The 57,671-nt window shown below is 30.5% G+C and carries 52 protein-coding genes (2 of these 52 only partly in view); 27 read left to right on the top strand and 25 right to left on the bottom strand.

Annotation, left to right across the window (positions count from 1 at the left end; genetic code table 11):
- Positions 1-1,577: the 5' portion of a single-stranded-DNA-specific exonuclease RecJ gene (recJ, locus tag H0I27_RS04465; RefSeq protein ID WP_218732694.1), read on the bottom strand. It extends 109 nt beyond the left edge of the window; only the first 1,577 of its 1,686 coding nucleotides appear in the window; the start codon lies at positions 1,575-1,577; the stop codon falls past the left edge of the window.
- Positions 1,578-1,591: 14 nt separating this feature from the next.
- Positions 1,592-2,023: an OsmC family protein gene (locus H0I27_RS04460; protein WP_218732693.1), complete on the bottom strand. Its 432-nt coding sequence runs from the start codon at positions 2,021-2,023 to the stop codon at positions 1,592-1,594.
- A gap of 309 nt (positions 2,024-2,332) precedes the next feature.
- Here H0I27_RS04460 and H0I27_RS04455 point away from each other — a divergent pair, with 309 nt between their 5' ends.
- The gene (locus tag H0I27_RS04455) at positions 2,333-5,371 is read left to right on the top strand and encodes a SusC/RagA family TonB-linked outer membrane protein (RefSeq protein ID WP_254712610.1); all 3,039 of its coding nucleotides are present in this window, start codon (positions 2,333-2,335) and stop codon (positions 5,369-5,371) included.
- 10 nt (positions 5,372-5,381) lie between these two features.
- Positions 5,382-6,893 (top strand): SusD/RagB family nutrient-binding outer membrane lipoprotein, encoded by a 1,512-nt coding sequence (locus H0I27_RS04450; RefSeq protein WP_218732692.1) that lies wholly within the window; start codon positions 5,382-5,384, stop codon positions 6,891-6,893.
- 83 nt (positions 6,894-6,976) lie between these two features.
- Here H0I27_RS04450 and H0I27_RS04445 read toward each other — a convergent pair whose 3' ends face one another.
- Genes H0I27_RS04445 through H0I27_RS04435 form a run of 3 tightly spaced genes read right to left on the bottom strand, consistent with a single transcriptional unit; the run spans position 6,977 to position 9,686 of the window.
- The gene (locus H0I27_RS04445; RefSeq protein ID WP_218732691.1) at positions 6,977-7,636 is read right to left on the bottom strand and encodes a peptidoglycan recognition family protein; all 660 of its coding nucleotides are present in this window, start codon (positions 7,634-7,636) and stop codon (positions 6,977-6,979) included.
- A 14-nt stretch (positions 7,637-7,650) separates the two neighbouring features.
- Positions 7,651-8,673: an aminotransferase class I/II-fold pyridoxal phosphate-dependent enzyme gene (locus H0I27_RS04440; protein ID WP_218732690.1), complete on the bottom strand. Its 1,023-nt coding sequence runs from the start codon at positions 8,671-8,673 to the stop codon at positions 7,651-7,653.
- 2 nt (positions 8,674-8,675) lie between these two features.
- Positions 8,676-9,686 (bottom strand): dipeptide epimerase, encoded by a 1,011-nt coding sequence (locus H0I27_RS04435; RefSeq protein WP_218732689.1) that lies wholly within the window; start codon positions 9,684-9,686, stop codon positions 8,676-8,678.
- Between the two features lie 69 nt (positions 9,687-9,755).
- On the opposite strand from H0I27_RS04435, the gene H0I27_RS04430 reads away from it, so the two are divergent.
- Together H0I27_RS04430 and H0I27_RS04425 are read left to right on the top strand one after the other, a co-directional pair.
- Positions 9,756-10,346: a carboxymuconolactone decarboxylase family protein gene (locus H0I27_RS04430; protein WP_218732688.1), complete on the top strand. Its 591-nt coding sequence runs from the start codon at positions 9,756-9,758 to the stop codon at positions 10,344-10,346.
- Between the two features lie 196 nt (positions 10,347-10,542).
- Positions 10,543-11,553 (top strand): hypothetical protein, encoded by a 1,011-nt coding sequence (locus H0I27_RS04425; RefSeq protein ID WP_218732687.1) that lies wholly within the window; start codon positions 10,543-10,545, stop codon positions 11,551-11,553.
- Here the strand turns inward: H0I27_RS04425 and H0I27_RS04420 are convergent.
- Together H0I27_RS04420 and H0I27_RS04415 are read right to left on the bottom strand one after the other, a co-directional pair.
- Complete coding sequence (locus tag H0I27_RS04420) at positions 11,515-12,093, bottom strand: uracil-DNA glycosylase family protein (RefSeq protein WP_218732686.1); 579 nt, start codon at positions 12,091-12,093, stop codon at positions 11,515-11,517. The two genes, H0I27_RS04425 and H0I27_RS04420, sit on opposite strands and share 39 nt — an antisense overlap.
- A gap of 124 nt (positions 12,094-12,217) precedes the next feature.
- A complete protein-coding gene (locus tag H0I27_RS04415) occupies positions 12,218-12,559 on the bottom strand; it encodes a HopJ type III effector protein (protein ID WP_218732685.1) in 342 nt (113 codons plus the stop codon).
- 119 nt (positions 12,560-12,678) lie between these two features.
- Here H0I27_RS04415 and H0I27_RS04410 point away from each other — a divergent pair, with 119 nt between their 5' ends.
- The 3 genes from H0I27_RS04410 to H0I27_RS04400 are packed head-to-tail and all read left to right on the top strand — an operon-like array spanning position 12,679 to position 14,131.
- A complete protein-coding gene (locus H0I27_RS04410) occupies positions 12,679-13,191 on the top strand; it encodes an RNA polymerase sigma factor (RefSeq protein WP_218732684.1) in 513 nt (170 codons plus the stop codon).
- A complete protein-coding gene (locus H0I27_RS04405; protein WP_218732683.1) occupies positions 13,172-13,594 on the top strand; it encodes a hypothetical protein in 423 nt (140 codons plus the stop codon). Before H0I27_RS04410 ends, H0I27_RS04405 begins: the two co-directional genes overlap by 20 nt.
- A gap of 39 nt (positions 13,595-13,633) precedes the next feature.
- Entirely contained in the window at positions 13,634-14,131 is a 498-nt protein-coding gene (locus tag H0I27_RS04400) for a hypothetical protein (protein WP_218732682.1), read from the top strand.
- Between the two features lie 73 nt (positions 14,132-14,204).
- On the opposite strand, the gene rsmI is transcribed toward H0I27_RS04400, so the two are convergent.
- Positions 14,205-14,882: a 16S rRNA (cytidine(1402)-2'-O)-methyltransferase gene (gene rsmI, locus H0I27_RS04395; protein ID WP_218732681.1), complete on the bottom strand. Its 678-nt coding sequence runs from the start codon at positions 14,880-14,882 to the stop codon at positions 14,205-14,207.
- 334 nt (positions 14,883-15,216) lie between these two features.
- Between rsmI and aspS the strand changes: the two genes are divergently transcribed.
- The 7 genes from aspS to H0I27_RS04360 are packed head-to-tail and all read left to right on the top strand — an operon-like array spanning position 15,217 to position 25,069.
- The gene (aspS, locus tag H0I27_RS04390; protein WP_218732680.1) at positions 15,217-16,971 is read left to right on the top strand and encodes an aspartate--tRNA ligase; all 1,755 of its coding nucleotides are present in this window, start codon (positions 15,217-15,219) and stop codon (positions 16,969-16,971) included.
- 46 nt (positions 16,972-17,017) lie between these two features.
- Entirely contained in the window at positions 17,018-17,725 is a 708-nt protein-coding gene (locus H0I27_RS04385) for a DUF6503 family protein (RefSeq protein WP_218732679.1), read from the top strand.
- Positions 17,726-17,774: 49 nt separating this feature from the next.
- Positions 17,775-20,246, top strand: a complete 2,472-nt coding sequence (locus H0I27_RS04380) for a DUF2339 domain-containing protein (protein ID WP_218732678.1) — start codon at positions 17,775-17,777, stop codon at positions 20,244-20,246.
- Positions 20,215-21,459 (top strand): hypothetical protein, encoded by a 1,245-nt coding sequence (locus H0I27_RS04375; protein WP_218732677.1) that lies wholly within the window; start codon positions 20,215-20,217, stop codon positions 21,457-21,459. Before H0I27_RS04380 ends, H0I27_RS04375 begins: the two co-directional genes overlap by 32 nt.
- A 30-nt stretch (positions 21,460-21,489) precedes the next feature.
- Positions 21,490-23,274: a chloride channel protein gene (locus tag H0I27_RS04370; protein ID WP_218732676.1), complete on the top strand. Its 1,785-nt coding sequence runs from the start codon at positions 21,490-21,492 to the stop codon at positions 23,272-23,274.
- A gap of 41 nt (positions 23,275-23,315) precedes the next feature.
- Entirely contained in the window at positions 23,316-23,912 is a 597-nt protein-coding gene (locus H0I27_RS04365) for a hypothetical protein (RefSeq protein WP_254713143.1), read from the top strand.
- Positions 23,913-23,944: 32 nt separating this feature from the next.
- Positions 23,945-25,069, top strand: coding sequence for a glycerate kinase (locus H0I27_RS04360; RefSeq protein ID WP_218732674.1), 1,125 nt, complete (start codon positions 23,945-23,947; stop codon positions 25,067-25,069).
- 4 nt (positions 25,070-25,073) lie between these two features.
- Here H0I27_RS04360 and H0I27_RS04355 read toward each other — a convergent pair whose 3' ends face one another.
- Both H0I27_RS04355 and glpQ read right to left on the bottom strand, forming a co-directional pair.
- Positions 25,074-25,607, bottom strand: coding sequence for a hypothetical protein (locus H0I27_RS04355; protein ID WP_218732673.1), 534 nt, complete (start codon positions 25,605-25,607; stop codon positions 25,074-25,076).
- 4 nt (positions 25,608-25,611) lie between these two features.
- On the bottom strand, positions 25,612-26,517 hold the full coding sequence (glpQ, locus tag H0I27_RS04350; RefSeq protein ID WP_254713142.1) for a glycerophosphodiester phosphodiesterase: 906 nt from the start codon (positions 26,515-26,517) through the stop codon (positions 25,612-25,614).
- Positions 26,518-26,637: 120 nt separating this feature from the next.
- Here glpQ and H0I27_RS04345 point away from each other — a divergent pair, with 120 nt between their 5' ends.
- On the top strand, positions 26,638-26,877 hold the full coding sequence (locus tag H0I27_RS04345) for a hypothetical protein (protein WP_218732671.1): 240 nt from the start codon (positions 26,638-26,640) through the stop codon (positions 26,875-26,877).
- A gap of 223 nt (positions 26,878-27,100) precedes the next feature.
- Here the strand turns inward: H0I27_RS04345 and H0I27_RS04340 are convergent, their stop codons facing one another.
- A complete protein-coding gene (locus H0I27_RS04340) occupies positions 27,101-28,078 on the bottom strand; it encodes an endonuclease (protein WP_218732670.1) in 978 nt (325 codons plus the stop codon).
- Between the two features lie 276 nt (positions 28,079-28,354).
- Here H0I27_RS04340 and hflX point away from each other — a divergent pair, with 276 nt between their 5' ends.
- Together hflX and H0I27_RS04330 are read left to right on the top strand one after the other, a co-directional pair.
- Positions 28,355-29,566, top strand: coding sequence for a GTPase HflX (gene hflX, locus H0I27_RS04335; RefSeq protein WP_218732669.1), 1,212 nt, complete (start codon positions 28,355-28,357; stop codon positions 29,564-29,566).
- Positions 29,567-29,600: 34 nt separating this feature from the next.
- Positions 29,601-30,314 carry a VIT family protein gene (locus H0I27_RS04330; RefSeq protein ID WP_218732668.1) on the top strand — a complete coding sequence of 238 codons (714 nt, stop codon included), beginning with the start codon at positions 29,601-29,603 and terminating at the stop codon, positions 30,312-30,314.
- Positions 30,315-30,347: 33 nt separating this feature from the next.
- On the opposite strand, the gene H0I27_RS04325 is transcribed toward H0I27_RS04330, so the two are convergent.
- The 6 genes from H0I27_RS04325 to H0I27_RS04300 all read right to left on the bottom strand — a co-directional run bounded on the left by H0I27_RS04325 (position 30,348) and on the right by H0I27_RS04300 (position 34,808).
- Positions 30,348-31,463, bottom strand: a complete 1,116-nt coding sequence (locus H0I27_RS04325) for a CNNM domain-containing protein (RefSeq protein WP_218732667.1) — start codon at positions 31,461-31,463, stop codon at positions 30,348-30,350.
- 89 nt (positions 31,464-31,552) lie between these two features.
- Positions 31,553-32,476 (bottom strand): DUF3078 domain-containing protein, encoded by a 924-nt coding sequence (locus H0I27_RS04320; RefSeq protein ID WP_218732666.1) that lies wholly within the window; start codon positions 32,474-32,476, stop codon positions 31,553-31,555.
- 68 nt (positions 32,477-32,544) lie between these two features.
- Positions 32,545-33,408, bottom strand: coding sequence for a DUF3078 domain-containing protein (locus H0I27_RS04315; RefSeq protein WP_218732665.1), 864 nt, complete (start codon positions 33,406-33,408; stop codon positions 32,545-32,547).
- A 6-nt stretch (positions 33,409-33,414) separates the two neighbouring features.
- The gene (locus H0I27_RS04310; protein ID WP_218732664.1) at positions 33,415-33,924 is read right to left on the bottom strand and encodes a DUF2480 family protein; all 510 of its coding nucleotides are present in this window, start codon (positions 33,922-33,924) and stop codon (positions 33,415-33,417) included.
- 98 nt (positions 33,925-34,022) lie between these two features.
- Complete coding sequence (locus H0I27_RS04305) at positions 34,023-34,343, bottom strand: DUF59 domain-containing protein (protein ID WP_165733066.1); 321 nt, start codon at positions 34,341-34,343, stop codon at positions 34,023-34,025.
- Positions 34,344-34,382: 39 nt separating this feature from the next.
- The gene (locus tag H0I27_RS04300; RefSeq protein WP_218732663.1) at positions 34,383-34,808 is read right to left on the bottom strand and encodes a SufE family protein; all 426 of its coding nucleotides are present in this window, start codon (positions 34,806-34,808) and stop codon (positions 34,383-34,385) included.
- 71 nt (positions 34,809-34,879) lie between these two features.
- Here H0I27_RS04300 and H0I27_RS04295 point away from each other — a divergent pair, with 71 nt between their 5' ends.
- The 5 genes from H0I27_RS04295 to H0I27_RS04275 all read left to right on the top strand — a co-directional run bounded on the left by H0I27_RS04295 (position 34,880) and on the right by H0I27_RS04275 (position 43,222).
- Positions 34,880-35,806: a PfkB family carbohydrate kinase gene (locus H0I27_RS04295; RefSeq protein WP_218732662.1), complete on the top strand. Its 927-nt coding sequence runs from the start codon at positions 34,880-34,882 to the stop codon at positions 35,804-35,806.
- 68 nt (positions 35,807-35,874) lie between these two features.
- Complete coding sequence (locus tag H0I27_RS04290) at positions 35,875-37,773, top strand: amidophosphoribosyltransferase (protein ID WP_218732661.1); 1,899 nt, start codon at positions 35,875-35,877, stop codon at positions 37,771-37,773.
- A gap of 317 nt (positions 37,774-38,090) precedes the next feature.
- Positions 38,091-40,526, top strand: coding sequence for a zinc-dependent metalloprotease (locus H0I27_RS04285; RefSeq protein WP_218733778.1), 2,436 nt, complete (start codon positions 38,091-38,093; stop codon positions 40,524-40,526).
- Positions 40,527-40,606: 80 nt separating this feature from the next.
- Positions 40,607-42,193: a carboxypeptidase-like regulatory domain-containing protein gene (locus H0I27_RS04280; protein ID WP_218732660.1), complete on the top strand. Its 1,587-nt coding sequence runs from the start codon at positions 40,607-40,609 to the stop codon at positions 42,191-42,193.
- 75 nt (positions 42,194-42,268) lie between these two features.
- Positions 42,269-43,222, top strand: coding sequence for a tRNA-dihydrouridine synthase family protein (locus H0I27_RS04275; protein ID WP_218732659.1), 954 nt, complete (start codon positions 42,269-42,271; stop codon positions 43,220-43,222).
- Positions 43,223-43,329: 107 nt separating this feature from the next.
- Here H0I27_RS04275 and H0I27_RS04270 read toward each other — a convergent pair whose 3' ends face one another.
- The gene (locus tag H0I27_RS04270) at positions 43,330-44,961 is read right to left on the bottom strand and encodes a mechanosensitive ion channel family protein (protein WP_218732658.1); all 1,632 of its coding nucleotides are present in this window, start codon (positions 44,959-44,961) and stop codon (positions 43,330-43,332) included.
- Between the two features lie 101 nt (positions 44,962-45,062).
- Here H0I27_RS04270 and H0I27_RS04265 point away from each other — a divergent pair, with 101 nt between their 5' ends.
- Positions 45,063-45,464 (top strand): Spy/CpxP family protein refolding chaperone, encoded by a 402-nt coding sequence (locus H0I27_RS04265; RefSeq protein ID WP_218732657.1) that lies wholly within the window; start codon positions 45,063-45,065, stop codon positions 45,462-45,464.
- 177 nt (positions 45,465-45,641) lie between these two features.
- Positions 45,642-46,094, top strand: a complete 453-nt coding sequence (locus H0I27_RS04260) for a hypothetical protein (RefSeq protein ID WP_218732656.1) — start codon at positions 45,642-45,644, stop codon at positions 46,092-46,094.
- A 197-nt stretch (positions 46,095-46,291) separates the two neighbouring features.
- Here the strand turns inward: H0I27_RS04260 and H0I27_RS04255 are convergent, their stop codons facing one another.
- Entirely contained in the window at positions 46,292-46,807 is a 516-nt protein-coding gene (locus H0I27_RS04255) for a gamma carbonic anhydrase family protein (RefSeq protein WP_218732655.1), read from the bottom strand.
- A gap of 74 nt (positions 46,808-46,881) precedes the next feature.
- Positions 46,882-47,673, bottom strand: coding sequence for a DUF2797 domain-containing protein (locus H0I27_RS04250; protein ID WP_218732654.1), 792 nt, complete (start codon positions 47,671-47,673; stop codon positions 46,882-46,884).
- A gap of 81 nt (positions 47,674-47,754) precedes the next feature.
- Here H0I27_RS04250 and H0I27_RS04245 point away from each other — a divergent pair, with 81 nt between their 5' ends.
- Both H0I27_RS04245 and H0I27_RS04240 read left to right on the top strand, forming a co-directional pair.
- Positions 47,755-49,272, top strand: a complete 1,518-nt coding sequence (locus H0I27_RS04245) for a GH3 auxin-responsive promoter family protein (protein ID WP_218732653.1) — start codon at positions 47,755-47,757, stop codon at positions 49,270-49,272.
- A gap of 78 nt (positions 49,273-49,350) precedes the next feature.
- A complete protein-coding gene (locus H0I27_RS04240; RefSeq protein WP_218732652.1) occupies positions 49,351-51,759 on the top strand; it encodes a TonB-dependent receptor in 2,409 nt (802 codons plus the stop codon).
- Between the two features lie 22 nt (positions 51,760-51,781).
- Here the strand turns inward: H0I27_RS04240 and H0I27_RS04235 are convergent, their stop codons facing one another.
- The 5 genes from H0I27_RS04235 to H0I27_RS04215 all read right to left on the bottom strand — a co-directional run bounded on the left by H0I27_RS04235 (position 51,782) and on the right by H0I27_RS04215 (position 57,266).
- Complete coding sequence (locus tag H0I27_RS04235) at positions 51,782-52,759, bottom strand: polyprenyl synthetase family protein (protein ID WP_218732651.1); 978 nt, start codon at positions 52,757-52,759, stop codon at positions 51,782-51,784.
- 79 nt (positions 52,760-52,838) lie between these two features.
- Positions 52,839-53,876 carry a 23S rRNA (adenine(2503)-C(2))-methyltransferase RlmN gene (gene rlmN / locus H0I27_RS04230; protein ID WP_218732650.1) on the bottom strand — a complete coding sequence of 346 codons (1,038 nt, stop codon included), beginning with the start codon at positions 53,874-53,876 and terminating at the stop codon, positions 52,839-52,841.
- Between the two features lie 225 nt (positions 53,877-54,101).
- Positions 54,102-55,151, bottom strand: a complete 1,050-nt coding sequence (gene queA, locus H0I27_RS04225) for a tRNA preQ1(34) S-adenosylmethionine ribosyltransferase-isomerase QueA (protein WP_218732649.1) — start codon at positions 55,149-55,151, stop codon at positions 54,102-54,104.
- 72 nt (positions 55,152-55,223) lie between these two features.
- Positions 55,224-56,453 carry a 3-phosphoshikimate 1-carboxyvinyltransferase gene (locus H0I27_RS04220; RefSeq protein ID WP_218732648.1) on the bottom strand — a complete coding sequence of 410 codons (1,230 nt, stop codon included), beginning with the start codon at positions 56,451-56,453 and terminating at the stop codon, positions 55,224-55,226.
- Positions 56,454-56,564: 111 nt separating this feature from the next.
- Positions 56,565-57,266, bottom strand: a complete 702-nt coding sequence (locus H0I27_RS04215; RefSeq protein ID WP_218732647.1) for a crotonase/enoyl-CoA hydratase family protein — start codon at positions 57,264-57,266, stop codon at positions 56,565-56,567.
- Between the two features lie 276 nt (positions 57,267-57,542).
- On the opposite strand from H0I27_RS04215, the gene H0I27_RS04210 reads away from it, so the two are divergent.
- Positions 57,543-57,671 carry the beginning of a voltage-gated chloride channel family protein gene (locus tag H0I27_RS04210; protein ID WP_218732646.1) on the top strand. It continues 1,173 nt past the right edge of the window, so the window shows 129 of its 1,302 coding nt (coding positions 1-129); the start codon lies at positions 57,543-57,545; its stop codon lies beyond the right edge, outside the window.

Below are 57,671 nucleotides of genomic sequence, written 5' to 3'. Positions count from 1 at the left end.
CCCAAACCAAAACCAATTGAATTAAAAGTTCTTTTATTATCACCTTGAAAAACATTGAGTTTTAAGTGCGTTTTATCTGCACCAACCTGTTTTCCGTAACCATTATCTCTTACGCAACTTGTTTTAAAAGTCGGTCGCATATTCATAGGACCAAAAGGGGCCATTTGCTGAATGATTCTAAAAAACTTAGGTGTAATTTCTAACAAATCTATTTCTGCATCTATAGAAATCTCAGGAGTTAACAACTCTTTATCAATTGTAGCTTTTACAACTTCTTCAAACTTATTTTTAAAATTCTCGTAGTTTTCTGGTGCTAAAGTTAAACCCGCTGCATATTTATGTCCCCCAAATTGTTCTATAAAATCTTCACAAGCATGCAATGCATTATAAACATCAAAACCTTTTACAGAACGTGCGGAAGCCGCTAATTTATCGCCACTTTTGGTAAAAACTAAGGTGGGTCTGTAATACTTTTCTATTAAACGAGAAGCAACAATACCAATAACACCTTTATGCCAATCTTCTTGAAAAACCACCGATGTAAAACGGTCTTCTTCCTCATTATCAATAATCTGTATTAAAGCTTGATCTGTAATTTTCTTATCTAAATCTTTTCTATCAGCATTAAAAATTTCTATAGCAGCAGCAAACTCCACTGCCGAGTCAAAATCCATTTCCGTTAATAATTCTACTGCATAATTACCATGTTTCATTCTACCTGCAGCATTTATTCTTGGTGCAATAGTAAATACAACATCGGTAATGGTAAGTTCTGTTTTTTTCGTTTGATGAATAATTGCCTTTATTCCGTTTCTCGGACTTTGATTAATTACATGTAAACCATGATACGCCAAAACTCTATTTTCGCCATTCATAGGTACAATATCTGCAGCAATTGCCGTAGCAACCAAATCTAAGTACGGAATAAAATCTTCTATTGTTTGACCTCTAGAACTACCCAAAGCCTGAATCAATTTAAACCCAACTCCACACCCACAAAGTTCATCGAAAGGATAGGTACAATCTTCTCTTTTTGCATTTAAAACAGCTACTGCTTTCGGAATTTCATCACCAGGTTTATGGTGATCGCAAATAATAAAATCTACATTTTTTTCGGTTGCGTAGGCAACTTTATCAATAGCTTTTATTCCGCAATCTAAGGCAATAATTAAAGAAAAATCATTGTCATGTGCAAAATCAATTCCCATATAGGAAACGCCATAACCTTCGGCGTACCTATCAGGTATATAAGTGGCAATATTTGGATGAATCGTTTTTAAATAAGATGCAACCAAAGAAACTGCTGTAGTTCCGTCTACATCATAATCACCAAAAACTAAAATATTTTCATTATTAGCAATTGCTTTTTCAATTCTAGTAACTGCGAGATCCATGTCTTTCATTAAAAAAGGATCATGAATTTCATCTAAACTTGGACGAAAATAATTTTTAGCATCCTCAAAAGTTTCAATATTTCTTTGACATAGAATTTCAGCTATAGTTTTATCTACCTGCAACTCTTTTGCTAATTTTTCTACCTTTTCTTTATCCGCTTTTGGTTTTAACGTCCATCTCATAGCTAATTTATCGCTTAGTTCTCAATTTTATGTAAATGAATTTCAATTTCTACCTCAGCAAATTGACGAAACATCTCCATAACACCACAATATTTTGTTACCGATAAGTTTACTGCTTTCTGAATTTTTTCTGGCTTTAAATCTGTATCAGTAAAATGATAATCTACTTTTACTTTATTATAAAACTTTGGATGCTCATCTGTTAACTCTGCTGTTATATCAATTTTAAAATCTGCAACTTCTGCACGCATTTTTGTTAATAATGAAACTACATCTAAACCAGAACAACCAGCTAAAGAGGCTAACATTAAGGCTTTCGGTCTGTACCCTTTTCCCTCTCCTCCACTTTCTTCGCCAGCATCCATTGTTAAATTTAACCCACTCGGATTATCAGATTCAAATTGCATGTTTTCTTTCCAGGTAGTTTTTACAATATTTGTAGTCATATTAAATGATTTTAGTATAGATTTTTAAAAGTTGAAATAGTAATTTATGCTTATTCTTACAAAAATAAGAAAACACACAGTAGTTAATGGTTAAAATAAATAGAATGTTTCTTTTAAGAAGTACAGTCTTTATGCAATTTTTAATAACACTTAATTTTAGGTGTCTTTTTAGAAGATTCTCAATTTTTTATGATTTTTTGCACACTTAATGCTGTTTTTTGTTTTTTCTTGCTGTTTTATTAATTTTTTTAAGAGAATTATCTTTTTTTTAGCTAATTTTATCAAAATATTAACCAACAAAACATTTTTATGATAAAAAAACTTTTTTTTACAGTTTCACTTATCTTTATGGTTACATTAAATATTCAATCTCAAGAAATTAATGTCAAAGGAAAAGTAACAGATAACACGGGAGAATTACCAGGAGTAAGTGTGTTAATTAAAGGCACTAAAATAGGTACAAGTACCGATTTTAATGGAATGTATTCTATTACAGCAAAAAAAGGAGAAACAATTGTTTTTACTTCTTTAGGTTTTAAAAGAAAAGAAGTTCAAGTAAATTCTGCTACATTAAACGTTGTATTAGAAGAAGACACTAATATATTAAATGAGGTAGTAGTAACTTCTTTCGGTGTTAAAAGACAAAAAAAATCTTTAGGTTTTGCCGCGCAAGCATTAAAATCTGAAGAACTTTTAGAAGGAAACCAAAGTAATATGGTAAACTCTTTACAAGGAAAAGTTTCTGGTGTTACAGTTACTAGTTCTGGTGGTGCACCTGGGTCTTCTGCTGTAATTATGATTCGTGGAGGTACTTCTATAACAGGAAATAACCAACCACTAATGATTGTTGATGGATTACCGATAGACAATTCTACCGATTCTAGTTCTGAAGTTGCAAGTACAAATAGAGCATCTGATTTAAACCCAGAAGATATTGAAAGCATTACGGTTCTTAAAGGGCCTGCCGCTGCTGCTTTATATGGTATACAAGCCGCAGAAGGAGCTGTTATTATTACTACCAAAAGAGGAAAAGAAGGTATGAGTAAAGTTTTTCTTTCTTCATCTCTTTCTGTAGACAATGTTATGGGAACCCCAGACATTCAACAAATGTATGGTCAAGGTGAACAAATTGTTCAGACCGATGGAAGTATTAATTATAATTTAGAAAGTCCACTTTCTTGGGGAGAAGCAATATCGCCTGGTACAAAAACATATAACCATATAAAAGACTTTTATAAAACGGGAATTTCGCAAAACTACTTTGCAAGTTATACAGGTGGTAATGCTAAAGGAAATACGTATTTTTCTATAGGGAATTTAGATAATCAAGGGATTATACCATCTACTTCTTACAATAAAACTACTTTTAGAATTAATCAAAATTCGAAAATTTCAGAAAAACTTACTTTATCTGTTTTAGGTAATTACGTTAGAACAAATATTAAAAGTACCCTACAAGGAAATGCAACTGGTGGTAGTATTACTAGTTTATTAAATTATCCTTCTAATGTAAATATTAATGATTATACAGATCTAGACGGAGCTCAAAAGGGTTTTTATACAGGTCAACAAACTGACAATGTTTATTGGAGTTTAGATAACAGCCCTAATACAAATGAATTAAATAGATTTATTGGTTCTATTGGATTAGATTATGCTATTAATGAAAATTTAAATCTATCCTATAAGTTTGGTGCAGATATTTACGATCAACATAGTAGAAGAATAACCGCAAATGGTTCTTTAAACGAATCTAGAGATGAAGGTTATATCTCTCAATACGAAAGATTGTATAAAAAATACACTTCAAATTTTATAGCTACTTATACTAAAAAATTATCAGAAAAATTTGAATTGAACTTATTAGCCGGTAATACTATAGAAGATAGTAATGTAAAAACAGACTACTTAACTGGTAATGGTTTTTTAGCTCCAGGTATTTATAATATCAGTAATGTTTCAACAGAAAATCAAACCATATTAGAGCGTATTGCTAGAAAAAGAAATGTGGGTGTTTTCGGAGAAATAAAATTAGGATATAAAGATGCATTATTTTTAAATGTTACTGGTAGAAATGACTGGTCTTCTACACTACCGTCAAAGAGTAGATCTTTCTTTTACCCTTCCGTAGGAGGATCTGCTGTTCTTACAGATTTATTTGATATTAAATCTGAAGGTAATGGATTAAATTATTTAAAATTAAGAAGTACTTGGGCTCAAGTAGGTAAAGATGCACCAATTGGTCAATTAGAAAGTTACTTGGTAACTCAAATTAATGGACTTGGTAGTACAGGTTATGCATACAACGGAGTAGATGTTGGTAACGCAGCTTTAGAACCAGAATTTACAAATAGTTGGGAGTTTGGTTTCGATTCTAGCTTCTTAAACAATAGGTTAAGTTTTAATGCAACGTATTATAAGAGTATTTCAGATAATCAAATATTATCAGATATACGTGTTCCTCCAACAGCAGGTACTTTTTACGCAACCTTAAATGGTGGAGAAATAGAAAACAAAGGTATAGAAGCATTATTATCTGTTAAATTAATGCCAAACACATCTGAATTTCAATGGGATATGAATTTTAACTTTGGAAGCAATGTAACCACAGTTATTGACTTACCAGGAGAACTAAATGAGGTGTATTTATCTGATTCTTGGACTTTTTTAAACTCTGCTGCAGGAGCAGGTGTTTTAGATGCTTCATTATTTTCACTTAGGGGTAAAAGAGCTATTAAAAATGAAAATGGAGAAGTTTTAATAGGAACCGACGGATACCCAACATTAACAGATGAAACTTATGCTGATGTTGATAGACAACCAGATTTTACATTAGGTATTTCAAGTACTTTAAGATATAAAAACTTTGGTTTATCATTTTTATTAGACATTGTAGAAGGTAATACTGTGTACAATGCTACTGCATCTGCATTGGCTTATTATGGTGTAGGAACATCTACTTTAGATAGAGGTACTACAACAATTATTCCTGGTATAAAAGCAGATGGAACTGCAAATGATATTTCAGTAACAAAGAACCAAGAATACTATCAAAATTATTATGCTTTAAACTCAGAAAACTTTGTTGAAGATGGTTCTTATACACGTTTAAGATATGTTAGTTTAAATTATAAGTTAAGTAAAAAATTATTAGACCGTTTGCCAATCTCTAATTTAGAGTTTTCTTTAACAGGTAGAAACCTTTTAACAATTACTAATTATAGTGGTGTAGATCCAGAAATAAATGCATTTGGAGGAGGAGTTCCAGGAGCAGGTTCTGTTGGAGTAGATAATCTTGGTACCCCAAATACTAAAGGTTTTGATCTTGGTCTTAAATTAACTTTTTAAAATATAAAAAATGAAATATTTAAAATATACAACTTTTATACTATTAGTTAGTATCGTGTTTTTATCATGTTCAGAAGATTATTTCGATGTAAATAGTTCTGTAACTGCACCAACAACACAATCATTAGAACCTCAATACCGTATAAAAGGTGCCATAGAAAACATGTTTACAGGTGTTATCTATAGAGGTAGTAGAGAGGTATTAGGAATAACACAACATGGAGCGCAAAATGTTGCCAACTATTATTCAGAAACTTGGAGTAGCTTTTTAACTACAGGTAGCTATTTTTTATGGCAAAATGCATACGTGTATTCCTTACCTAACACTGCAGATTTAATTGTTTTAGGAGAAAAACATAACTCTCCAAACTTTATAGCAGTTGGTAAAATTTTACGAGCGTATGGTTTTGGTACAACAACAGATCAATATGGTGACATTGTTTTTACAGAAACTTATGATGGAGTATCTTCTTTAAACTTAACTCCGGAATTTGAAACTCAAAAAGCAGTGTATCAAGGAATCATAGAAATGTTAGATGAAGCAATTGCACAAATTAACCAACCAAGTAACATTGAATTAAATGCTAACGGAGGTGATGTTTTTTATAATGGAAATAAAGAACAATGGACAAGATTAGCTTATGCTTTAAAGGCTCGTTATTTAAACCATTTATCTAAGAAAAGTTCTGGTGATATGGCTTACGATGCAGATGCAATTATAGAAGCATGTTCTAAAGCTTTACAATCTAATGCAGACAATGCATTTAGATCTTATGGTGGTGGAGAAGCAGAAAATGATCGCCAACCTTATGCAACAGGAGGTTACGGAAGCTCTAGAGTAGATTATTTTTCTCACTTTTTTGTAGAATTATTAAAAAACTCATTAGACTTAGATACTCCTTATGAGGATCCTCGTCTTAAAATTATTGTACCAGAAGCAGTAAATGGCGGATACCAAGGTGTTAGAACAGGAGAAGGTCCTTTACCTAATAATACAGATGGTGGTGATAATTATTCTGTTGGAAATGGTGGTTTTTACACCAGCCCTACTGCTCCAACTTACTTAATGACATATAGCGAGGTAAAATACATAGAAGCAGAAGCTAGATTAAGAAAAGGAGATAACTCTGGTGCTTATACTGCTTTAAAAGCAGGAATTCAGGCAGATTTTGAAAAAGCGGAAGCAACAGGAACTGAAACAGCAGGTTATTTAGCTAAAATGGATGCAGAAGTAGGAGAAGCTGGTATTACATTATCTCATATTATGATTCAGAAATACATTACATTACTTTTTGACCCTGAGACTTGGGTAGACATGAGAAGAATGGATTATAGCAATACAATTTATCCTGGTTTAGAAAGACCAATAAATGTAAATTTAGCTATTTTCCCTGGAGAAAATGATTGGATTCAGGCAATGGTATATGAATACAATGAAGAAGATAGAAATTACGAAAACATGCCAGATAATACTGCAAATGTTAGATTAACAACACCTCTTTGGTGGAATGTAGCTGAATAATCAACTATAATTTATTAGATCAAAAGAAAAGCATCAGAAATAATTTCTGATGCTTTTTTTATTCTATATTTTTTTTTAAAATATTATTCTTTCACAGGAACTTCTTTAAATCCTAATTCTTTAGTAGCACTTTTAATTTTCATTAAAAAGTCTTTTCCTGGATCTGTTTTTAATGTTCTATAGCCATTGTCTTTTTCTAACCATAAATCATGATTTTCAAAATTAGTATATTCATAATGACCAATAACGTAATCTATCTCGTATTTATTTTTTAAATAAGTAACAAGCCAGATATTTGCTTCCAATTGTTTTTCGGTTAAAGGTGTAGATTCTGTACCACCAACATTTTCTATTCCAATAGCACAATGATTTAAACCAATTACATGCCTTGCCATAAAATTTTCTGGCATTAATCTATAAATTGTACCGTCTAAATCAACTAAAAACTGAGAAGAAACATTTAACTGACTAGCAGTATTAATTTTTGTTCTGTGACTTCCTATTTTTGTATTTACAAATGCTCCAAAAGACTTTTCTAATGTTGGTATCGCAGTCCAATGTATTACCACCATCTTAGGAGTAATTATTGGAGAATCTTGAACAATACCATAATGAGATTCTAAATATTCTAACGTTAATTGTTCCCTTAACTCTCCAAAATCTATAGGTTTATCTATAATTTTTAGGTCTTCTTTACAAGCAACAGCACTAATTAATAGTAGTAAAAGGTATATTTTTTTCATTTGTAAAATTTATATTAGTTATTAATTGAGTCGATTAAAGCATCTAATTGCGCTTTAGTATGATTCGCATTCAAAACAATTCTATTAAACTTTTTAGTACTTGTAGCGTAATAAAAGGAGGTTATCAAGATATTTTCATCTAACAAAATTTGTTCTATTTGTTCATCAGAATGAAAGAAAACAGGATACGTTTTATCAATAGTAATTGCTTTATTATCTTTTAACTGATCATACACATACTCCATATTACTTTTCAGTTTTACTAATTGTTTTTTATAAATTTCTTGTGCATTTATAAAAACCTCTAAAAAAGCAGGACTCATACCTGCACACCCAATAAAAAGCTTGTTTTTTTTGATAAGATTAATAAAACTTAAATCTCCTGCAATTATACCTCCATTAACACCAAAAGATTTTCCTAAAGAAGAACTAATAATCACTTTTATATTTTTTCTTTTTAGCACTAAATTAGAAATTCCGTTTCCATTTTCTCCTAAAACACCCAAACTATGAGATTCATCAATCAGCAGATAAATGGTGTTAGAAATGTCTATTTCATTTAAAAAATCAAAAGAAAACGGTGTTGTTTCAAATGCAGCAATTCCGTCTAAAACAATACTTATTTTTTTATTTTTGATTATTTTTAAAGATGGATTTAATTCGGAATCATTAAAAACAGCCAACGCATTTTCCGGCAAAATTGCCGGATGCGTTTTTGGCATAAAATAAAAAGCATCTACAAACGTGTCTAATATTTTTATAGCAAATTGACCTGCTAAAGTTCCTGATGAAACTGTTACAGCAGCTTCTGTTTGCAAAAAATTAGCCAAGTAAGTTTCACCTCTTTGATAAATAGCTAATTTTATATTTGCACTTCTAGAGCTTCCGTAAGAAACTCCCCATTTTTGAATAGCTTTAAAAAGTAATTCTTGAAACTCGGGTAAAGCAGCAGCTCCTAAATAAGAAGTTCCACTAAAATACAAATATTCTTTTCCGCTTAAAAAAGCTGTTGTAGTTGGTACTTTTTCTAATTGCATATTTATAACAATGAAGCTCCGGTTCCATTTTCATCAGCATAAGAAATTACCCCATTATCTATAGTAATTCCATTAGCAATGTCTTTTTTCAATAACAAACCACCGTCCATATCTACATAATCTAAAAGAGGTAATAAATGTGCAATTGCAGAAATACCTACGGTAGATTCTGTCATGCAACCAACCATTGTTTTTAAACCTAATTCTTTGGCTTTTTCCAACATTCTTTTACCAGGTGTTAAACCTCCACATTTTGTTAACTTTACGTTTACACCATGAAATAAACCAAAACATTTTTCTACATCACTCTCTACAATACAACTTTCATCTGCTATTATTGGTAAAGCAGAATTTTTGAATAATTTTTTAGCGCCTTCAATATCATCTGCTTTTAAAGGTTGCTCTAAAAACTCTACACCTAATTCTTTTAATTTAAAAGAATTCTCTATTGCTTGATCTGCAGTCCAACCACAATTGGCGTCAATTCTAAAAATTGCATCAGAATGTTTTCTTAATTCAGTTACTATTTCAATATCATTTTTAGTCCCTAATTTTATTTTATAAATTGGCCAAGGAAGTTCTTTCATCTTCGCTAACATTTTTTCAACAGAATCGATACCAATAGTATAATCTGTCATTGGATTTTTATCGGTATTTAACCCCCAAACATCATATAGTTTTTTTCCTTTTTTACGTGCATTTAAGTCATTAAAAGCAATATCTAAAGCACATAAAGCAAACATATTTTCAGCAAATAACGGTTGTAATTTTTGCCAAAAATTAGCAGGCTCCTCTCCCGACAAAGACTTAATAAAAGGTAAGTATTGTTGAATAGTAGCCATCATGTTTTCGACAGTAATATTATAATAAGGGTTTGAAGTTGCTTCACCAAAACCAGAAAATCCATCTGAAATTAACTCTACAACTAAACTTGGTTGAAAGTCATGAGACTCTCTAGAGATTGTAAAAGTGTGTTTTAATTGAAGATTATAAGAATGCAGTTTTATTTCCATTTTTTTACAGTTATATTTATCGTAAAGTTATAAAAATAGAATTCCATAAATAAATTTAAAATCATAAATATGCCATTAGTAACCCCATTATCCGCAGAACACGATATAGAAACAAAAGAATTAGCCCTATTTTTTAATGAGACCTTAGGTTTTTGCCCAAATTCTGTTTTAACAATGCAGCGAAGACCTGCAATTTCAAAAGCTTTCATCAACTTAAATAAAGCCGTTATGGCAAATGAAGGCAGGGTAACATCTGCATTAAAAAGAATGATTGCTTGGGTTTCTAGTAATGCTACCGGTTGTAGATATTGCCAAGCCCACGCCATTAGAGCTGCAGAACGTTACGGAGCAGAACAAGAGCAATTAGATAATATTTGGGAATACAAAACACACCCTGCTTTTTCTGATGCTGAACGCGCTGCATTAGATTTTTCTTTAGCTGCTTCTATGGTACCTAATGCTGTTGACGCAAAAATTAAAAATGAATTATATAAATATTGGGATGAAGGTGAAATTGTAGAAATGTTAGGTGTAATTTCCCTTTTTGGATACTTAAATCGTTGGAATGATTCCATGGGAACAACCTTAGAAAAAGATGCAATTGATAGCGGAGATCAATATTTAGGAAAACATGGTTTTGAAGTTGGTAAACATCAATAAAAAGCAGTACATTTATTTTTCAAAAAAAAAGAACTCCTCACTATAAAAGTGAGGAGGTTCAAATAAATTATTAAGGTCCCCCAACCTTTTCAAATTTAGTACACAAAAGTAAAGAAAACATTAGTTTTAAAATTGTGTATTTCACAAAAAATAAATGTTTTTTTTGTGATTTTTAAGTACGAAAAAAAAGGCCTAAATGAAAAGCTCAGAAGAAGAATTATTTAATTACATTAAACAGAAACTCCCTAAAAACGTTTCTTTTATAGATAAAATTGCAGAGGTTTTAGATTTAAGTTATGATGCTGCATATAGAAGGGTTAACAGAAAAACAGCATTAAATTTAGCTGAAACGTTAAAACTTGCAAATCATTACAATATAGATTTAAACACCTTATTATTATCCACCAACAATAGTAAAAGGATTATTGTAGAGAAAACTCATCATATAATTGAAGATGACTTTTTACAAACTTTTTTAGATAAATCATCTAATGAAATTCAAAAATTACAAGAGTCGAGAAAAGCATTATTAATAAACTCTCTTAAAGACTACCCTCTATATCATGCGGGCAGTGGTTTTTTTTCTATGTTTAGAATATTTGCTTTAATTAATATATCTACTAAAGATTCTAATATTAAAAAAATGCCTTTTTCGGAATTTACGCCCTCTTCTGAAATTTTGAAAAAGCACAAGACTTTTTTAAAAGGATACAATAAAATATCATTAACAGAAATATGGAGTGATTCTACGATAGATAATATTTTAAATCAAATTCAATATTTTTTTGACATAGGTCTCACCACAAAACCAGAGTCAATAATGATTGCTGATAGTTTGGTAGATTCATTAAAGGTAATTGAAGAACAAGCAAAAAATCAAAAAAGAAACCATAGTGAAAGTAGTTACCAATTATACCACAACAATTTGGTTCCACTATTAAATACGGTAATTATGAAATCTGAAACCCAAAAAAAGATTTTTGTGCCCTATACTAATTTAAGTTATTTTAGAATAAGTGATGAAAATACAACAAACCAGATTGAACAACATTTTAAAACGCAAATAGAGTTTTCTAACAACCTTTCTGGTGATGCCTCTGTAGAAAGACAAAAGTTTTTTAATACTTTATATCAAAAGATTGAAAATCGAAAAACAAGACTTTCTCTTTCATTTTCTCCTAATGATGTTTTGAACCCTATTTTCTAATTCCGGAATTACATTTTTCTCAAACCATGGATTTTTAGTCATCCAAAACCGATTTCTGGGAGACGGATGTGGCAATGTAAAATATTTAGGCAAATACTCCGGATAATTATCTACCGTTTCTGTGAGCGTACGTTTAGCTTTGTCTTTTAAATAATAGTTCTGTGCATACATTCCTATTAAAATAATCAGTTCTAGATTTGGCATTAACTCAAATAATTGTTGATGCCATTTTGGTGCACATTCTTTACGTGGTGATTTATCTCCACTTTTTCCTTTTCCGGGATAACAAAAACCCATTGGTACAATGGCAAATTTTTCTACATCATAAAATTCCTCATCAGAAACATTCAACCATTTTCTTAATTGTTTTCCACTTGCATCGTCCCAAGGAATTCCGGATTTATGAACCTTTGTTCCTGGAGCTTGCCCAACAATAACAATTTTAGAATTTTTGTGAGCACTAACAACCGGGTTTGCTCCCAAATCTAGATTAGGTTCACAAATGGTACATTGTTTTATTTCTGATAAAAGGCTTTGCATTCTCTAAAAATAGTAGTTTTTATTTTTTAAAACAAAGTAACTACAATAAATAGCTTTTTAATATGAGATTTCTCAATCGTTGAAAAACTCATTTCGAAATGACATTCGAACTCTAAAAAAAAGCTTATTTCAATTCTAAAGCGACACCTTCAAAAGACAAACCATCGAAACCTGTTTTCATGAAGTTTCTAATATTTTGATGAGAATCTCCATTTTCATCTTCTAAAACATTTTTATAATGTTCTCCAAAACAAAATAAGGTTTCTTCTTTTGTTAATTTTTGAGCAACAGAAAAAGCAAATAATTTACAAGAACCAGAATTCTCGCCTGCATTATTTTTAATGTCTCCGTTTATAAAAGTAGTTGGCGTAAAGTTAAAATTATCTTCAATTACTTGCATTGTGTCTGCAAAGTTAATTGATGTTGGATTTGATTTTAACTTGGTTTTTAATTCTTGAATAATCATATTAATGTTTTAAAGAAATTATATATTTACGTACTTGTTTCCAGTAATTTTCTTCAAATTTAAAATAAAAACAACATTCTTTGTTATAAAATCATAAGTTTCCTCGTTATATAAAAAGAATGAACAAGATAGATTTTAAACATAAAGTATTTTCATTATCGGAACGTTTATTTCCTATGGTTGCTCGTATGCTTGGTTCTGCTAATGCAGAAGATGCAATTCAAGAAATAATGTTAAAACTCTGGCAGAAACGTAAACAAGTAGAAAAGCATCCTAATATTAATGGCTTTGTATTTTTAACAGCACGTAATTATTGTATAGATATTTTAAGGAAAAAACCTTTTGTATTAGATGATGCAACAGATTATTTTAAGATTTTGGAATCTAAAAAAGATTACACCAATATAGAATGGAAAGAGTTAAATACAATTATTTTAGAAATTCTTAAAAAATTACCAAAGCAACAAACAGAAGTTTTTATGATGCGAGATTTAGATGGGTACGAGTTTACAGAAATAGCTGCTGCATTAGAAATTAAAATTGAACACGTTAGAGTTTTACTTTCTAGAGCAAGAAAACAAATAGGTGTTGAGTTAGAAAAAACATATAGTTATGAAAGAGGAAAATATTAAAAACTTAATTACAAAATACAAATTAGGTTCAAGTTCTTTAAAAGAAGAATCTTTTTTATTTGAGAACGTAAATGATTCAGAAACCGCCATTAAAACAGTGGCTACTTTTGTAAAAAAGAACAAAAAAGTGGCTCCTGATAATTTTAATAATGATTTATGGAAATCTTTTGATAAAAAAACAACTCAAAAAAATAGATTTAAAATTGGACTAATTTCAGCTGCAGCATCAATCTTATTGATCAGCACACTTTATATAAATACTATAAGTGATAGCGGTTTGAGTTATGGAGAAAAAGAAGCTTTACTAAACGAGGCTAAAAATATGTTTACAAAACAAGAAGTACAACCAATTAGCGTACTTATTGAAAGTGACTTGATAATTGTATACACTAAAATAGAGTAAAACCACTAAAAATAATTATTAATATTAAATTTATATAAAATGAAGAAAGTACTATTTATCGCTATTATAATGTTGTTATCATCAACAATAATTACAGCTCAAGAAGAGAAAAAAGAAGGGAAAGAAAATATTTATGTAAAGTTAAAAGAAGGTGCTAAGCCTACTATTTATATTGACGGTAAAGTATTCGATTTTCCTATGGATTTAATTGATCAAAATAAAATAGCGTCTGTATTTGTTGTAAAGGGAGAACAAGCTTTAAAAAAATACAATTCACCAAATGGTGTTATTTTAATAAAAACAAAAGAGTTAGAAGCAACTGGAATTTCTAACCTTAAAATAGAGAAAAAAAATAATACTGTTACTGATAAAAACGCACCAATGGTAATTGTTGATGGTAAAGTTACAGATAGAAAAACGTTAGATACTATAAGTCCTAATACTATTAAAAAGATGGAAGTTTTAAAAGGAGAAAAAGCAATAGAAAAATACAACTCACCAAATGGTGTCATTATAATTACTACTAAAAAAATGTAATAAATCTTTAGTTTTTGTGTAAAATCCCAATAAATAGAATTTCTATTTATTGGGATTTTATGTAATTAATAATTTACTTAGAAGATTTCCCTTCTACAATTACAACAATTTCTCCTTTTGGTGGTTTTGCTGTATAATGAGCCAAAACTTCGGTTGCAGTTCCTCTAATGGTTTCTTCGAACATTTTTGTTAATTCTCTACTTACAGAAACTTGTCTATCAGCTCCAAAATATTCTACAAAATGCCCAAGTGTTTTTACTAATTTATGTGGAGATTCGTAAAAAATCATCGTTCTTGTTTCTTCCGCTAATAATAAAAATCGAGTTAGTCTTCCTTTTTTTACAGGTAAAAAACCTTCGAACACAAACTTATCATTTGGCAACCCAGAATTTACCAAAGCAGGCACAAAAGCTGTTGCTCCAGGTAAACAATCTACCTCAATATTATTTTCTACACAAGCTCTGGTTAGTAAGAAACCAGGATCTGAAATTGCAGGTGTTCCGGCATCTGAAATTAAAGCGCAAGTTTCTCCGTTTTGTATTCTTTGCACAATTCCTTTTACAGATTTATGTTCATTATGCATGTGGTGACTGTGCATTTGTGTAGCAATCTCAAAGTGTTTTAAAAGTTTACCACTTGTACGCGTGTCTTCCGCTAAAATAAAATCTACTTCTTTTAGAATTCGTACTGCTCTAAAAGTCATATCTTCTAAATTACCTATTGGTGTTGGTACTAAATATAATTTACTCATCTTATTTTAGTTATCAGATATCAATTATCAGTAATCAAAAAAAAGATAACTGATAGTTGTTTTAATAAAATTGTATTTAGAAGTTTCTAATTCTTCTATACTACAAATTTACAAAGAATTGTACGGATTTTGCGTTACCGATTGCAGCAATTGTTTGAGCTCTTTTTTATTCTTTTTCTGAATAAAAAAAGCGAGTGCGGAAAGCGGGGCATTTCTGTTTAGAAATGAACGCCCAAAAAACTAATATTCAATAGAAAATGATTATTTTTGCAGCTTCAATTAATGATACTTCTGCCATTGAGAAAATGGTAGACACCAATATAAAAATAAAGAAATGTATAGAAGTCATTCTTGTGGCGAGTTAAACGCATCGCATATAAATACAGAAGTTACCTTAGCGGGTTGGGTACAAAAAAGCCGTGATAAAGGGTTTATGATTTGGGTAGATTTACGTGATAGATACGGAGTTACGCAATTAATGTTTGATGAAGAGCGTACGCCAAAGGAAATGATGGAGAAAGCAAAATCTCTTGGTAGAGAATTTGTGATTCAGGTTACAGGAACCGTTATTGAGCGTGAGTCTAAAAATGACAAAATGGCTACTGGTGCTGTAGAATTGTTGGTTTCTAAATTAGAAATCTTAAACGCATCTATTACGCCTCCTTTTACTATTGAAGATAAAACGGATGGTGGAGAAGATATCCGTATGAAATACAGATATTTAGACATTAGAAGAAATCCTGTTAAAGACAGTTTAATTTTCCGTCATAAAGTGGCAATGGAAGTTCGAAAATATCTTTCTGATGAAGACTTTATTGAAGTAGAAACGCCTTATTTAATAAAATCTACACCAGAAGGCGCAAGAGATTTTGTGGTGCCAAGTAGAATGAATGAAGGTCAGTTTTATGCGTTACCTCAATCTCCACAAACCTTTAAACAATTGTTGATGGTTGGTGGAATGGATAAATATTTTCAGATTGTAAAATGCTTTAGAGATGAAGATTTACGTGCAGACAGACAACCAGAATTTACCCAAATTGACTGTGAAATGGCATTTGTTGAGCAAGAGGATATTTTAAATATTTTTGAAGGATTAACGCGTCACTTACTAAAAGAAGTGAATAATGTTGAGGTGGAGAAATTCCCAAGAATGTTATATGACGATGCAATGAAATTGTATGGAAATGACAAACCAGATATCCGTTTTGGAATGGAGTTTGGCGAGTTAAACGCAGTTACGCAGCACAAAGATTTTGGTGTTTTTAATAGCGCAGAATTGGTAGTTGGTATTGCTGTACCTGGAGGAAACGCATACACAAGAAAAGAAATAGACAATATTATTAAGTGGGTTAAGCGTCCGCAAGTTGGTGCTTTAGGAATGATTTACGCACGTGTAAACGAAGATGGATCTTTTAAATCTTCTGTAGATAAATTCTACGACCAAGAAGATTTAGCGAAGTGGGCAGAAATTACCGGTGCAAAACCTGGTGATTTAATCTGTGTTTTATCTGGAGAAACTAATAAAGTAAGAGCACAATTATCTGCTTTGCGTATGGAATTAGCAGAACGTTTAGGTTTAAGAGATCCTAAAGTATTTGCTCCGCTTTGGGTAATTGACTTTCCTTTATTAGAGTTAGATGAAGAAACTGGGCATTACCATGCAATGCATCACCCGTTTACATCACCTAAACCTGGTCAGATGGAATTATTAGACACAGATCCTGGTGCTGTAAAAGCAAATGCGTACGATTTGGTGTTAAACGGAAATGAAATTGGAGGTGGTTCTATTAGAATTCACGACAAGCAAATGCAAGCAACTATGTTGAAGCATTTAGGTTTTTCTGAAGAAGATGCCAGAGCTCAATTTGGTTTCTTAATGGATGCTTTTGAATACGGAGCACCTCCTCACGGTGGATTGGCTTTTGGATTGGATAGATTGGTTGCTATTTTAGGCGGACAAGAAACCATTAGAGACTTTATTGCATTCCCAAAAAACAATTCTGGTAGAGATGTTATGATTGATGCACCTGCATTTATTGATGATGAACAACTGAAAGAGTTAAGCCTTCGCTTAAACATAAAAGCATAAAATTTTTAAATCCCGCTTCTGCGGGATTTTTTATTACTTTTAAATTATGAAAAAACTAACCACACTTTTACTCCTTTTTATTTCAATCACTTCTTTTTCGCAAGAAATTACTGGTGATGAATTGTTAGATAAAGCGATTCAATTTCATGATCCTAATGGAAATTGGGCTGCTTTTAATGGTGAATTATTTGTTACCATGGAAATTCCTGAAAAATCTCCAAGAAAAAGTGCTCTTAAAATTAATTTGCCTAAAGAATATTTTTCTGTAAAAGCAATTAGAGATACAATTACTACGGAATATACTGTAGACAAAGGTGTTGCTAGTTTTACTTTTAATGGTAATAGCAAGCCGTCTGAAGCAATTAAAAAGAAATTTAATTTGAATGCTGAACGCGCAAACATGTATAAAAACTATTATACATATTTGTTCGGTTTACCAATGAAGCTGAAGGATAAAGGCACAATTATTGATCAAAAAATAACAAAGAAAACATTTAAAGGGAAAGAATATTTGGTTTTAAAAGCTACATATTCCGCAGAAGTTGGTAAAGATACTTGGTACTTTTATTTTGATCCGACTACATATGCAATGGAAGTCTATCAGTTTTTTAAAGAAACAAAAGATAGCGGAGAATACATTTTACTTTCTGATTTAGAAACAATAAATGGTGTGAAAATGCCTAAAACCAGAGCATGGTATTATAATAAAGATAATGGCTACTTAGGAACCGATATCTTATCTTCACAAAAATAAATGAAATCCTTTACTTTATTCTAATCATAGAAAAAACATGTTGTTAAGTATGGAAATAGTATTACTCATTTTTATCATTATTTATCTACTAATTACAAACAAAAATATTAGTTCTAAATTGAAAGATTTACAGACTTCTGTTTTTCAATTAGATGATAAATTACGAGACTTACAGCAAAAACCAACTTCTAAAGAAGAAGTATTAAAAACTAAAAGCAAACCTGTTACTCAAAAAGAAACGGAGCCTTTAGAAAAAACAACACCAATTGTTGTAGCAAAAGAAGAACCTATTATTTTTGTTTCTGAAGTACCAGAAGTAGTAAAACCTATTTTGAATACTGATGCTAAGATTACACCAATAGTTACTGATAAAAAAGCAAATACTAGAGAAGAGAAAAAGAAAGAAAAAGCGATCCCTAAAAAATCTTGGATGGCATCTTTTAAAGAGAAAAATCCGGATTTAGAGAAATTTATAGGCGAGAATTTAATTAATAAAATAGGTGTTTTAATTCTTGTTTTAGGAATTAGCTTCTTTGTAAAGTTTGCTATTGATAAAGATTGGATTAACGAACCTGCAAGAGTAGGAATTGGCGTTTTATGTGGTTCTCTAATTATGATGATCGCACATAAATTAAAGAAAAATTATGCTTCCTTTAGTTCTGTTTTAGTAGCCGGAGCAATTAGTGTTCTTTACCTTACTATTTATATTGCCTTCCATGAATACCAATTATTTAGTCAGACCGTTGCTTTTTGTATTATGGCAGTAATTACGGCTTTTAGTGCCTTAGTTTCCGTTTCTTATAACAGACAAGAATTGGCTGTTTTATCTTTAATTGGTGGTTTTGCAGCTCCTTTTATGTTAAGTACGGGCGAAGGAAATTATGTGGTACTATTTAGTTATATCGTTATCTTAAACTTAGGTATTCTTGCGATCTCTTATTTTAAAAAGTGGAAAATAGCAACGATTGTAGATTTTGCTTTTACCTTTATTTTATTTGGTTCTTGGTGTTTCTTAAACATCCATAAAGACAGTTTCGAGCATAATGGCGCTTTAACTTTTGCTACCATTTTTTACTTTATTTTTAGTCTTACTATTGTTCTAAATAACTTAAAAAACAAAGGAGTATTTTCTAAAATTGAATACTTTATTTTAATAGCAAATACCTTTATTTTCTTTGGAATTGGAATGGTAATTCTAAAAGATTTAGATTCTAAGTTTACGGGATTGTTTACTTTATTATTGGCTGTTTACAATGTAGCTTATGCTACTATTTTATACAAAAAATTCGGACTCGATAAAAATGCCATTTATATTTTAATTGGTTTGGCATTAACATTTGTTACGTTAACCATTCCTATTCAATTTAACGGAAACCAAATTACTCTTTTCTGGGCAACAGAAGTAGTTTTATTGTTTTGGTTGTCTAAAAAATCTAAAATAGAATCATTTAAACTAGGTGCCATAATAGTGCAAGTTTTATCCATTATTAGTTTGCTACTAGATTGGGAATTGTACACGTATTCAGAAGAATTATCGGTAGTTTTTAATCCATTATTTATAGCTGGTTTTGTAGTTAGTATTTCTCTTATTTTAACCTATTGGCTACTAAAAAAAGAAGGAAATATGGTAACTAAATATTTCACTTTAAAAATAAATTTTTACAAAACCATTGTTTTAATCACCTTTGTTTTAGTTGCGTATTTTACAGGTGCTTTAGAAATTGATTATCAAGCTCATCAATTTTTAGAAAATAGAGCTTCTGCCCTATCTTTTCCCGTTGCATATCATTTTGTGTTTATAGCTCTCTTATTATTTTTTACAGAAAAGTTTAAGCAGAAAAACATAGAAAAAGCAGTCTTATTAATCAGTTGCATTTCAATTTTCGTTTATATAGGTAACTTCTACAAGCTGCCAACAGATGAAGTTACAGAAAACCTTGTACTTTCTATACATAGTAATTATGCTTTTTACTTACATTATATAGTTTTAGCATCTCTTATTTATTTTGGAGTTCAATTATTTAAAAAGACAAGTACGGTATTCAATATAAAACCAACGCGAAGTAAATGGTTGCCATGGCTTTTTGTTTTTGCAATTGTTTACACATTAAGTAACGAAGTTATGGTACATGGAGTTCATTTTTCTGATAATTCTTCAATTATTTCTGAGTTAAATGCACAAACAAATGATTACTCAAAATACGATATTATAGATGACAAAATAGATGCAGTACAAGACCAAATAATTAAAATTGGGTATCCTATTTTATGGGGAATTTTCTCCTTTATATTCTTAATTATCGGAATTAAGAAACAATGGAAAAACTTAAGAATTATTGCTCTTTCCTTATTAGGAATAACCATTATAAAACTATTTGCATACGATATTCAAAACGCTTCTGAAACAGGAAAAATAGTCGCCTTTATATTATTAGGTGTTTTAATCTTGATTATTTCGTTTGTGTATCAAAAAATAAAAAAATTAGTAAATGACAAAACTCAAGAAGATGAAGAAATATAGCTTTTTAATCGTTTTTTTTATCGGATTAACTTGTTTTAGTCAGAATTATAAAGGCTCTTTAAACAGTGTTGAGAAAGACGGTTTGCATAAAATAATGCTAACACCAGAAGTAAGATCTGCAAGTAAAAATAATTTTAATTTTATTAGAATAAAAGACAGTGCAAACAAAGAGGTTCCTTATGTTTTAAAATATCATTCAGATCAATTATTCTCTACATTTTCACCTATCAAAATTGTATCAAAAAAAAGAATTAAAGATTCTATTACTGCTGTTATTATAGAAAACAAAACAACTGAAAAATTAACAAATCTTTTTCTTCAGGTTGCGAATACAGATATTTCTAAAAAATATAACCTCTTTGGAAGTAATGATGCAAAAACATGGTTTGGAATTACATCTAACAACAGTCTAAACTTTAATAACGTTGCCAATAAATCATTCGTAGAAAAAAGGATAGACTTCCCAACAAATACTTATCAGTTCTTAAAAATAGCCTTTAACGACAAAAATTCTTTACCAATAAACATTTTGGGTATTGGTAAATACATCAACAACTATTTTTCTGAAACACCAATTACACTTACAGATTTTAGTCAGAAAATTACGCTTTTAAAAGACAGAAAAGTAACTCAGATTAAATTTACATCTAACAACTCTCATGAAATTAATAGTATTTCATTTGATATTAACACCGCTTTTTATCAACGTAATGCAAAACTAATTATAAATAAAGAACGTAAAATAAAGAAGAAAATAGAAACTTATCAGCAAGTAGTTTCTAACTTTCAGTTAAGTTCTAAAATAGAAAACACTTTTTTCTTAAATAATTTAAATGAAAAAGAATTTATTATAGAAATCGAAAACAAAGACAATCCTAGTTTAGAAATTACAAACATTACCTTATTACAAAAGCCTGTTTATATTATATCTGACTTAAAAAAGAAGGAACAATATCAACTAATAATAGATACTACCTTCTCTAAACCTTCTTATGATTTAGGTAATTTTATCTCAGAAAAAACATCAATTATAGAAGAAGAAGTATCCGTAAATAATTTTATTAAAACGAAAGCAACACCTGTAATTATAAAAGAGAAACCTTTTTGGGAAACAGCTGTTTTTATGTGGGTTTGTATTATTTTTGTAGGCGTTTTAATAACCTACTTTGCGTTAGACTTATTAAAAGATGTAAAGCATCAAGAAAAAAACTAATTTATAAATAATTTCTTATCGATAAAACAAGTGCCAACAACAAAAAACATTTACAGAAAAATATTAATTTGGAGATATAAATACATCTCTGAAAAGCAATTCATATACATACTTAGCATCCTTGTTGGTTTTTTAGCAGGTTTTGGAGCTGTTATTTTAAAAAATTTAACACATTTTTTTCAGCATCTTTTAGAAGGAAATTTGGTGAGAGATTATCACCATGCTTTTTACTTTCTTTTTCCGATTATTGGTTTAACAATTGTATATTTTATCATAAAATATGTTATTAGAAACAAAGTAAGTCACGGTATTCCTTCTACACTATATGCTATATCCAAAAGAAAAGGAATTATGAAGCGTTACCAAATGTTTGGTTCTATTTTAACTGCGCCAATTACCGTTGGTTTTGGTGGTTCTGTTGGACTAGAGGGACCAACTGTTGCAACAGGTGCGGCAATTAGCTCTAATGTTGCCAGGTTGTTTCATTTAAACCAAACTTCAAGAACCTTATTAATTGGTTGTGCATCTGCTGGTGCGCTTTCAGCCATATTTAAAGCACCAATTGCCGCTATTATTTTTGCCATAGAAGTGTTTAGTTTAGACTTAACAATTGCCTCTATGATGCCTTTACTTTTAGCGTCATTATCTGCAATTATAACCTCTCGTTTCTTTTTTGGGTCTGATGTTTTACTTCCGTTTGAAACAGAAGATATTTTTACCATAAACAACATTCCTTTTTACCTTATTTTAGCTACTGCAACTGGTTTAGCTTCTATCTATTTTACAGAGGTTTATGATAGAATTCAGAAACTTTTTGACAAAATAGACTCTCCAATAAAACGTTTATTAGTTGGTGGAATAGGTTTAGGAATTTTAATATTTTTTATTCCGCCTTTATATGGTGAGGGTTTTGAAGTTATTAATAATTTAATTGCAGGAAACCCACAAGAAGCTTTAAAAAATAACTTTATGAACTTAGATTTATCTAATGTTTGGGTTGTTATTATCTTATTATTTGGCTTAGTTTTATTTAAAGTGATTGCAAGTGCCTTAACTTTTGGAGCTGGTGGAGTTGGTGGTATTTTTGCACCTACTCTATTTATGGGAAGTCTTTTAGGAAATTGTGTTTCTAAAATAATTAATACCACTGGTTTATCTAATGTCTCTGAAAGTAATTTTACTTTGGTAGGAATGGCTGGTTTAATGGCCGGAGTACTACACGCTCCTTTAACTGCTATCTTTTTAATTGCAGAATTAACTGGTGGCTATGATCTTTTTATTCCGTTGATGCTAACCGCTACAATTTCTTACCTAATCGCTAAATATGTACATCCATATTCTGTCTACGCAATGCAGTTAGGTAGAAAAGGAGAATTAATTACACATAACAAAGACCATGCTGTCTTAACTTTAATGGATATTAATAGAGTTATTGAAAATAATTTTGTTCCTGTTTATTCAGATATGGATTTAGAAAGTATGGTTAAACAAGCAGTTGTAAAATCTAACAGAAATATTTTTCCTGTAATTAATAAGAAGAATAATAAACTAACAGGTATTATTTTACTAGACGATTTAAGACCAATTATGTTTGATCAAACCCTATATAAAACAATTTTTGCTAGAGATATTATGCAGCATCCTCCAGAAATAATTATCATAGGTCTTGATAAAATGACAGATATTATGAGGAAATTTAAAGAAAGTGGTGCTTGGAATTTACCGGTTGTTAAAGAAGGAAAATATATTGGTTTTATCTCTAAATCAAAATTATTAACGGCTTACAGAAATAAACTAATAGAAGTTACGTCATAAAACTATAGAAGAAAATGAGGCAAAATAGTTTTTCAACAAATATGAGAACAAAATCTAACAAAGAGCTAGAAACCATTCTCACTGAAAAAGATAAATATACAGAAGAAGCTTTACAAGCTGTTACATGGGAACTAGAGGATAGAAACATATTAGAAAAACCGACCATTGTTATAGAGGATACGCCTAAAGAAAACACTGTACCTGAAACACCTATTTCTAAAGAAAACACAGAAACTAATAAAAGTCCTTTTAAAGAATTAGAAGTGCCTGTTCTATATTCTAAAAATGCAATACTCGGTTTTACCATTTTCTTTTCTACCATATTTGGTGCTGTTTTATTAATGCAAAACTTAAAACAGATGAACAAACCTAAAGTAAGGAATCAAGTTCTTATTTTTGGTTTGGTATATACTCTTTGCTCTACGATACTTTTAAATTATCTACCGAAATCTATTTTCACAACTTTAATCTTGAATGTTATAGGCTACGCTGTGTTGACAGAATATTTCTGGAATACCCATTTAGGAAAATATTTAGTTCACCATAATAAACAAATATGGAAAATATTAGGTATTTCGATGCTAATTGTATTTGCTCTTATTTTCCTGCTTTTTTTAACTCAAAATTTAGAACAATAACTTAACCTCCGCTAAATTAAATTCAAAGAAGAATGAAAATAATATTAGCACCAGATAAATTTAAAAACACCTTAACAGGATTGGAATTTTGCAATATTGTTGAAAAAGTAATTTTAGAAGAATTCCCAAATACAGATATTCTTAAATTACCACTAGCAGATGGTGGTGATGGTACTATTGAAGTTGTAGAGTACTATCTAAAAGGACGTACCATAAACGTACAAATAAACAATCCTTTTTTTGAAATAATCAATGCAACCTATATATATTCTAAAGAGAACAATACTGCTTTTATTGAAATGGCAGAAGCATCTGGTGTTAAGCTACTAAAACCAACACAATTCGATTGTAAAAATGCCACTACCTTAGGTACAGGAGAAATGATTGTTGATGCCATTAATAAGGGGGCTAAAACTATTATTATAGGTATTGGAGGCAGTGCAACGAACGATTGTGGAATAGGAATGGCAACGGCTTTAGGCTATCAGATTTTAGATGAAAATAATAAAAAAGTAAAACCTATTGGCGCAAATTTATCTAATATAAAATCGATAGATATTACTAATGTTCATCCTAAATTAAGCGCTGTAGATTTTAAAATAGCTTGCGATGTTACCAATCCTTTATATGGCAAAAATGGTGCTGCTTATGTTTATGCAGCACAAAAAGGAGCATCAGAAACAGATATTGTAATGTTAGATAAAGGCTTACAAGATTTTTCTAAAATTCTAAATGCTGTTTTCACAATCGATGTTCAGTCTGTAAAAGGTGCTGGCGCCGCAGGCGGAATGGGAATTGCAACTCAATTATTCTTAAACGGAACTTTAGAACCTGGAATTCAGTTGATAAAAAATATTGCAAATTTTGATACTCAAATTGAAGGTGCAGATTGGATTATTACTGGTGAAGGAAAACTAGACACACAAACCATGTCTGGTAAAACAATTCAGGGCGTGTTGACTTCCGCAATAGCTAAAAAAATAAAAGTTGCTGCTTTTTGTGGCGCTATAGATTTAGACGAAAAACAACCAGAAGATTTCGGAATTAATTATACCGATGCTGTTCTGAATTACGCAAAAGATTTAGAAGATTCTATGAAAAATAGCGGAGAATACTTGGGTTTGTTATCAAGAAAATTCGCGCTAAAAAAACTTTAAAATACTAATTCCAAGGTTCTTCATTAGGTTCTAATTGCTTCTGACTTGGCATAATTCTTTTAGAGTCTTGTTCGGTTTCGCCTATTTTTAAACAAGAAAATAATAAGAAACAAATCGCTAAATCATTTTTATCTAAAAGCTGTAACTTAATACTGTCTTTAAAATCATTATCAGAAAAAGATTCATCAATTTCTGCAATTTTTTCTCCGTTTTTTAGAATAGATATTTTCTTTTTAAAATGAATATTAGTTTCATAAGTAACTTCATCAACATCTATAGAAAAGATTGTTTTTCTATTATTCTGAGAAATTAATTCGGCTAAAACATCTTGACTATTCTTTATGGTAAACACCATTTTCCATTTCCAAAATTGAAATTGTTTGGTAATCTTATAAATTATTTTATCGTCTGAATTAAAAACCTCAGAACCAAACTTCCCAAAATCCATAAACCACTTAGATGTGTATAATTTTTCTTCGGATGAAAAAACATCTAAAGTATTATTAAAGTGTTTTATTTTATATAAATGAGTGTTCATTGAATTACTTTTCTTTTAAAAAATTGACTACCAAATCTGGGAAATCTGTAAAAGCACCATCAATATCTGCTTCTATAAAGAGTGTTTCCATCATTTGGTCAAAGGTAGTGAACTCATCTAAAGAATCGGCTCTAAAAGTATAAGGATGCACTTTTAAACCTAATTTATGCGCATCAGAAACCAACGTGGTAAACTGCCACTTCTCTCCTACTTTTTTATCTAATATTTGCTTATACCAAGGACCAATTCCGTCTGCATACGTTGCAAAATGTGCTAATTGTTTTGTTTCTTCTTCAAATTCCATTAACTGAACCAAAAATAAGTCAGATTTTAATACTACACGAATTCTCTCTAACTCTGTTGCATCAAAACACTGTAGAATACAATTGTCCTTTTTTGTTTTGTAACCGTAATCAGCAAGTATTTCTAAAACAACCTCTGTTATTTTTCTTCCTTCTTTTTGATGAAATGCTGGATCTTTAATTTCTGGATAAATTCCGATATCCTTTCCGGTAGCTTTATTTAAACCTTGTATCAATTCTATTTCTTCTTCAAAAGAATGCAGTTTAAAATTCCCTTTTCCCTTCGGATAACGGTTTGGGTAAAACTGTTCGCCTGTTTCATGATTAAAACGCTCCGTTACTTTGAGCATTTGCAATTCATCAAAAGTAAAATCTATCACATAGAATCGATTGTCTTTTCTTTTCCTATCAGCAAATTTTACAGCAACATCCGTTACATCATCTAAATAAATATCATGAATTACAATAGGTACATTATCTTTACTCAACACCAAATCTTGCTCAATAAAATGAGGGGTCATAGCATACGCCATCGCTTTGGCCTCCATAGTATGTTCTGGTAAATAACCAGAAGCACCTCTGTGAGCAATCACTATTTTGGTATTCATATTCGTTTCTTTTTTATGTGAATTGCAAGAAAAAAGCAGCAACCCTATCAAAAATAATGAAATTGAGTTCATTTCTATAAAATATATCAATTAAAGATATAACTTTTGTAATTTTGCTATATGAAGTTAATGTTAAAAATAATGTTTGTCATCTTTTTAATTTGGATGGCAGCTGGAATGTACCTTATAAATACAGATCACGAAAAAGGACAAATTGTAATGGGTTTAGGTGTCTTTTACTTTTCTTTTCTATTTATGCCTTTCTTTATTTACTACAGATACAGAGACGGAAAATACAAGAAGTATATTTTAAATGATGAAAAATTAAAGGCTGCTTTTAAAGGTTTTGGAAAGGATTAATTAGTTCTCTTTTAAATAATTTTACCGCATACTATAATGAATGCGTTAAAAAACAAGACAGCATCAGTTTTCACACGAGCGAAACGCTCGCGTTAGCAAAAAACGAGCAAGACATAAATACTAGTGCGAGCGTCTCGCTAGTACCATAACAAGAAATTTCAAAAAAAATAAACAAAAAAATATCAGAGTTTACAAGAGTGGAAGATTATAATTATCATTTCAATTAATCTTCCTTTTTAAAATACATATACACAGGAAAATGGTCTGAAAAACCACCTTGGTACCAAGGACCTATATAAGTTCTAAACGGACTTCCTTTTAATTTTCCTTTAAAAATCTTCAACCATTTCTTATTAAATACTTCAGCATGCTTAAAGTAGACTTGTCCTTCTTTTTTGTCTAAAAAGTTCTTGGTAATAATTATCTGATCAAATAAATTCCATTTACCTTCATAGGTTAAAGAACCAATAGCATTTCTATCCAATATCTTTTCCATAGGATTGTAAAAATCATCAGTCACTAAATATTCTTTAATAGATTTGCTGGTTGGATCATCGTTAAAATCACCCATAATCAAAATTTTTGCATTATAATTTTTAGCTTGTATTCCTGCTATAATTGCTCTTGCTAATTTTGCGGCATCAATTCTTTTTGGTTCAGACTCTTCTATTCCTTCTCTTCTAGAAGGCCAATGATTTACTAAAACATGGACTAACTCCCCCTTTAAATTACCAGAAACCACTAAAATATCTCTAGTATAATCTCTCTTCCCTTCATCTCCTTCTAAATACAACGGAAAATGTTCTGAGTCTATTAATTCGAATACTTCTTTATTGTATAAAAGCGCTACATCAATCCCTCTATCATCCGGAGAATCATAATGTACAAAACCATAATGGTGCTTTTTTAAATCTTTAGAATTCACTAAATCTCTTACAACTTTGGCATTTTCTACCTCTACCAAACCAACAAGTGCAGGCACATCATATGATCTTTCTTTACCTAGTTGAGAAATTACAGAACCTAATTTTTTAATTTTATCCCTGTAACGTTTATTATTCCAGTGATTTTTACCATTGGCAGTAAAATCATCGTCAAAGGTTTTTGGATCATCTACCGTATCAAATAAATTTTCTACGTTGTAAAACCCGACAGTAAATATCTCTTTACTCCTTTTTGATGATGAAAAAAATAACCCCATTTATAATTGTTTTGATGATTGGTAAAAATATAAAAATAAAGCAGGGAAACTCTTAACTTAAACTATATGTTTTCTTAACACAAAACTATACTTACTTACCTTTTTCTCTTGTAATTTTGTATTGATTAAAATCTGAATTAATTATAAACCTAAAAAAACCATTGCTATAAGAAGAAAAAGTGTTGAATTTGAATTTGAATTATTTAATTAAAACTTCAAGTATCTTGAGGTTTTTTTTATGCATTTACAAACCAAATCTTTGTATTTTTGTAATCTATGATAGACGAACGCGAAGTTATTTCTGAAAAAGCCGTTTTAATCGGTATTATCTCTCAACAACAAAATGAAATTCAATCTACAGAATATTTAGATGAATTAGAATTTCTAACCCTGACTGCAGGTGGTGTTGCCGTAAAACGTTTTGTACAAAAAATGGAAAAACCCAATCCTAAAACATTTTTAGGTGTTGGTAAATTAGAAGAAGTTAGAGACTATATTGTTTCAAATCATATTGGTACTGCCATTTTTGATGATGAATTATCTCCAGCTCAAATACGTAATATTGAGAAAGTTTTAGATTGTAAAATCTTAGACAGAACAAACCTTATATTAGATATTTTTGCACAAAGAGCGCAAACAAGCTCTGCAAAAACACAAGTAGAATTGGCACAATGTCAATATTTATTACCTCGTTTAACAAGACTTTGGACACACCTTGACAAGCAAAAAGGGGGAATTGGAATGCGTGGACCTGGTGAAACTGAAATTGAAACAGATAGACGTATTATTCGTGATAAAATTTCTGTGTTACAAAAGAAATTGTTAACCATAGACAGACAAATGGCTGTGCAACGTAAAAACCGTGGAAAAATGGTTCGAGTTGCTTTGGTTGGTTACACCAATGTTGGTAAATCTACATTAATGAATGTGATTAGTAAAAGTGATGTTTTTGCTGAAAACAAATTATTTGCAACTCTAGATACTACTGTTAGAAAAGTGGTTATTAAGAACATTCCGTTTTTATTAACAGACACTGTTGGTTTTATTAGAAAACTACCTACACAATTGGTAGAATCTTTTAAATCTACGTTAGATGAAGTTAGAGAAGCAGATTTATTATTACATGTAGTAGATATTTCTCATCCAAATTTCGAAGATCATATAGCTTCAGTAAATTCTGTTTTGGCAGATATAAAATGTGCAGACAAACCTTCTGTAATGGTCTTTAATAAAATTGATGCCTATTCTCATGAAACTATTGATGAAGATGACATTGTAACAGAAAAAGGGAAAGAACATTATACATTACAAGATTGGAAAAAAACTTGGATGAATGATTATGATGTAGATTCTATTTTCATATCCGCTTTAAACAAAGATAATTTAGAAGACTTTAAAGAGAAAACATACGAAGAAGTAAAGAAAATCCATATTCAACGTTTTCCTTATAACGACTTTTTATATTATGAATATAAAGAACAAGAGTAAATTATTATGATTTGATAAAATAAACTTCAAAGAGATGAACAAAAGCTCCACCGAATTAGTAGACCATTTAGAAAAACACTACATACATAGAAGTAATTGGCTAAGAGCAGCTGTTTTAGGAGCAAATGATGGAATTTTATCTACCGCAAGTTTAGCTATTGGAGTTGCTGCTGCAAGCGAATTAAGAGAACCTGTAATTCTAGCTACTTTAGCAGGTTTGGTTGCAGGAGCTTTATCTATGGCAGCAGGAGAATATGTTTCTGTAAGTTCTCAAACAGATATTGAATCTGCAGATATTGAAAGGGAAAAAATAGAATTAGAAGAAATGCCAGAACTTGAGTTACAAATGTTGGCAAGAATCTATGAAAAGAGAGGTCTTAAAAAAGAAACAGCTTTAATTGTTGCTGAAGAATTAACTGAAAATGATGCGTTAGCAGCACATATTAGAGATGAATTAGGGATTAATGAAATTAGTCAGGCAAATCCTATTCAGGCTGCAGTAGCATCTGGAGCTGCTTTTACAATTGGCGGCCTACTTCCTTTTTTGGTAACTCTTTTTCTACCTTTAGAAAATCTGGAATACTATATTTACGCTTCTTCCATACTTTTTCTAATGACTCTAGGAGCATTAGCTGCCAAAGCAGGCGGTTCTAATATTAAAAAAGCAGTTTTAAGAATCACTTTTTGGGGTACAGCGGCTATGGGATTAACAGCCTTAGTTGGCTACTTATTTAATGTAAATATCTAAAAGGAATCCTATTATAAACTTTGTAAGCACAAGCTATTCCTTCTTTTTATCATCATTTATTCCCATTTTTTTTACTCGATTTTTCCAAGAATTTTTAGCATGAGCTTGTAAGTCTGCAACAGAGTCACTCTCATCCATTATCTCTAAACCTAATAAAGTTTCTATTACATCTTCTTGAGAAACAAGTCCGCTTACAGAACCATATTCATCTACAACCAACGCAATATGTTCTTTCTGGCGAATCAGTTTGTCAAATAAATCTGCAATCGATAAATCTCTATCTGTAATTATAATATTTCTTTTTATAGAAGATAAGGTCTCCGCTCCTTTTCCACTAATTATTGCTTCAAATAAATTATCTTTTAGAACATATCCTGTAATTTCATCTGGATTTTCAGCAAAAACAGGAATTCTAGAATAACGTAATTTTTTATGCTCATTATAAAAAGCTTCTATCGTTTGACTTTCATCTGCTATTTCTAAAACAGATCTTGGCGTCATTACATCATTTACTTTAATTCCTTTAAAACCTAATAAATTTCTAATAACCTTACCTTCGTTTTCTTGAAAAACACCATCTTTTTCTGCTATTTCTGTCATTACCAAAAAGCCTTCTCTACTTAAAACACTGCCATGTCCTTTGCCTCCAATTAATTTTGTAGTTAATTGTAAAACCCAGATAAAACCTGTCCATTTTAATGGGAAAATCATAATATTTAAAGCCTTGGTAGTAAAATTAGCTAACTGTCTCCAATAAGTCGCTCCAATTGTTTTAGGTATAATTTCTGATGCAACTAAAATTAAAATAGTCATTATTGTAGACACAACCCCCACCATAACATCTTCTGTTAATCTAATACCCAAAATAGTTTTAGCAGAAGTACCATACATTTCTGCATAGGCTACTTTTGCTTGTACACCAACTAAAATAGCTCCTACAGTATGTGCAACTGTATTAATTGTTAAGATTGCTATTAAAGGTTTGTCTACATCTTTCTTTAACGTTTCTAACTGTAGTGCATATTCAAGCCCTTCTTTCTTTTTTAGATTGATAAAAGTTGGAGTAATACTAAGTAAAACTGCCTCTAGAATAGAACACAAAAATGAAAAGAAAATAGAAACGGTAGCGAAAATTATTAATAATGTCATCAACAAAGGTTTAGAATGTAAAAGTAAGGAAAATAAAAAACCTCAAGAATTTCTTCTTGAGGTTTAAATAAAATATTATTTGATACTACTTAAAAAGCATAACTAAGACCAAGTAAATAGTAAGATTGTAATTTGTTATCTATATTGTCAAAAGTAGCTGTAGGCACAACAGCATTATCTAAAGCATTGTTTAAAGCTTCTTGTTTATTTTGACGTAAACCTAACTCAAAACCAACTCCAATTCCTTTCCAAATTGTATACCCAAAAGAGTTCGTAAATGTCCAGTTAGATAAATCTGATGTATCATAGCTTTGAAACATAGATAAATTAGACTTTACACTTAGTTTACCATATTTCTGTGTGTAGTCTGCTACAATTTTAGCACCTAAAGAAGATTCGAAAACGGTATCTCCACTACTAAAAACAAAATTGTAGTTTCCTGGATGTATAACAACCACTAAATTATTTGTAGGTGTCCATGTAGCACCAATACCTAAATCTAAATATCCTGGGTCGTTAAAGTTATCTATAATAGTTGTTCTATATTCTGCTAAACCAGAAAGTGCCCATTTTTTATTTAATCTCTTACCATATAAAGAGCTAATTGTAAATACATCTGTAGTAGCTTCAAAATCTTCATCTCCAGCAACTCCTTCTTCATCTAGTTTTACCCAACCTAAATTAACAGCAGCAGAGTTTCTCCAGAAAAAATCTTCTTTAATTAAATTAGCAAAACCATTTACTGTAATACCTATATTACCAGCAGTTGCTGTAGGTGTAGATTTAGAATACCAGTTATTAAAACCAGAAAAACTACCTCCAATTGTACCAAAAGCACCTTTTCTCCATCCTGGAAGTGCATCGATTTTTGATTGTAAAGCTTTTACTTCTCCTTGTAACTTAGCAATTTCAGCTTTTTTAGGAGCTTGTTCTTTTTTTAATTCTTCAGCTGTTTGTCCATTAATGGATAAACTAGTTAATACCAATAAAAATAAAATTGATAACTTCTTCATTTTTTTTTGTTTTTTTTAAAATTTGAGTGTGCAAAAATACACTTTTTCTTATTTAGACAATAAAAATATTAATAAGTCACTTTTTGATGAAATTTATAATTTAATCCCAAACCAAATAATTGTCTAAATTGCACTTTACTAGACGCATTATCATCTACGATAGCATGAAAAGTCATGTGCATTTTAATGTTATTATTTACTTTAAAACGAATATTTGTTTGGTTTTCTAAGTCTAAATTGTCTGGTTGATCTAAGTAATCTGAGTAGAGTGCAACAATGTTTTCCATTTCTACATTCTCCATTATCGTAAACTTAAAATATCCAGAGAGGTTAAAACCTAAACTAAAATTGGTATTATCTCCTTCTTCTACCCCAAATTGACCAGAAAACAAATCGCTAACCATTGTTAACCTAGCAGTAGCCGGAGCTATGTTTATATTTGAATTATCAGACTTTTTCCATAACATACCAGGACCTAAACTCAAATAAGCCGGTGAGAAAAAATCTGAAACAGGTACCGCAGGTTCTACTTTATAATTATAACCTCTAGAATATTGAGTTTTAAAATTAACAAATTGCGATAAAAACCAATTATTTCCCGATTTTATACCTAATAAAGAGTTTAATTCAAATCGATCATTTGTTTTACGATACCCTTTGGTATTTAAATGGCTTAATCCATACGCAGTTAAAATTCTCGTATCCCAGTTAACATTGTTTTTCTTGTAATTAAAATCATAATTTACATTTATATCACCTGCAATCATATTCTCTCCCCCTGAAACCCAATTAGAAAAGGAAGATTGATTAAAAACAAAACCAAACTTTCCATTAATTTTCCATTTAGGAATTGGTAAAGTATCTTTCTTCTTTTTTTGTGCATAAAAAGAAGTGGAAAAAAGAACTAATAAAAGAAGTAATAATCTTCTCATTGTAAATTATTTTTTAATTTTATATAAAGGTACTGTTGAGCAAGCTTCTCCAAACATAATAGACCTTGCTACAGGTTGTAATTTTTCTATTAAAAAGACATATGCAGAATCTGGAATTGGTTTATTTGCACACCCTTTTATAATAACTGGTGCATTTATAAATTCCTTAAGGTCTAAAAAACTAATTAATTCTTGATAAAGAACTGTTTCTAGCAATTCTAAATCCCCAATCACCACTTTATTTGCAAACGGAATTAATTCTGACGCAACTAACATAAAAGCCCAAGAAGGAATTATTGCATCTACAGAACAAGAAATAGCTACAAAACTATTTTTGTATTGAGACCAATCGTGGTTTTGTACCGATTCTCTGAAATCTTTTTCTTTTAAGATTAACTCTTGAAACAACCAATCTTTTACATCAAATACCACTCTTTTTCCTTCTGGATAGATTTCTTCTAAATCAAAGGTTTTAAGTTTACTATTTGTAACCCTATTTATAATTTCTTCTTGCATTATTAAAGTTTCAAAGTTGAAATTTCTCAATCGCTTAAAAAAGCTCATTTAGAAATGACATTGGTTGTTTTATTCTGAAAACTGTTACTGAGACTATTTTATAGCATTCCCAGTTCTAGTTTTGCTTCTTCACTCATCATATCTTGTGTCCAAGTAGGATCGAAAGTAATTTCTACTTCACAGCTTTTAATTTCCTCTAAAGTTTTCACTTTATCTTCAATCTCAACAGGCAAACTTTCTGCTACCGGACAATTAGGTGAGGTTAATGTCATTAATATTTTTGCATTATTATCTTCAGATACAAAAACGTCATAAATTAAACCTAATTCGTAAATATCTACTGGAATTTCTGGATCATAAATTGTTTTTAAAACATTTACAATTTTGTCACCTATTACTTCTAACTCTTTATCTGTCATTATATTTCATTTAACAATTAGTTTTCACCAATTGTATTTTTAATTTCCTAATTTAGTTTGTTGTGCAATGGCATACATTTTTATGTACTTAACCATAGAAACTAAACCATTTGCTCTTGTTGGTGATAAATGTTCTTTTAAACCGATTTCATCAATAAAATCTGTAGAAGCCCCTAAAATATCTACCGGTTTTTGGTTTGAATATACCCTCAATAACAATGCCACAATACCCTTGGTTAATATAGCATCACTATCCGCAGAAAACTTAATAATATCTCCCTCTAATTCAGAATATAACCAAACTTTAGACTGGCAACCTTTTATTAAATTTTCATCTAATTTATTCGTATCCTCAATAATTGGTAACGATTTACCTAACTCTATAATGTACTCATAGCGCTCCATCCAATCATCAAACATAGAAAACTCATCAATAATTTCTTCTTGTATTTCTTTGATAGTCATTTTTAAAACTTATTTTTGCACTTTTTAAAAAGCATTTTATAAAATGCAAAATTACGTATAAAATCTAAGAAATGAGTAAATTATTAGCAGTTGGTACAGTAGCTTTTGATGCAATTGAAACCCCTTTTGGGAAAACTGACAAAATATTAGGTGGATCTGGAACCTATGTAGGTCTAGCTGCAAGTCAATTTGGAGTAAAAACAGGCGTTGTTTCTGTAGTTGGAGGAGATTTCCCTGCATCCTACTTAGAAATGATGAATGATAAAGGAATTAATACCGATGGAATTGAGGTAGATAAAGAAGGTAAAACTTTTTTCTGGAGTGGTAAATATCACAATGATATGAACTCTAGAGATACTTTAATTACAGAATTAAATGTATTAGAGACTTTTACACCTGTTGTACCAGAAAATTTTAAAGATGCAGGTATTGTAATGTTAGGGAATTTACACCCGTTAACACAAGCATCTGTATTAGATCAAATGACAGAAAGACCAAAATTAGTAGTTTTAGATACTATGAATTTTTGGATGGACATTGCTTTAGATGATTTACATACAGTTTTAAAACGTGTAGATGTAGTAACTATTAATGATGAAGAAGCGCGTCAATTATCTGGAGAATATTCTTTAGTAAATGCAGCTAAAAAGATTCATGAAATGGGACCTAAATATGTGGTGATCAAAAAAGGAGAACATGGTGCTTTATTATTTAATGAAGGAAATATGTTTTATGCACCTGCATTACCTTTAGCAGAAGTTTTTGATCCTACAGGAGCTGGAGATACATTTGCTGGTGGTTTTTGTGGTTATTTAGCAAAAACAGAAGACATTTCTTTTAACAACATGAAAAATGCAATTATCTACGGTTCTAACCTAGCATCTTTCTGTGTAGAAAAATTTGGTACAGAGCGCATGGAAGTACTTACTGCAGAAGAAGTTAAAAAGCGATTACAAGCTTTTAAAGATTTAACACAATTTGATATTAAAATATCTTAATTTTAATCCGCGGTTTTTGCTGCGGATTTTTTTTTTACAACAACACAACAAAAAAACTATATATACCAATGAGTGATGCTATTAAACATGAATGTGGAATTGCACTTGTTAGATTAAAGAAACCGTTACAATTTTATAAAGACAAATACGGATCTGCTTTTTACGGAATTAATAAAATGTATTTATTAATGGAAAAACAGCACAATCGCGGACAAGATGGTGCAGGTTTTGCCAGCGTAAAATTTAATGTAGAACCAGGTACAAGATATATTAGTAGGGTGCGTTCAAACCAACCGCAACCCATACAAGATGTTTTTGCTCAAATTAACCAACGTTTAAATAATGTTTTAGAACAAAATCCTGATAAAAAAGACGACGTTGCTTGGCAAGAAGAAAACATGCCTTATGTTGGAAACTTATTTTTAGGACACGTACGTTATGGTACATTTGGTAAAAATAGTATAGAAAGTGTACACCCTTTTTTACGCCAAAGTAACTGGAAACATAAAAACTTAATAGTTGCTGGTAACTTTAACATGACTAATTCTAATCAAATACTTGAAGAATTAATTGAGTTAGGTCAGCACCCTAAAGAATTTACAGACACCGTAACTGTAATGGAAAAAATTGGTCATTTCTTAGAAGATGAAGTTGGCAAATTATACCAAGAAGCAAAGAAAAAAGGATTTAATAAAAGAGATGCCTCACCTTATATCGAAGAAAATCTAAAACTAAAAAAAGTATTAAAAAGATCTTCTAGAAACTGGGATGGTGGTTATGCTATGGCAGGTTTAGTTGGTCATGGAGATGCTTTTGTTTTAAGAGATCCAAACGGTATTAGACCTACTTATTTTTATGAAGATGAAGAAGTTGTAGTTGTCGCTTCAGAAAGACCAGTTATTCAAACTGTTTTTAATGTTAAGATAGAAGACGTTCAAGAATTAGAAAGAGGACATGCTTTAATTATTAAGAAAAGTGGTGTAACTTCAATTAAGAAAATTATAGAGCCTAGAGAAAACAAAGCTTGTTCTTTTGAGCGTATCTATTTTTCTAGAGGAAGTGATGCTTCTATTTATAAAGAACGAAAAGATCTAGGAAAAATAGTGTTTCCAAAGATTTTAGAGTCTATTAATAGCGATATTTCTAACACCGTATTTTCTTTTATACCAAACACTGCAGAAACTTCTTTCTACGGAATGGTAGAAGCTGCTGAAGATTTATTAAACCAACAAAAAACAGCAAAAATTTTAGCTGGTGGAACAAAATTATCAGCACAAAAGGTTACAGAGATTTTATCTGAAAGACCTCGTTTTGAAAAAATAGCCATTAAGGATGCAAAATTAAGAACTTTTATTGCAGATGATAGCAGTAGAGATGATTTGGTAGAGCATGTTTATGATATTACATATGGTGTTGTAAAACCTACTGATAACCTTGTTATTATTGATGATAGTATTGTAAGGGGTACTACATTAAAGAAAAGTATTATTAGAATTTTAGATCGATTAAAACCTAAAAAAATAGTAGTAGTTTCTTCTGCTCCACAAATTAGATACCCAGATTGCTATGGTATTGATATGGCCAAAATTGATGATTTTATTGCTTTTAAAGCAGCTTTAGAATTGTTAAAAGATACAAATCAATATAATATTGTAGACGCTGTTTACAAAAAATGTAAAGAGCAGCAAGGTAAAGCAGATACTGAAATTGTAAATCACGTAAAAGAAATTTACAGTCCTTTTAAAGCTGAAGAAGTTTCTGCTAAAATTGCTGAAATGTTAAAAACAGTAGATATTAAGGCAGAAGTAGAAGTAATTTATCAATCTATAGAAGGCTTGCACAAAGCGTGTCCTGATAATCTTGGAGATTGGTACTTTACAGGAAACTACCCTACTCCTGGAGGACGTAGAGTTGTAAACCAAGCTTTTATTAATTTTTACGAAGGAAACGATAAAAGAGCGTATTAAGTATTACCAAAAATAATTTTTATAGCTAATATCTATAACAAAAGCTTACATTACTCATCTACAAAATAAATTGTAGATGAGTTTTTTTTTACAATAAAAAAGAAACGTTAACTATTAAAGACACTACTTCAATAGAACTTATTTAAAAAAATATTAAGATTAAACAACCAAAGGTGTTTCAACTCTATGATTTTTACCCCACCTACTTATTAAGAAGCTTTCTTTATTGCCCCCAACCTTTCCCTTTAACATATATTTAAGACTCAATACTTCAGCGTTTTCTTAATTTCGAAACCAATTCAAATAACACTTTAATGATGACAAAAAGATTACTTACTAAATTACTTTTAGTTGCTTTTGTTTTTGGTTTTACAACTCAAACAGAAGCCCAATTTTGGAAGAAAAAAAAGGACGAAACTCCTAAAGAAACTCCAAAAAAGAAACCCGAAAAGGGAGACATTCAGCCTTACGGAAAAGTGGTTACCAAAGACCATAAAACAGACGAAGGATTATTTAAAGTTCACACAAAAGGTAATTCTTATCTTTTCGAAATACCAGATTCTCTTTTAACAAGAGAAATGTTAATGGTAACAAGAATTGCAAAAACTGCAACCGGAATTGGTTTTGGTGGTGGAAAAACAAACACACAAGTATTACGTTGGGAAAGAAAGAACAAACAAATTCTATTAAGAATTGTTTCTCATGACATTGTTGCAGATACTATTTTACCGGTTCATAAAGCCGTTGTAAACTCTAACTTAGAGCCTATTCTATTTTCTTTTCCTATAAAAGCAATTAGTAAAGACTCTACAGCAACTGTTATAGATGCTACTCCTTTATTTACTTCAGATATAAAACCTTTAGGTTTTCCTGGTTTTTATAGAAAAGCGTTCGGTGTAACAAGAATGGATAATGACCGTTCATATATAGAAAGAGTTAGTAGTTACCCTAAAAACATAGAAACAAGACATGTAAAAACATATTTTGCAAGTAAAGCACCTTCTAATAGCTCTTTGGGGTCTATTACTTTAGAAATGAGTAACTCAATGGTTTTACTACCTAAAGTACCAATGAAACGTCGTTATTTTGATGAACGTGTAGGATGGTTTGCTAGAGGTCAAGTAGATTATGGTTTAGATGCTCAAAAAAGTAAAACAGTTAAATATTTAGATAGATATCGTTTAGAAGTAAAAGATGAAGATATCGAAAAATTTAAAAGAGGAGAATTAGTAGAGCCTAAAAAACAAATTGTTTATTATGTAGATAGCGCAACTCCAGAAGAATGGGTTCCTTATATTATACAAGGTGTAAATGATTGGCAAGTTGCTTTTGAAGCAGCAGGTTTTAAAAACGCTATTGTTGGTAAAAGAGCACCAACCAAAGAAGAAGACCCAGAATATAGTCCAGAAGATGTTCGTTATTCTGTAATTAGATATTTAGCATCACCAATTCCTAATGCGAACGGACCTCACGTAAGTGACCCAAGATCTGGAGAAATCTTAGAATCTGATATCAACTGGTATCATAATGTAATGACTTTATTACACAATTGGTTCTTTGTGCAAACTTCTGCAATTAACCCAGAAGCAAGAGGTAACAATTTCAAGACAAAAACTATGGGAGAATTAATCAAGTTTGTATCTTCTCATGAGTTAGGTCACACTTTAGGTTTACCTCATAACATGGGGAGTTCTGCTGCATATCCTGTAGATTCTTTACGTTCTGCTTCATTCACAAAAAAATACGGAACAGCACCTTCTATTATGGATTATGCTCGTTTTAACTATGTTGCACAACCAGAAGACAAAGGCGTTGCTTTAATGCCAAATATTGGTATTTATGACAAATATTCTATCTCTTGGGGATACAGACCTATTTTAGATACAGATGCTAAAGATGAAAAACCTATTCTTGATTCTTGGATTTTAAAACATGCTGGAGACCCAATGTACCGTTTTGGTCGCCAACAACGTGGTGTTATAGACCCAAGTTCTCAAACAGAAGACTTAGGTGACGATGCTGTAAAAGCAAGTAACTACGGAATTAAAAATTTAAAGAGAACTCTACTTAAATTAGAAGAGTGGACTAGCGAAGAAGGTGAAAACTATGATGATATGAATGCTATGTACGGTGAATTACTTACACAATTCTCTAGGTATATGGGACACGTTTCTTCTAACGTTGGTGGTATTTATGAAAACTATAAAACAACAGACCAAGAAGGAGCAGTTTATACTCATGTAGATAAAGCACGCCAAAAAGAATCTTTAGCATTTGTAATAGATCAATTATTTGAAACACCAACTTGGATGATAGATAAAGATCTTTTTTCTAAAGTACAATATACCGGTGCAGTAGATAAAATTAAATCTTTACAAGGAAGAACTTTAAGCGGGGTTTTAAGTACATCTAGAATGGCACGTATGATTGAGAACGAAACTTTAAACGGCTCTGATGCGTATACTTTAGTTTCTATGTTTTCTGATTTAAGAAAAGGTATCTGGACAGAACTTTATAATGGTAGAAGTATTGACACGTACAGAAGAAATTTACAAAAATTGCATATTGATGTTTTAAAATCTTTATTAGAATCTTCTTCTGCAAATATTTCTGATTTAAAATCTGTAGCAAGAGGTGAATTAAAACGTTTACAACGTGATGCAAAATCTGCTTCTAACAGAGGAAACACTTTAACTCGTTACCACTTACAGGATGTTGTAGATAGAATTGATACTATTTTAGATCCTAAATAATTTATTTAGAATTATATAATACTAAAAACCACGCCTCTAATTGGCGTGGTTTTTGACTTAAAAAACATAAAGTTTCTATTTTGAATCGAAAAAAAATCTCTTTTTTAGTTCTTATCATAATAACTATAAGCACAACTTTTTCTCAAGAAAAAATTTCTTGTAAAATAGTAGACGCTACTTCCGGAGCACCTATTGTTTATGCTACAGTTATGCTAAAAAATATAAATAGAGGTACACATGCAGACCTCAACGGAAATTTTGAAATACCAATAGAACAAAAAAATAAAGGAATAATTAGAATATCTTCTATCGGATATAAAACCAAAGAAGTAAAGCTCTCTCAATTAAAAACAAACAGTATTAATGTTATCTACTTATCAATAGCGAATAATCAACTCAATGAAATCGTTATTAAATCTTCAAAAAAGAAAAAAAGACAATTATTAGGCATTCAAATTGTTAAACAAGCTGTTCAAAATATTACAGAAAATTACCCAACAGAACCACATTCTTATATTGGTTATTATAGAGATTACCAACAACCTGTTGGTGATTCTTACCAAAAAAACAGACAATCTAAAGAAGAAATAAAATACTTAAATGTACATGAGGCAATAATAGAGTCTTTTGACGATGGTTTTAATAGTGATAAATTAGATAGTAAAAAAAATCAATCTTTATTATATAACTACAAAACAAATAAACAATTTATACAAGATCCTTCACTTACGGTTCCCTATGATAATAAAAAGAAAAAATATTCTGAAAGCGTATACATAACTCCTTTAGGAGGCAATGAGTTAAATATTTTAAATCTTACAAACACAATTAGAAACCATGATAAAATGTCATTTTCTTTTAGTAATGTTTTTGAAAAAGATTTTGTTAAAAACCATAAATTCAAAGTAAAACAAGTAATTTTTTCGGATAATACTCCAATCTATGAAATTTCATTTACCTCTATTATGGAAACAACAAATTATGATTATGCTGCATTTGGAACCATTTACATTTCTAAACAAGATTTTGCAATTCATAAACTCAATTATAACCTCTATTATAACAACAAGAAAAACCCACAATACTCAGTTACTATAGAATACATCCCTAAAAAGGATAAAATGTATTTAAATTACATCACTTTTAATAACTTCTTTGAAGCTTACAGCGGAGAATATTTTAAACTCATAAAAACCCATTACAATCCTAAACAAAAGAGTTTTAAAATGTATTTTAATAGATTGGTTGCACTTAACAGTATCCATAAAAGAAATTTTAAAATTTATTATAAAAATAAAAGATTAAAAGTTCTAGATATTATTCCTATTGAAGGAAGTTCGAGAGTATTTAATGTTGTTATTGACGAAAAGTCTTTTAATGAAGAAATCTTAAAAAAGGAAAATGTTAACCTAATTTATTCCCCTTTCTTTAAGTTCGATATTACAAATTTAAAAGACCTAAATGGTTTTGAGATTAACAAAAGACCTAGTTTAAAAATAAATCAATACAGAGAATTTTTTGTACAAGAAACTTTCGAACAGAAAGAACTCCCTATTCAGCAAAGTTTTATTGATAAAAATTCACCTTTATCAAAGTCATTAATAACACCTTTAGAATTAGAACACAACTATTGGTTAAATACTCCTTTAAAGTCTTCTAAAAACTAAGAAAAGTTCAATCCATTTTTTATTTTCTATCAAACGCATTAAAAAGTATTCTATATTTGCAGCACAATATTTTTTATGAGTCAGACACTTTTATCTTCTCCTTTACAAGGCTTTACAGATTACAAATTTAGAAATGCATTCAATCATTTTTTTGGTGGAATTGATACTTTTTATTCACCATACATCCGTTTAAACGGAAAACTAGTGATTAAAAATTCTTACAAAAAAGACATTGAACTCGAGAATAATACTGAGTTAGAAGTAATTCCTCAAATTATTACCAATGATGTAGAAGAATTTCTTTTTGTAGCTAAATATGTTAGAGAATTAGGCTACAAAGAATTAAACTGGAATTTAGGTTGCCCCTACCCGATGGTTACCAAACGCGGAATGGGCTCTGGACTAATTGCAAATCCTGAAAAGATAAATAGCATTCTTCATAAAATTCATAATGAATCTGATATTTTAGTTTCTATGAAAATGAGAATGGGCTATGATACTCCTGAAGAAATTTTAGAGGTTTTACCAGTTTTAGACAATTATCCTTTAAAAAACATTGCTATTCATGCAAGAATAGGAATACAATTGTACAAAGGTGGAACAGATTTAGATTCATTTCAAAAATGTGTAAACAATACAAAGCATAAATTGTATTACAATGGAGACGTTACCTCTGTTGCTGCTTATAAAAAACTTCAAGAACGTTTTCCATCTATAGATCATTGGATGATTGGTAGAGGACTAATTGCAGATCCTTTTTTACCAAGTATGATAAAAGCCGAAACTACAGAATACCCGAAAAATAGGTTCGATATTTTTAACGAATTTCACGATCGTATTTTTACTGAATATGATGCAGCGCTTTCCGGTCCTACTCCTATTAAAATGAAGATGCTTGGTTTCTGGGAATATTTTTCTCAAAGTTTTTCAAACCCTCAGAAAACCTATAAAAAAATTAAAAAGGCAGGTAATGTAAGAAACTACGAAATTGCTGTTAGAGAAATTTTTAAAGAGGCTAAAAACGGATAGGTAGCTAATAATATTTCTACCTTTTAATATTTTATCATAAAAAAAAGGCAACCTTACTGTAAAAGTAAGGTTGCCTTTTGAATTTATAGTACTAAAATATTGTTGAATTAATTTGCTGTTTCTGACTGATTCTCTTTGTTAAAATCGTTCACAACTGTTGCAATCACAGTATCTATTCTTTCTTGATTAATATCGTATTTAGGATTTAATCCTTTTTTCTCAGGAAAATTCTCAATAGTAACCGTTGTAGAAGGAAAAGCAAAATCTACACCTAACTCTTTCGCTAATTTTACAATAGCAATATGCAATCTGTGTTTAGAAGATTGCTCTACACCCCAAGCTAAACTCTTAAAATACACATTTACCATCACCAACAAAGCAGAGTCTCCAAAACCTGTAAACTCTACATTATAAGAATCCGAACGTGTTTCTGGATGTGCAATAATAATTTCTCTAAGGCCCTTAACAAAAGCCTCAATTAATTCTGGTGGCGTATCATAACGCAATCCTAAATTTGTATTGTATCTTCTAAATAAACGCAATCCTTTATTATTAATAACCAACTCAGACAATCTACTATTCGGAATTTGATAAATAGAAGTATCTGCAGCACGTACTTGTGTAGACCTAAATCCTACTCTTTCTACCGTACCCACAACTTCTCCTGCCTCAATCCAATCATCTATATGAAATGGTTTATCAAGAAATATCATAATAGTACCAATCAAGTTTTTTACAGTGTCTTGAGAAGCTAACGCAAATGCCAAACCACCAATAGTAGCACCCGCTATCATTGTTGTAGTATCTACACCAAAAAGAACTAATAATCTTAAAATACCAACTACAATAACCACACCTGTTAAAAAACTATGTAAAATAGGTACTAGTTGATCATCTAACCTTCCATGAGTTCTTTCTGTAAACTCACCATATATACGCATTACAACTTTTACTAATTTTAAAAAAACATAAATCCAGAAAATTGTTTCTGCTATATTTAAAGCCAAAAACACCCAAGTATTTGTGGTTAAACCAAATTGTAATGATGGAAAAGCTTTATCTATAAAACTTAATGCAACCAATAAACTTATTGGATGTGCCAATTTCTTAATTACCTTATTAACTTCTAAATTGGTATTCTTTGTAATTTGCTGTTGTAACTTTAATAAAATAAAAAATGCTATCCTTTTTACAATTAGGAAAATAATATAGGCTAAAATAAATAGTATTAACAATCCTATAATTTTCCACAATTCTATATTCAGTATCTTTTTATGACCAGAAAGAGGAATTATATTCTGTAATTTTTGAATGTACCACGGATATACCGATTTGTATAAACTTTCAATTTTGTTAATTGTTTCTGTTGAATAATACCAATTATCACCTATCTTTTCTACATAAATTTGTGGCATTCTTTCAGGAAATAATACGTATCTAAAATAAGAAGAATACCCAATTGTATCTTTATAATTAGCATTGGTAGGTACTCTGTTCATATCTACATACAAACCCTTACCGTCTAAAACTTGCTTTATTTTAATCGCTTTTTCAATAGCCTTCTCTTCGGAAAGACCTAAAATAGTTTTTGCTGCTTTTTTAGGTTCATAAGAATCCGATTGCAAAAAGTATAAATGTGTATAAACAGTAGCATGAGGAGTACTCATATCTACACGTATACTATCTTGAGCAGTTGTAAGAATTGGTAGTAATAAAAATAGCCACAATAATTTTTTCATATTTATTTCTTAAAAATACATTAAACAGAAATGCAAATTTAAACCTTTTCATTTTTTATGAGTCCAAGAAGCGTAATTAAAAATAACAAAACAAAAAAACAATGAAAAACATAGTAACTATTTTAGTACTTGTAATTGCTTTTACATTTACTGCGCAAGCGCAAAAAAAAGGAGGAAAACCTTCTACTGAAAAGATGTTGAAAAAAATGACAATAGATTTGAATTTAACTGCAGATCAGCAAAATGAGATTAAACCTTTATTAGAAGAACAGATGGCAGATAGACAAGCCTCTATGGAAAAAAGGAAAGCTCTACAAGATTCTGGAGAAAAACCTAGTAAAGAAGAACGCCAACAATTAAATGCAGAAAGAAAAGAAAAAGCTGCTGCTTTTAACACTAAAATGGAAAGTATTTTAGACAAAGAGCAATTTGCTAAATTTGAAGCAATGGCTAATGAGAAAAAAGGAAATACTGAAAAGAAAGGTAAAAAGAAAAAAAATTAAGAATAACTAGTTTTGGTTGATTAGGTTATTAAAAAACTCGGTTTCTTTATGGGCCGAGTTTTTACTTTTACAACACTAAACTAATGTTAAAGACTTGTTAAACAAAAATTTACATTAAACCTTTCTAGTTTTTATGGGTCAAAGAAGTATACATAAAAACATTAAAATTATAAAAATATGAAAAAATTAGCAAACATCTTAGTATTAGTATTTGCAGTAACATTTACTACACAAGCACAGAAAAAAAGAGGAGGAAATGGAGGAAGAGACTCTAAATTAACAGCAGAACAACACGCTACTTTAGCAGTTAAAAAAATGACATTGACTCTAGATTTATCTGAAAAACAACAAAACCAAATTAAGCCTATTTTAATGGCTAAAATGGCAGAAAGGCAAGCTGCAATGGCAGAAAGAAAAGCTGACAGAAAAGATAAAAAAAGACCAACGGCAGATGAAATGTTTGCAATGCAAAACAAACGATTAGATGACAAGATTGCAATGAAAAACCGTATGAAAGACATCTTAAGCAAAGAGCAATTTGACAAGTTTGAAAAAATGCATAAAAACAGAAGTAAAATGGCAATGCATAAAACAAAAGAAAAAAAAGGATCTAAAAGATCAAAGAGGTGATAGATCTTAAAAAATAAAAGTAAACTAGTTTTGGTTGATTAGTTGATTGAAAAAACCCGATTTCTTAATTGAAATCGGGTTTTTGTTTTTATAACGAATTGGTTTTGCGTTAGGGATAGAACGGTTTGTTTGAGCTCTTTTTTGTGTTTTCAAAAAAAGCGAGTAGAGAAAGCCCGACCTTGTGTAACTCCCAAATCTTATTCTTTAAACCAACTAGAATATTTTAAATAATTATTAGCTATTCTATCAATTTCACCAGAAATTAATTCTTGCGAAATATCTTTTACTTTTTTAGCCGGAACTCCTGCATAAATACTTCCGCTTTCTACTCGGGTATTCTTAGTAACTACTGCACCTGCAGCAATAATTGAATTAGATTCCACCACACAATCGTCCATAATAATAGCCCCCATACCTACCAAAACATTATCGTGAATTGTGCAACCGTGCACAATTGCATTATGCCCAATAGACACATTATTGCCAATTGTTGTAGGTGATTTTTGATACGTTGCATGGATTACCGCACCATCTTGAATATTGACTTTGTTACCAATTTTTATGAAATGTACATCGCCTCTTAGCACTGCGTTAAACCAAATACTACATTCCTTTCCTAGAGAAACTTCACCAACAATTGTCGCATTTTCTGCTACGTAACAATCTTCTGGTATTTGCGGATGATTTCCTCTTACTGCTTTTATAATTGCCATAATTTATAAATTTAAATTGTATTTTTTAGTATTATAACGTTGGATTACATCTAATTTCTCGGAGAAAACAGAAGTTATACTTCTATTGAAACCACCAAACCTTCATTACTTCTTACATTAAAAACGGTTTCATCTTCAAAAATTAAATACTGCCCTTTTATTCCCACTAAAGTCCCTGTATAAGTTGGTGTTTTAATCAGGTTTAAACTTTTTGGTTTTACAGGGTATTTTATCACCGGAAAATTGATATGTGTTTCAGAATTATTTTCAATAAAATATGCCTTTGCTTCTTCTGGGATAAACTCTTTTAATTTATCGCGCCAAGCTACCAAATCTACATCTTCAATATCATTTTTTAGCATTTTACGCCAATTGGTCTTATCTGCAACATACTCTTTTAAAGCAACCTCGGTAATTCCTGCTAAATAACGATTTGGGGCTTCTAGTATTTCAATTGCTTCATGTGCTCCTTGATCGATCCAACGGGTTGGAACTTGTTGTTTTCTTGTAACTCCAACTTTTACGTTGCTAGAATTTGCCAAGTATACAATATGTGGTTTTAATTGCATCGCTTGCTCGTAAGCCAAATCTCTATCTTCGATACCTAAATGTGCTTTACTTAATTCTGGTTTCATAATCCAATCTGCCGCACTCGGGATTTCGAAAAAACAAGACTTACAAAAACCTTGTCTATAAATTTTCTTTTCTAAATGACAATTTAAACATTCGTATGTTACAAAACGGATAGTTATCTCTTTATTTATTAACTGATTCATGTTTATAAAATCAGTTTTCATGTCTAAATAATACAGAATTTCAGCTGCATTTTCGGTCATCATTTTTTTTAAAACTCCTTGGTAAATCATCGCACAAATTTTGTATTTTTAAACTTCGGTTTTAAAACAATATTTGTTCTAAAATCATTCTAAACAAACTTACGAATTTCTATGGCTTTTCAAATTATCAATTCTATAATTTCTTGGTTTTTAAAGAAACGTAAACATCAAATAGAACTGTTTTTAAAATACCCCATTGATGTACAAGATGAATTACTTTTAAAACTTGTTCATACTGCTAAAAACACAAAATTTGGAAAAGAAAAGAACTTTGCTCAGATAAAAAATCATACAGATTTCACAAGAAATGTTCCTATTCAGAAATATGAAACTTTTGAACCTTTAATAGAAAGGTGTAGAAAAGGGGAACAAAATTTATTTTGGCCAACAGACATTAAATGGTTTGCAAAAAGTAGCGGAACCACCAACGCCAAAAGTAAATTTATTCCTGTTTCTGATGAAGCTTTAGAATATTGCCACATGAAAGCTGGTAAAGACATGTTGTGTTTATACATTAATAATAATGAAGATACTCAGCTTTTTACTGGAAAAGGATTACGCTTGGGCGGAAGTTCTGACGTGTACCAAGACAACAATTCTTATTTTGGAGATTTGTCTGCAATTATTATAGAAAACATGCCTTTTTGGGCAGATTTTAGCTCTGCTCCTAGTCAAGAAGTTGCTTTAATGAGCGATTGGGAAACAAAAATGGATGCTATTATTGATGAAACCATCGATGAAGATATTACAAGTTTAGCAGGTGTACCAAGTTGGATGTTAGTTTTGCTAAACCGAGTTTTAGAACGTTCTGGAAAAGATAATATTCTACAAGTTTGGCCAAACCTAGAAGTCTACTTTCACGGAGGCGTAAACTTTAATCCTTATAGAGAACAGTATAAAAAAATTATACCAAAAGATAGTTTTAAGTACTACGAAATTTACAATGCTTCAGAAGGTTTTTTTGCGATTCAAGATAGAAATAATTCCAAAGAATTGTTGTTAATGCTAGACTACGGAATTTTCTATGAGTTTATTCCGATGAGTGATTATAAAGGAGAAAATTCTAAAACGATTACACTTGCTGATGTAAAAAAAGACATCGATTACGCTTTAATTATTACTACAAACGGAGGTCTTTGGCGTTATTTGATTGGAGACACCATTCGTTTTACTTCTTTAGAACCATATAGAATTAAAATTACAGGTAGAACAAAACATTATATAAACGTTTTTGGTGAAGAATTAAATATAGAAAACGTAGAAGATGCTTTAAAATTAGCCTGCGAAAAAACAACTGCTACCATTGCAGATTATACTGTGGGCCCTATTTTTATGGAAGGTAAAGAAAAAGGTGGTCATGAATGGGTAATCGAGTTTACTAAAAAACCAGATTCTATGGGTTATTTTTCTGAAATTTTAGACAATGCATTAAAATCTATCAACTCAGATTATGAAGCTAAACGCTATTTAAACATCACTTTAATGGCGCCAAAAGTACACCAAGCAGAAGAAGGTTTATTCTACAAATGGCTAAAACAAAAGAACAAATTAGGAGGCCAACATAAAGTACCAAGATTATCTAATTCTAGAGATTTTGTAGATGAATTAATAGTGTTAATGAAATCTTAAAATTATTGTAATACCAACTTCATTAGGCATGATTATTGATAAATAACCTTGAGATTTATCAACACCAAAAACCTAGAAATGATTAAAAAAATTACTTTTATTTTTTTCCTTTTACTCTTAAACTATACTACAAGCTCTCAAATTCTTACAGTAATAAATAAAGAGACTAAAGAAACTTTAGAGCAAGTAACTATATTTAACAAACAAACCAATAATTATGTTACTACAAACGGAGAAGGACAAGCAGATATTAGTGATTTTATAAATGCGGAAACATTGGAAGTTCGGTTTCTTGGTTTTAAAACTAAAATTAAAAGTTACGAAGCTTTTAAACAAAATAACTTTCTAGTACACCTAACTCCTACAATATTAAGAATAGATGAAATTGTAATTTCTGCTACAAAATGGAAACAAAAAACATCTGATTTAGCTACTAAAGTTACTGTTATATCACCAAAGGCAATCGCATTAATGAACACACAAACGGCTGCAGACTTGCTTACCGTTTCTGGTAAAGTATTTATGCAGAAAAGCCAACAAGGAGGCGGAAGTCCGTTAATTAGAGGTTTTGCTACCAACAGATTGCTATATACCATTGATGGTGTTAGAATGAATAATGCCATTTTTAGAGCTGGTAATATTCAGAATGTAATTTCTTTAGATCCTTTTGCCATAGAAGAAACCGAAATCATTTTTGGTCCTGGTTCTGTTATTTACGGAAGTGATGCTATTGGTGCTGTAATGAGTTTTAAAACCTTATCACCAAGTTTGTCTTTAGATGATGAAACACTAATTACAGGAAATGCTTTAACACGATTCTCTTCTGCAAATGAAGAAAAAACCTATCATGCAGATTTTAATCTAGGCTATAAAAAATGGGCATTTGTTACTAGTTTAAGTTATAATGATTATGGCGACTTAAGAATGGGAAGCGATGGTCTGGAAGAATATTTAAGAAATGTATATGTTGAAAGACAGAACAATGAAGATATTGTAATTACCAATAAAGATCCAAAAATTCAGACTCCTTCGGGTTACACACAAACCAACTTGATGCAAAAAGTGAGATTTAAACCAAATGAAAAATGGAATTTTGAATATGGTTTTCACTTATCAGAAACCTCTAGTTACTCTAGATACGATAGACATTTAAGAACAAAAGACGGAAATCCTCGTTATGGAGAATGGAGCTACGGTCCACAAAAATGGATGATGAATAATTTTGAAATCAACAAGAAAGGAAGCAATTCATTTTATGATGATGTAACTTTAAGATTGACCTATCAAAAATTTGATGAAAGCAGAATTAGTAGAGATTTTAATGATAATGAAAGAGAAACAAGAACAGAACGAGTAGATGCCTACTCTACCAACTTAGATTTTTCTAAAAGCTTAAGTGCAAAAAGTAAATTATTTTACGGAACAGAATATGTTTATAATGATGTAAATTCTACAGGAGTAAACACAGATATTGATACCAATATTTCTCAAGCAGGACCTAGTAGATATCCAGATTCTAATTGGTCTTCTTTAGGGGTTTATGTTTCTAACCAATATAACCATTCTAAAAAATGGGTTTTACAATCTGGTTTGCGTTATAATTTTTACAGCTTAAACGCTACTTTCGATACTACTTTTTACCCTTTACCTTTTACAGAAGCCAATATAAATGACGGTGCTTTAACCGGTAGCTTAGGTTTGGTTTTTAGACCAAAAGAAGATTGGTTATTAAGTACAAATTTCTCTACCGCTTTTCGATCTCCTAATGTAGATGATGTTGGTAAAATTTTCGATTCTGAACCTGGATCTGTCGTAGTTCCTAACCCAGATTTAAAAGCTGAATATGCTTACAATACAGATGTTTCTGTAGCAAAAACCTTTGGTGATTATTTAAAGCTAGAAGTTACTGGATTTTACACCCATTTAAAAGACGCCATGGTAAAAAGAGACTATACTTTAAATGGTGAAACTGAAATGCTATATGATGGTGAGTTAAGTACAATACAAGCAATTCAAAATGCTGCCAATGCACATGTGTATGGTTTTCAGACAGGTTTTGAAGCAGAACTTGGTAGTGGAATTGGATTTTCATCAACAGTTAGTTATCAAAAAGGAGAAGAAGAATTAGATAATGGAGATAAAAGCCCTTCTAGACACGCTGCTCCTTGGTTTGGTTCTACACGCCTAACTTATAATGCGAGTAAATTAAAAGCGCAACTATATGCAGATTATAGTGGTTCTGTGGCTTATGAAGATTTACCTGACAGTGAAAAAGCAAAAGATTATATGTATGCAATTGATGCAAATGGAAATCCATATTCGCCATCTTACATTACGTTAAACTTAAAAACATCGTATAGATTTACAGATAATTTATTAATTTCTACAGGATTAGAAAACATTACAGACAAACGTTATAGACCGTATAGTTCTGGAATTGTTTCTCCAGGTAGAAACTTTGTAATTTCTTTAAAAGCGAATATTTAAAATAATTTTAAAGTCTGTTAACCTATATTTTACGTTCTACAACGTAATCTATCATGGCTAATAAAGAGTCTTTATATGGAGATGTAGGGAAATCTTCTAATATAGCTAAAGCTTTGTTTTTGTAATCATTCATCTTGGTGGTTGTATATTCTATACCACCTTTTTCTTTTACAAAAGCAATTACCTCTTTAACTCGTTTTTTATTTTTGTTGTGTTTTTTTACAGAATTAATCAACCAAGCTTTCTCCTTTTTAGAACAGTTATTTAAGGTATAGATTAAAGGCAAGGTCATCTTTTGTTCTTTAATATCGATACCTGTTGGCTTCCCAATATTTGCTTCTGTATAATCAAACAAATCATCTTTAATTTGAAACGCGATACCAATATACTCACCAAATTTTCGCATTTTTCTAACGCAATCTTGATTTGCACCGACAGAAGCAGCTCCAATACCACAACAAGCAGCAATTAATGTTGCTGTCTTTTTTCTGATGATATCAAAATATACTTCTTCTGTAATATCTAATTTTCTAGCTTTTTCTATCTGAAGTAGTTCACCTTCGCTCATTTCACGAACGGCAATAGAAATTAGTTTTAGCAAATCGAAATCTTCATTATCTATGGATAACAACAATCCTTTTGATAATAAAAAATCTCCAACCAAAACGGCAATTTTATTTTTCCAAAGTGCATTTACAGAGAAAAAACCACGTCTTCTATTACTTTCATCTACCACATCATCATGAACCAAAGTAGCGGTATGAATCAATTCTACTACAGAAGCACCTCTATAGGTTCTTTCATCGAAACCTCCATTAGAAACCATTTTTGCCACTAAAAAGACAAACATTGGTCGCATTTGTTTTCCTTTTCTACGAACAATATAATAGGTAATTCTGTTTAAAAGCGGAACTTTAGACAACATAGAATCCTTGAACTTTTCTTCAAAGAGTTCCATTTCATTTTTAATGGGAAGTTTAATAAGTTCTACTGGCTTCATTTGTACTAGATGAGTTTTTGAAAGTCAAAAATAGGGAAATTAATAAGATACTGAAACAAGTTCTGTACCGCTATTTTCTTTAAGATTTATTTGCTAATTGCCCACAAGCAGCATCAATATCCTTACCTCTACTTCTTCTAACATTTACAGTAATATCATTCATTTCTAAGTTAGAAATATAATTATTAATTACAGACGGACTTGCTTGTTGAAACTCTCCATCGTCAATAGGGTTGTATTCAATTAAATTGATTTTACAAGGCACTGCTTTACAAAAGGCAACCAAAGCCTTTATATCTTCTTTTCTATCGTTGATACCTCCCCAAACAATATACTCATACGTAATTGCTCTTCCTGTTTTTTCGTACCAATATTCTAAAGACTCTCTTAAATCTTTTAATGGAAAAGTAGCATTAAATGGCATTACCTTAGTTCTTATCTCATCGATTGCAGAGTGTAAAGAAACTGCTAAATTAAATTTAGCTTCTTCATCTGCCATCATTTTTATCATTTTTGGCACTCCAGATGTAGAAACAGTAATTCTTTTAGATGACATACCTAAACCTTCTGGAGATGTAATCATCTCTATAGATTTCATTACATTTTTATAGTTCATAAGAGGTTCTCCCATTCCCATAAAAACAATGTTTGTTAGTTTCTTATCATAATACAACCTACTTTGTTTGTCGATTACTACAACTTGATCGTAAATTTCATCTGGGTTTAGATTACGCATTCTTTTTAAACGTGATGTTGCACAGAATAAACAATCTAAACTACACCCAACCTGACTAGAAACACAGGCTGTTGTTCTTTTTTCTGTAGGAATTAAAACAGATTCCACAATTAAACCATCGTGTAATTTAATTCCGTTTTTTATAGTTCCGTCTTTACTTTTCTGCATAGAATCTACTTTGATATGATTAATAACAAAGTTTGCTTCTAACATTTCTCTAGTTTCTTTAGAGATGTTTGTCATGGCATCAAAAGTATGTAAAGACTTACTCCAAAGCCATTCATATACTTGATTTCCTCTAAAGGCTTTGTCGCCATTTTCTACAAAAAAATCGCGTAATTGTTCTTTAGTTAAGGCTCTTATGTCTTTCTTTTTAGTCAAGTTTTCTAGTTTTTAAAAATAGAGTTGCAAAAATACGCATATAATTTTAGCTTATTACTATAGTTTGCTAATTGGCTGCGTTAGCGATTGAAGTGGCATCCTTTTTTGTTTTTTTTTAACAAAAAAGATATAACGGAAAGCGCGACCTTTTTAGGGAACGCCCAAAAACAGAAAAACTGACAATTAAAATAACTGTCAGTTTTTAGTTTTAAATTCTTAACAGAATTATATGATTAACATAGCATCTCCGTACGTAGAGAATTTATATCCTTCTTTTATAGCTACTTTATATGCTTCCATAACAAAATCGTAACCACCAAAAGCAGCTGCTTGCATTAATAAGGTAGATTTTGGTGTGTGAAAATTAGTAATCATTGCAGTTGCAATACTAAAATCATGCGGAGGGAAAATAAATTTATTTGTCCAACCTGTATATCCGTTTAACTCACCTTTAGAAGAAACTGAAGATTCTATAGCTCTCATTACTGTAGTACCAACAGCACAAACTCTTCTTTTTTCTTTTTTAGCTTTGTTAATTTTAGTTGCCGTAGCATCTGAAATATCAATTTGCTCAGAATCCATTTTATGCTTCGATAAATCTTCTACTTCTACTGGGCTAAATGTACCTAAACCAACGTGTAATGTAGTTTCTGCAAACTCAACTCCTTTAATTTCTAAACGTTTCATTAAATGTTTAGAGAAGTGTAAACCAGCTGTTGGTGCTGCAACTGCTCCTTCATGTTTTGCGTAAATAGTTTGGTAACGCTCATCATCTAAAGGTTCTACTTCTCTACCTATAGCTTTAGGTAATGGAGTTTGACCTAATTCTAATAATTTTGCTCTAAATTCTTCGTAAGAACCGTCAAACAAAAAACGTAAAGTTCTTCCTCTTGATGTTGTGTTGTCTATTACCTCTGCTACTAAACTATCATCGTCTCCAAAAAATAATTTGTTTCCAATTCTAATTTTTCTTGCTGGATCTACTAAAACATCCCACAATCTATTTTCTGAATTTAGTTCTCTTAATAAGAAAACCTCTATTCTAGCACCTGTTTTTTCTTTATTACCATACATTCTTGCAGGAAAAACTTTGGTATTATTCAACATCATAACATCACCTTCATCAAAGTAATCTATTACATCTTTAAAAACCTTATGTTCTATGGTTTGTTCTTTCCTGTTTAATACCATTAAGCGAGACTCATCTCTATGTTCAGCAGGATACGTTGCTAACAATTCTTCTGGTAAATCAAATTCAAAATGCGATAATTTCATATATATATTTGCTTATAACGAGCGCAAAGATACGATATCGGGATAGGCGTTGTCAAGTGTTTGCCTAATTATTTACACTTTATCTATTTTAATGCCAATTTGTTGCATGTCATCCCAAAACTTTTGGTACGATTTTGTAACCACTTCAGCATTTAAAATTTTAATAGGAACTCTTAGCGCCAAAGGTGCAAATGCCATTGCCATTCTATGATCGTTATACGTTTTTATAGAAATATTAGGATTTATTGTCGCAGAAATTTCTAAATGCAAACTTTTATCGGTTACAGAAATTGTAGCTCCTAAATTGGTTAACTCGTCATTTAAAGCGACTAACCTATCTGTTTCTTTAATTTTTAAGGTATGTAAACCAGTTAAATTACACGCAATATTTTCTGCAAAACAAGTTACAACAATTGTTTGTGCAATATCTGGTGCATTTTTTAAGTCGATTTCTAAAGTTGATTTCTTTGTTTCTTTTACTTTTTTTAGGGTGATAAAATTATCACCGAAAATAGTTTCTACTCCAAAATGCTGATAGATTTCTGCCAAACAAGAATCTCCTTGTAAGCTTTCTTTTTTATAAGCTGATAAAGAAATTTCTGAACCTATTTCTGCCAAAGCAGCAATTGAGTAAAAATAACTTGCAGAAGACCAATCTGATTCTACCACAACTGTTTGTTTTTCCACAGATTTCTTAGGCAAAACTTTAATAAAGTTTCCTTCAAAATTAGTTTCAATACCTAATTGATTTAACAAACTTAAGGTCATATTAATATAAGGAACAGAGGTAATTTTACCTAGCAACTCTATTTCTAATCCGTTTTCTAATTTGGATGCAATTAGCAACATAGAAGAAATGTATTGACTACTTACATTTCCATTAATTTGCACTTTATCTGTTGTTATTTTAGAACCTTTAATTCTAATTGGTGGATAGCCAACTTTATCTTCATAAGAAATCGTTGCCCCTAAGTCTTTTAAAGCATTTACCAAGATTTCGATTGGTCTGTTTTGCATTCTCTCAGAACCTGTAAGAACAACCTCTCTACCTTCTTTAACTGCAAAATAAGATGTTAAAAAACGCATTGCTGTACCTGCATGACCAATATTTACAACTCCATCTTTTGTAGAAAGTGCATGTTGCATGTGTACTGAATCGTCTGAATCTGATAAATTTTCTATAGAAAGTTCTGGAAATAAATTTTGAAGAATCAGCAATCTATTCGATTCACTTTTAGAACCAGAGATTGTTATTTTCTCATTAATCTTTTTATTATCTACAACATTTAATAATATATCCATCTCTGTAAGTTCTATAAATTGGTTTTATTAACAAAGTGCCAAAGTTACCACTCAAAAGGCTTTTACCAAAGTTTCTTTGCTTTAAATAAATGTAAAAATTGTGTGCTTTTATTAAGAATTGATAGAGATATCGCTATTTAAATCCAATTCAATTGCATTTTCTAAATCTTCTAAATGCTGTTTTCTAACTTTTAACTTTGTTGCTGCATGTGCTTTTTTATTCAATTTAGAAAACATGCCTGCAACTTTTATTGTTGTTGGTAACAAATGGTCTGCAGAAACAATTAGATCTAAAAAACCAGCTTTTACAGCATCTTTTGGATTGTAAATTTCAGAATTATTTACACTTCTATTTAAATACACCTCAGACAATCTAGATTTGGCAATTGCAATACCTGCATTGTGCATGGTCATACCAATCATTACTTCATTTAATCCGATTTTAAAATCGCCTTCTATTCCAATTCGATAATCTGCAGAAAGCAATAAAAAAGCCCCTTTTGCAATAGCGTGACCAGAACAAGCAATAATAATTGGTTGCGGAAAAGACAACATTTTTAAAGACAATTTAGAACCTTTTGTTACCAATTCCTTAGCTGCTTCAGCCGATTTTGTCATCACTTTTAAATCGAACCCACCAGAAAAAATTCCGTTTTGTCCTGTAAGAACAACTACCTTATTTTCTGCTGATGCTTTGTCTAAACCAGCATTCAAACCTTCTATTACTTCATGAGATATCGCATTTGCTTTTCCGTTATTAATCGTAATTAAATCGTAATTTTCTTCAGGTTGATAGGTAACAAATTTGTTCATTATTTTTATATTTTAAAACAAGTTACAATATAATCTAAAATTACAACATCAACAATTCGTCCTTCCATATTCATTTTATTTGGGCGTTACCTAAAGGTCGGGTTTTACGCTACAATCTTTTTATTCGTACCTCAAAAAAAGGATTTCTACTGCACCCCCTAACGCAACCTACTTGCTAACAATTTATAATTGAAGATTTATTAGTTATTATTTGTTTATTTTTGCCCAAAAGGAAAGAATTTAAAACTCCTTTTATATACAGAGGTTTAAAAACACATGGATAAAATTAAAAAGTTTTTTCTTCAATTTCAACAAAGTTTCTCTTTCGTTTTTCTATTAAAATGGACTTTTATTTGCTTACTTATTGGCGCATTAACGGGTAGTACTTCTGCTGTTTTTTTATGG

Origin of the sequence: Polaribacter sp. HaHaR_3_91, from assembly GCF_019278525.1 — a bacterium.
Taxonomy (GTDB): Bacteria; Bacteroidota; Bacteroidia; order Flavobacteriales; family Flavobacteriaceae; genus Polaribacter.
This window is presented reverse-complemented; position numbering and strand designations above follow the sequence as displayed.

Excerpts from the sequence above, each read along its gene's own strand:
- H0I27_RS04460 (WP_218732693.1), bottom strand. The coding sequence starts at position 2,023 with ATGACTACAAATATTGTAAAAACTACCTGGAAAGAAAACATGCAATTT.
- H0I27_RS04455 (WP_254712610.1), top strand. The coding sequence starts at position 2,333 with ATGATAAAAAAACTTTTTTTTACAGTTTCACTTATCTTTATGGTTACA.
- H0I27_RS04450 (WP_218732692.1), top strand. The coding sequence starts at position 5,382 with ATGAAATATTTAAAATATACAACTTTTATACTATTAGTTAGTATCGTG.
- H0I27_RS04445 (WP_218732691.1), bottom strand. The coding sequence starts at position 7,636 with ATGAAAAAAATATACCTTTTACTACTATTAATTAGTGCTGTTGCTTGT.
- H0I27_RS04440 (WP_218732690.1), bottom strand. The coding sequence starts at position 8,673 with ATGCAATTAGAAAAAGTACCAACTACAACAGCTTTTTTAAGCGGAAAA.
- H0I27_RS04435 (WP_218732689.1), bottom strand. The coding sequence starts at position 9,686 with ATGGAAATAAAACTGCATTCTTATAATCTTCAATTAAAACACACTTTT.
- H0I27_RS04430 (WP_218732688.1), top strand. The coding sequence starts at position 9,756 with ATGCCATTAGTAACCCCATTATCCGCAGAACACGATATAGAAACAAAA.
- H0I27_RS04425 (WP_218732687.1), top strand. The coding sequence starts at position 10,543 with ATGAAAAGCTCAGAAGAAGAATTATTTAATTACATTAAACAGAAACTC.
- H0I27_RS04420 (WP_218732686.1), bottom strand. The coding sequence starts at position 12,093 with ATGCAAAGCCTTTTATCAGAAATAAAACAATGTACCATTTGTGAACCT.
- H0I27_RS04415 (WP_218732685.1), bottom strand. The coding sequence starts at position 12,559 with ATGATTATTCAAGAATTAAAAACCAAGTTAAAATCAAATCCAACATCA.
- H0I27_RS04410 (WP_218732684.1), top strand. The coding sequence starts at position 12,679 with ATGAACAAGATAGATTTTAAACATAAAGTATTTTCATTATCGGAACGT.
- H0I27_RS04405 (WP_218732683.1), top strand. The coding sequence starts at position 13,172 with ATGAAAGAGGAAAATATTAAAAACTTAATTACAAAATACAAATTAGGT.
- H0I27_RS04400 (WP_218732682.1), top strand. The coding sequence starts at position 13,634 with ATGAAGAAAGTACTATTTATCGCTATTATAATGTTGTTATCATCAACA.
- rsmI (WP_218732681.1), bottom strand. The coding sequence starts at position 14,882 with ATGAGTAAATTATATTTAGTACCAACACCAATAGGTAATTTAGAAGAT.
- aspS (WP_218732680.1), top strand. The coding sequence starts at position 15,217 with ATGTATAGAAGTCATTCTTGTGGCGAGTTAAACGCATCGCATATAAAT.
- H0I27_RS04385 (WP_218732679.1), top strand. The coding sequence starts at position 17,018 with ATGAAAAAACTAACCACACTTTTACTCCTTTTTATTTCAATCACTTCT.
- H0I27_RS04380 (WP_218732678.1), top strand. The coding sequence starts at position 17,775 with ATGGAAATAGTATTACTCATTTTTATCATTATTTATCTACTAATTACA.
- H0I27_RS04375 (WP_218732677.1), top strand. The coding sequence starts at position 20,215 with ATGACAAAACTCAAGAAGATGAAGAAATATAGCTTTTTAATCGTTTTT.
- H0I27_RS04365 (WP_254713143.1), top strand. The coding sequence starts at position 23,316 with ATGAGAACAAAATCTAACAAAGAGCTAGAAACCATTCTCACTGAAAAA.
- H0I27_RS04360 (WP_218732674.1), top strand. The coding sequence starts at position 23,945 with ATGAAAATAATATTAGCACCAGATAAATTTAAAAACACCTTAACAGGA.
- H0I27_RS04355 (WP_218732673.1), bottom strand. The coding sequence starts at position 25,607 with ATGAACACTCATTTATATAAAATAAAACACTTTAATAATACTTTAGAT.
- glpQ (WP_254713142.1), bottom strand. The coding sequence starts at position 26,517 with ATGAATACCAAAATAGTGATTGCTCACAGAGGTGCTTCTGGTTATTTA.
- H0I27_RS04345 (WP_218732671.1), top strand. The coding sequence starts at position 26,638 with ATGAAGTTAATGTTAAAAATAATGTTTGTCATCTTTTTAATTTGGATG.
- H0I27_RS04340 (WP_218732670.1), bottom strand. The coding sequence starts at position 28,078 with ATGGGGTTATTTTTTTCATCATCAAAAAGGAGTAAAGAGATATTTACT.
- hflX (WP_218732669.1), top strand. The coding sequence starts at position 28,355 with ATGATAGACGAACGCGAAGTTATTTCTGAAAAAGCCGTTTTAATCGGT.
- H0I27_RS04330 (WP_218732668.1), top strand. The coding sequence starts at position 29,601 with ATGAACAAAAGCTCCACCGAATTAGTAGACCATTTAGAAAAACACTAC.
- H0I27_RS04325 (WP_218732667.1), bottom strand. The coding sequence starts at position 31,463 with ATGACATTATTAATAATTTTCGCTACCGTTTCTATTTTCTTTTCATTT.
- H0I27_RS04320 (WP_218732666.1), bottom strand. The coding sequence starts at position 32,476 with ATGAAGAAGTTATCAATTTTATTTTTATTGGTATTAACTAGTTTATCC.
- H0I27_RS04315 (WP_218732665.1), bottom strand. The coding sequence starts at position 33,408 with ATGAGAAGATTATTACTTCTTTTATTAGTTCTTTTTTCCACTTCTTTT.
- H0I27_RS04310 (WP_218732664.1), bottom strand. The coding sequence starts at position 33,924 with ATGCAAGAAGAAATTATAAATAGGGTTACAAATAGTAAACTTAAAACC.
- H0I27_RS04305 (WP_165733066.1), bottom strand. The coding sequence starts at position 34,343 with ATGACAGATAAAGAGTTAGAAGTAATAGGTGACAAAATTGTAAATGTT.
- H0I27_RS04300 (WP_218732663.1), bottom strand. The coding sequence starts at position 34,808 with ATGACTATCAAAGAAATACAAGAAGAAATTATTGATGAGTTTTCTATG.
- H0I27_RS04295 (WP_218732662.1), top strand. The coding sequence starts at position 34,880 with ATGAGTAAATTATTAGCAGTTGGTACAGTAGCTTTTGATGCAATTGAA.
- H0I27_RS04290 (WP_218732661.1), top strand. The coding sequence starts at position 35,875 with ATGAGTGATGCTATTAAACATGAATGTGGAATTGCACTTGTTAGATTA.
- H0I27_RS04285 (WP_218733778.1), top strand. The coding sequence starts at position 38,091 with ATGACAAAAAGATTACTTACTAAATTACTTTTAGTTGCTTTTGTTTTT.
- H0I27_RS04275 (WP_218732659.1), top strand. The coding sequence starts at position 42,269 with ATGAGTCAGACACTTTTATCTTCTCCTTTACAAGGCTTTACAGATTAC.
- H0I27_RS04270 (WP_218732658.1), bottom strand. The coding sequence starts at position 44,961 with ATGAAAAAATTATTGTGGCTATTTTTATTACTACCAATTCTTACAACT.
- H0I27_RS04265 (WP_218732657.1), top strand. The coding sequence starts at position 45,063 with ATGAAAAACATAGTAACTATTTTAGTACTTGTAATTGCTTTTACATTT.
- H0I27_RS04260 (WP_218732656.1), top strand. The coding sequence starts at position 45,642 with ATGAAAAAATTAGCAAACATCTTAGTATTAGTATTTGCAGTAACATTT.
- H0I27_RS04255 (WP_218732655.1), bottom strand. The coding sequence starts at position 46,807 with ATGGCAATTATAAAAGCAGTAAGAGGAAATCATCCGCAAATACCAGAA.
- H0I27_RS04250 (WP_218732654.1), bottom strand. The coding sequence starts at position 47,673 with ATGATTTACCAAGGAGTTTTAAAAAAAATGATGACCGAAAATGCAGCT.
- H0I27_RS04245 (WP_218732653.1), top strand. The coding sequence starts at position 47,755 with ATGGCTTTTCAAATTATCAATTCTATAATTTCTTGGTTTTTAAAGAAA.
- H0I27_RS04240 (WP_218732652.1), top strand. The coding sequence starts at position 49,351 with ATGATTAAAAAAATTACTTTTATTTTTTTCCTTTTACTCTTAAACTAT.
- H0I27_RS04235 (WP_218732651.1), bottom strand. The coding sequence starts at position 52,759 with ATGAAGCCAGTAGAACTTATTAAACTTCCCATTAAAAATGAAATGGAA.
- queA (WP_218732649.1), bottom strand. The coding sequence starts at position 55,151 with ATGAAATTATCGCATTTTGAATTTGATTTACCAGAAGAATTGTTAGCA.
- H0I27_RS04220 (WP_218732648.1), bottom strand. The coding sequence starts at position 56,453 with ATGGATATATTATTAAATGTTGTAGATAATAAAAAGATTAATGAGAAA.
- H0I27_RS04215 (WP_218732647.1), bottom strand. The coding sequence starts at position 57,266 with ATGAACAAATTTGTTACCTATCAACCTGAAGAAAATTACGATTTAATT.